This window comes from Thiocapsa marina 5811 (genome assembly GCF_000223985.1).
In the GTDB taxonomy this organism is placed as follows: domain Bacteria; phylum Pseudomonadota; class Gammaproteobacteria; order Chromatiales; family Chromatiaceae; genus Thiocapsa; species Thiocapsa marina.
Genome location: NZ_AFWV01000002.1, coordinates 1 through 56,585 on the forward strand (window position 1 = coordinate 1; position 56,585 = coordinate 56,585).

Annotated in this window: 48 protein-coding genes and 2 pseudogenes (1 of these 50 running past the window's edge); 19 read left to right on the plus strand and 31 right to left on the minus strand. The window is 64.1% G+C overall.

Annotation, left to right across the window (positions count from 1 at the left end):
- Positions 1-378: 378 nt before the first annotated feature.
- Complete coding sequence (locus THIMADRAFT_RS02480; RefSeq protein WP_007191375.1) at positions 379-9,057, plus strand: glycoside hydrolase family 94 protein; 8,679 nt, start codon at positions 379-381, stop codon at positions 9,055-9,057.
- A gap of 75 nt (positions 9,058-9,132) precedes the next feature.
- Here THIMADRAFT_RS02480 and THIMADRAFT_RS27690 read toward each other — a convergent pair.
- A pseudogene (locus THIMADRAFT_RS27690) lies at positions 9,133-9,201 on the minus strand (type II toxin-antitoxin system RelE/ParE family toxin); the annotation flags it as partial.
- A gap of 8 nt (positions 9,202-9,209) precedes the next feature.
- Here THIMADRAFT_RS27690 and THIMADRAFT_RS27695 point away from each other — a divergent pair.
- A complete protein-coding gene (locus THIMADRAFT_RS27695; RefSeq protein WP_007191376.1) occupies positions 9,210-9,470 on the plus strand; it encodes an ABC transporter permease in 261 nt (86 codons plus the stop codon).
- Here THIMADRAFT_RS27695 and THIMADRAFT_RS02485 read toward each other — a convergent pair.
- The 3 genes from THIMADRAFT_RS02485 to THIMADRAFT_RS02495 form a co-directional block, all read right to left on the minus strand.
- On the minus strand, positions 9,400-11,379 hold the full coding sequence (locus THIMADRAFT_RS02485) for a class I SAM-dependent DNA methyltransferase (protein WP_007191377.1): 1,980 nt from the start codon (positions 11,377-11,379) through the stop codon (positions 9,400-9,402). The two genes, THIMADRAFT_RS27695 and THIMADRAFT_RS02485, sit on opposite strands and share 71 nt — an antisense overlap.
- Complete coding sequence (gene dinD / locus THIMADRAFT_RS02490; protein ID WP_007191378.1) at positions 11,379-12,236, minus strand: DNA damage-inducible protein D; 858 nt, start codon at positions 12,234-12,236, stop codon at positions 11,379-11,381. Before dinD ends, THIMADRAFT_RS02485 begins: the two co-directional genes overlap by 1 nt.
- A 301-nt stretch (positions 12,237-12,537) precedes the next feature.
- Entirely contained in the window at positions 12,538-13,086 is a 549-nt protein-coding gene (locus THIMADRAFT_RS02495) for a Fic/DOC family protein (RefSeq protein ID WP_007191379.1), read from the minus strand.
- Between the two features lie 170 nt (positions 13,087-13,256).
- Here THIMADRAFT_RS02495 and THIMADRAFT_RS27700 point away from each other — a divergent pair, with 170 nt between their 5' ends.
- Together THIMADRAFT_RS27700 and THIMADRAFT_RS27705 are read left to right on the plus strand one after the other, a co-directional pair.
- A complete protein-coding gene (locus tag THIMADRAFT_RS27700) occupies positions 13,257-13,895 on the plus strand; it encodes a hypothetical protein (protein ID WP_007191380.1) in 639 nt (212 codons plus the stop codon).
- Positions 13,896-13,918: 23 nt separating this feature from the next.
- Entirely contained in the window at positions 13,919-14,866 is a 948-nt protein-coding gene (locus tag THIMADRAFT_RS27705; RefSeq protein WP_007191381.1) for a hypothetical protein, read from the plus strand.
- Here THIMADRAFT_RS27705 and THIMADRAFT_RS02505 read toward each other — a convergent pair.
- Positions 14,866-15,447, minus strand: a pseudogene (locus THIMADRAFT_RS02505) (type IIL restriction-modification enzyme MmeI); the annotation flags it as partial. The gene THIMADRAFT_RS27705 and the pseudogene THIMADRAFT_RS02505 overlap by 1 nt on opposite strands.
- Positions 15,448-15,757: 310 nt before the next feature.
- On the opposite strand from THIMADRAFT_RS02505, the gene THIMADRAFT_RS02510 reads away from it, so the two are divergent.
- On the plus strand, positions 15,758-16,534 hold the full coding sequence (locus THIMADRAFT_RS02510) for a hypothetical protein (protein ID WP_007191383.1): 777 nt from the start codon (positions 15,758-15,760) through the stop codon (positions 16,532-16,534).
- A 70-nt stretch (positions 16,535-16,604) separates the two neighbouring features.
- On the opposite strand, the gene THIMADRAFT_RS02515 is transcribed toward THIMADRAFT_RS02510, so the two are convergent.
- From THIMADRAFT_RS02515 to THIMADRAFT_RS02525, 4 genes are all read right to left on the minus strand, one after another.
- Positions 16,605-17,372, minus strand: coding sequence for a hypothetical protein (locus THIMADRAFT_RS02515; protein WP_233490143.1), 768 nt, complete (start codon positions 17,370-17,372; stop codon positions 16,605-16,607).
- A gap of 142 nt (positions 17,373-17,514) precedes the next feature.
- A complete protein-coding gene (locus THIMADRAFT_RS26970) occupies positions 17,515-17,655 on the minus strand; it encodes a hypothetical protein (RefSeq protein ID WP_007191385.1) in 141 nt (46 codons plus the stop codon).
- A 607-nt stretch (positions 17,656-18,262) separates the two neighbouring features.
- Positions 18,263-18,406 carry an entericidin A/B family lipoprotein gene (locus tag THIMADRAFT_RS02520; protein ID WP_007191386.1) on the minus strand — a complete coding sequence of 48 codons (144 nt, stop codon included), beginning with the start codon at positions 18,404-18,406 and terminating at the stop codon, positions 18,263-18,265.
- 261 nt (positions 18,407-18,667) lie between these two features.
- Positions 18,668-19,003 (minus strand): hypothetical protein, encoded by a 336-nt coding sequence (locus tag THIMADRAFT_RS02525; RefSeq protein ID WP_007191387.1) that lies wholly within the window; start codon positions 19,001-19,003, stop codon positions 18,668-18,670.
- Positions 19,004-19,122: 119 nt separating this feature from the next.
- On the opposite strand from THIMADRAFT_RS02525, the gene tnpC reads away from it, so the two are divergent.
- The gene (tnpC, locus tag THIMADRAFT_RS02530; protein ID WP_007191388.1) at positions 19,123-20,568 is read left to right on the plus strand and encodes an IS66 family transposase; all 1,446 of its coding nucleotides are present in this window, start codon (positions 19,123-19,125) and stop codon (positions 20,566-20,568) included.
- Between the two features lie 37 nt (positions 20,569-20,605).
- Here tnpC and THIMADRAFT_RS02535 read toward each other — a convergent pair whose 3' ends face one another.
- The 8 genes from THIMADRAFT_RS02535 to THIMADRAFT_RS28350 form a co-directional block, all read right to left on the minus strand.
- The gene (locus tag THIMADRAFT_RS02535; RefSeq protein WP_007191389.1) at positions 20,606-21,679 is read right to left on the minus strand and encodes a DUF2333 family protein; all 1,074 of its coding nucleotides are present in this window, start codon (positions 21,677-21,679) and stop codon (positions 20,606-20,608) included.
- Positions 21,680-21,774: 95 nt separating this feature from the next.
- A complete protein-coding gene (locus THIMADRAFT_RS02540; RefSeq protein WP_007191390.1) occupies positions 21,775-22,188 on the minus strand; it encodes a BON domain-containing protein in 414 nt (137 codons plus the stop codon).
- Between the two features lie 16 nt (positions 22,189-22,204).
- Positions 22,205-22,378, minus strand: coding sequence for a hypothetical protein (locus THIMADRAFT_RS02545; RefSeq protein ID WP_007191391.1), 174 nt, complete (start codon positions 22,376-22,378; stop codon positions 22,205-22,207).
- An 87-nt stretch (positions 22,379-22,465) separates the two neighbouring features.
- Entirely contained in the window at positions 22,466-22,624 is a 159-nt protein-coding gene (locus THIMADRAFT_RS25340) for a DUF3309 family protein (RefSeq protein WP_007191392.1), read from the minus strand.
- Positions 22,625-22,716: 92 nt separating this feature from the next.
- Entirely contained in the window at positions 22,717-22,926 is a 210-nt protein-coding gene (locus tag THIMADRAFT_RS02555) for a CsbD family protein (RefSeq protein ID WP_007191393.1), read from the minus strand.
- Positions 22,927-23,363: 437 nt separating this feature from the next.
- Positions 23,364-25,730, minus strand: coding sequence for a sensor domain-containing protein (locus tag THIMADRAFT_RS02560; RefSeq protein ID WP_007191394.1), 2,367 nt, complete (start codon positions 25,728-25,730; stop codon positions 23,364-23,366).
- Positions 25,727-28,225 (minus strand): CheR family methyltransferase, encoded by a 2,499-nt coding sequence (locus THIMADRAFT_RS02565; RefSeq protein ID WP_007191395.1) that lies wholly within the window; start codon positions 28,223-28,225, stop codon positions 25,727-25,729. The genes THIMADRAFT_RS02560 and THIMADRAFT_RS02565 overlap by 4 nt, the downstream gene beginning before the upstream one ends.
- A gap of 6 nt (positions 28,226-28,231) precedes the next feature.
- Positions 28,232-28,903, minus strand: a complete 672-nt coding sequence (locus THIMADRAFT_RS28350; RefSeq protein ID WP_007191396.1) for a chemotaxis protein CheB — start codon at positions 28,901-28,903, stop codon at positions 28,232-28,234.
- Between the two features lie 142 nt (positions 28,904-29,045).
- On the opposite strand from THIMADRAFT_RS28350, the gene THIMADRAFT_RS02570 reads away from it, so the two are divergent.
- Positions 29,046-29,837 carry a Crp/Fnr family transcriptional regulator gene (locus THIMADRAFT_RS02570; protein WP_007191397.1) on the plus strand — a complete coding sequence of 264 codons (792 nt, stop codon included), beginning with the start codon at positions 29,046-29,048 and terminating at the stop codon, positions 29,835-29,837.
- Between the two features lie 343 nt (positions 29,838-30,180).
- Here the strand turns inward: THIMADRAFT_RS02570 and pdxA are convergent, their stop codons facing one another.
- The 3 genes from pdxA to THIMADRAFT_RS02585 are packed head-to-tail and all read right to left on the minus strand — an operon-like array spanning position 30,181 to position 35,094.
- Positions 30,181-31,152 carry a 4-hydroxythreonine-4-phosphate dehydrogenase PdxA gene (gene pdxA / locus THIMADRAFT_RS02575; protein ID WP_007191398.1) on the minus strand — a complete coding sequence of 324 codons (972 nt, stop codon included), beginning with the start codon at positions 31,150-31,152 and terminating at the stop codon, positions 30,181-30,183.
- Positions 31,149-32,504 (minus strand): peptidylprolyl isomerase, encoded by a 1,356-nt coding sequence (locus THIMADRAFT_RS02580; protein ID WP_007191399.1) that lies wholly within the window; start codon positions 32,502-32,504, stop codon positions 31,149-31,151. The genes pdxA and THIMADRAFT_RS02580 overlap by 4 nt, the downstream gene beginning before the upstream one ends.
- Complete coding sequence (locus tag THIMADRAFT_RS02585; RefSeq protein ID WP_007191400.1) at positions 32,485-35,094, minus strand: LPS-assembly protein LptD; 2,610 nt, start codon at positions 35,092-35,094, stop codon at positions 32,485-32,487. Before THIMADRAFT_RS02585 ends, THIMADRAFT_RS02580 begins: the two co-directional genes overlap by 20 nt.
- A 192-nt stretch (positions 35,095-35,286) precedes the next feature.
- On the opposite strand from THIMADRAFT_RS02585, the gene THIMADRAFT_RS02590 reads away from it, so the two are divergent.
- On the plus strand, positions 35,287-36,282 hold the full coding sequence (locus THIMADRAFT_RS02590) for an aminoglycoside phosphotransferase family protein (RefSeq protein WP_007191401.1): 996 nt from the start codon (positions 35,287-35,289) through the stop codon (positions 36,280-36,282).
- Positions 36,283-36,327: 45 nt separating this feature from the next.
- Here THIMADRAFT_RS02590 and THIMADRAFT_RS02595 read toward each other — a convergent pair whose 3' ends face one another.
- A complete protein-coding gene (locus THIMADRAFT_RS02595; RefSeq protein ID WP_007191402.1) occupies positions 36,328-37,455 on the minus strand; it encodes a S1C family serine protease in 1,128 nt (375 codons plus the stop codon).
- A gap of 80 nt (positions 37,456-37,535) precedes the next feature.
- Here THIMADRAFT_RS02595 and THIMADRAFT_RS02600 point away from each other — a divergent pair, with 80 nt between their 5' ends.
- The 6 genes from THIMADRAFT_RS02600 to THIMADRAFT_RS02625 all read left to right on the plus strand — a co-directional run bounded on the left by THIMADRAFT_RS02600 (position 37,536) and on the right by THIMADRAFT_RS02625 (position 42,403).
- A complete protein-coding gene (locus tag THIMADRAFT_RS02600) occupies positions 37,536-38,288 on the plus strand; it encodes a Nif3-like dinuclear metal center hexameric protein (RefSeq protein ID WP_007191403.1) in 753 nt (250 codons plus the stop codon).
- Positions 38,289-38,469: 181 nt separating this feature from the next.
- Positions 38,470-39,063: a ubiquinol-cytochrome c reductase iron-sulfur subunit gene (gene petA / locus THIMADRAFT_RS02605; RefSeq protein WP_007191405.1), complete on the plus strand. Its 594-nt coding sequence runs from the start codon at positions 38,470-38,472 to the stop codon at positions 39,061-39,063.
- Positions 39,063-40,307, plus strand: coding sequence for a cytochrome b (locus THIMADRAFT_RS02610; protein WP_007191406.1), 1,245 nt, complete (start codon positions 39,063-39,065; stop codon positions 40,305-40,307). Before petA ends, THIMADRAFT_RS02610 begins: the two co-directional genes overlap by 1 nt.
- A complete protein-coding gene (locus THIMADRAFT_RS02615; protein WP_007191407.1) occupies positions 40,304-41,032 on the plus strand; it encodes a cytochrome c1 in 729 nt (242 codons plus the stop codon). The genes THIMADRAFT_RS02610 and THIMADRAFT_RS02615 overlap by 4 nt, the downstream gene beginning before the upstream one ends.
- 211 nt (positions 41,033-41,243) lie before the next feature.
- A complete protein-coding gene (gene sspA / locus THIMADRAFT_RS02620) occupies positions 41,244-41,879 on the plus strand; it encodes a stringent starvation protein SspA (protein WP_007191408.1) in 636 nt (211 codons plus the stop codon).
- An 11-nt stretch (positions 41,880-41,890) separates the two neighbouring features.
- Positions 41,891-42,403 (plus strand): ClpXP protease specificity-enhancing factor, encoded by a 513-nt coding sequence (locus THIMADRAFT_RS02625; protein ID WP_007191409.1) that lies wholly within the window; start codon positions 41,891-41,893, stop codon positions 42,401-42,403.
- A 177-nt stretch (positions 42,404-42,580) separates the two neighbouring features.
- On the opposite strand, the gene THIMADRAFT_RS02630 is transcribed toward THIMADRAFT_RS02625, so the two are convergent.
- Entirely contained in the window at positions 42,581-42,895 is a 315-nt protein-coding gene (locus tag THIMADRAFT_RS02630; RefSeq protein ID WP_007191410.1) for a DUF3301 domain-containing protein, read from the minus strand.
- A 281-nt stretch (positions 42,896-43,176) separates the two neighbouring features.
- Between THIMADRAFT_RS02630 and THIMADRAFT_RS02635 the strand changes: the two genes are divergently transcribed.
- Entirely contained in the window at positions 43,177-43,599 is a 423-nt protein-coding gene (locus THIMADRAFT_RS02635) for a hypothetical protein (RefSeq protein WP_007191411.1), read from the plus strand.
- A 187-nt stretch (positions 43,600-43,786) separates the two neighbouring features.
- Complete coding sequence (locus tag THIMADRAFT_RS02640; RefSeq protein ID WP_007191412.1) at positions 43,787-44,113, plus strand: DMT family transporter; 327 nt, start codon at positions 43,787-43,789, stop codon at positions 44,111-44,113.
- Between the two features lie 273 nt (positions 44,114-44,386).
- On the opposite strand, the gene THIMADRAFT_RS02645 is transcribed toward THIMADRAFT_RS02640, so the two are convergent.
- Positions 44,387-45,454 carry an AI-2E family transporter gene (locus tag THIMADRAFT_RS02645; protein WP_007191413.1) on the minus strand — a complete coding sequence of 356 codons (1,068 nt, stop codon included), beginning with the start codon at positions 45,452-45,454 and terminating at the stop codon, positions 44,387-44,389.
- 8 nt (positions 45,455-45,462) lie between these two features.
- Positions 45,463-45,948 (minus strand): hypothetical protein, encoded by a 486-nt coding sequence (locus tag THIMADRAFT_RS02650; RefSeq protein ID WP_007191414.1) that lies wholly within the window; start codon positions 45,946-45,948, stop codon positions 45,463-45,465.
- Positions 45,949-46,247: 299 nt separating this feature from the next.
- On the opposite strand from THIMADRAFT_RS02650, the gene THIMADRAFT_RS02655 reads away from it, so the two are divergent.
- Entirely contained in the window at positions 46,248-47,453 is a 1,206-nt protein-coding gene (locus tag THIMADRAFT_RS02655; RefSeq protein ID WP_007191415.1) for a TraB/GumN family protein, read from the plus strand.
- Between the two features lie 38 nt (positions 47,454-47,491).
- Here the strand turns inward: THIMADRAFT_RS02655 and THIMADRAFT_RS02660 are convergent, their stop codons facing one another.
- Together THIMADRAFT_RS02660 and THIMADRAFT_RS02665 are read right to left on the minus strand one after the other, a co-directional pair.
- Positions 47,492-48,106 carry a YqiA/YcfP family alpha/beta fold hydrolase gene (locus THIMADRAFT_RS02660; protein ID WP_040729440.1) on the minus strand — a complete coding sequence of 205 codons (615 nt, stop codon included), beginning with the start codon at positions 48,104-48,106 and terminating at the stop codon, positions 47,492-47,494.
- A gap of 49 nt (positions 48,107-48,155) precedes the next feature.
- Complete coding sequence (locus tag THIMADRAFT_RS02665) at positions 48,156-49,133, minus strand: hypothetical protein (RefSeq protein ID WP_007191417.1); 978 nt, start codon at positions 49,131-49,133, stop codon at positions 48,156-48,158.
- Between the two features lie 335 nt (positions 49,134-49,468).
- On the opposite strand from THIMADRAFT_RS02665, the gene THIMADRAFT_RS02670 reads away from it, so the two are divergent.
- Both THIMADRAFT_RS02670 and THIMADRAFT_RS28185 read left to right on the plus strand, forming a co-directional pair.
- Entirely contained in the window at positions 49,469-50,212 is a 744-nt protein-coding gene (locus tag THIMADRAFT_RS02670; RefSeq protein ID WP_233490162.1) for a spermidine synthase, read from the plus strand.
- Positions 50,213-50,347: 135 nt separating this feature from the next.
- Positions 50,348-50,482, plus strand: a complete 135-nt coding sequence (locus tag THIMADRAFT_RS28185; protein ID WP_007191419.1) for a hypothetical protein — start codon at positions 50,348-50,350, stop codon at positions 50,480-50,482.
- Positions 50,483-50,580: 98 nt separating this feature from the next.
- On the opposite strand, the gene THIMADRAFT_RS02680 is transcribed toward THIMADRAFT_RS28185, so the two are convergent.
- The 5 genes from THIMADRAFT_RS02680 to prpC all read right to left on the minus strand — a co-directional run.
- On the minus strand, positions 50,581-51,321 hold the full coding sequence (locus tag THIMADRAFT_RS02680) for a sulfite exporter TauE/SafE family protein (RefSeq protein WP_040729446.1): 741 nt from the start codon (positions 51,319-51,321) through the stop codon (positions 50,581-50,583).
- 2 nt (positions 51,322-51,323) lie between these two features.
- Positions 51,324-52,520, minus strand: coding sequence for a 2-methylaconitate cis-trans isomerase PrpF (gene prpF / locus THIMADRAFT_RS02685; protein ID WP_007191421.1), 1,197 nt, complete (start codon positions 52,518-52,520; stop codon positions 51,324-51,326).
- 26 nt (positions 52,521-52,546) lie between these two features.
- Positions 52,547-52,924, minus strand: coding sequence for an endonuclease domain-containing protein (locus THIMADRAFT_RS02690; protein ID WP_007191422.1), 378 nt, complete (start codon positions 52,922-52,924; stop codon positions 52,547-52,549).
- A gap of 129 nt (positions 52,925-53,053) precedes the next feature.
- On the minus strand, positions 53,054-55,660 hold the full coding sequence (gene acnD / locus THIMADRAFT_RS02695; protein ID WP_007191423.1) for a Fe/S-dependent 2-methylisocitrate dehydratase AcnD: 2,607 nt from the start codon (positions 55,658-55,660) through the stop codon (positions 53,054-53,056).
- Between the two features lie 150 nt (positions 55,661-55,810).
- On the minus strand, positions 55,811-56,585 hold the 3' portion of the coding sequence (gene prpC, locus THIMADRAFT_RS02700; RefSeq protein WP_007191424.1) for a bifunctional 2-methylcitrate synthase/citrate synthase. The gene runs 380 nt beyond the window's last position; the window shows 775 of its 1,155 coding nt (coding positions 381-1,155); its start codon lies beyond the right edge, outside the window — the gene reads right to left on this strand; it ends in the stop codon at positions 55,811-55,813.

Sequence of the window (56,585 nt, forward strand, 5' to 3'; positions counted from 1 at the left end):
CAGACGGGACTGAGCGTGACCGCGCGTATTCTCGATGCGACCTACGAGATCGGCCGCACGTGCTCCGATACCTTCCGCGACGTCAAGGATCGCTTCATTCGCCATGATCGCGTGAACGGACAATGGAACTACCTCGTCGATCCGAATGGGTTCGCTTATTAAAATGTTTAACTTGTTTTTGAACCGTTACCCAGTCAGTCCACCAGCGTCGGTGCATGGCTCGGTGGACTGCGCTGCGCTTGTCCACCCTACAGGGCTTGTCCACCCTACAGCGCTTGTCCACACTGGCCGGTTGGAAGAACAGGCCGTCGAGCGTTACCTTCGTCCGCACAGGATGGCATCTCCACATCGGAGATCGGACGTTTGAAGGAGAGTCATTTGGCGATTCGCGACACCCTGATCCAGTTCAGGAGATGGCTTCCCGGTAAAGGTTCGATCAAGGCGTCTATCGGCGACGAGCCGCCGTTGCGTTCGGAGCTTTTCAGCGCCGTTCAGATGGAAGAGCACGGCAAGCGCCTCGCCGATGCGCATACCTTGATGCCTGGTCATCCACCGGACCGTCTGCTCGCGCGCCTGACCGAGAACGAAACCATCCTGATCGGTGTCTGCCGCTTGCTCATGGCCGCCGTCACGGAGAACCGCCGGATCGCGCCGGCCGGTGAATGGTTGCTCGACAACTTCTATTTGATCGAAGATCAGATCCGCACCGCCAAGCGACATCTCCCCAAGGGCTACAGCCGCCAACTGCCACGTCTGCTTCACGGGCCATCCGCCGGACGACCGCGCGTCTATGACCTCGCGCTCGAGATCATCGCCCATGGCGATGGCCGGGTAGACCCCGAGAACCTCAACCGTTTCGTCGCGGCCTATCAAGCGGTCACCACCCTCCGACTGGGCGAATTGTGGGCCATCCCGATCATGTTGCGACTGGCTCTGATCGAGAATCTGCGCCGTGTCGCGGTCCTCATCGCCGCCAGCCGAACCGACCAGAACCTGGCCGATGCCTGGGCCGATCGGATGATGGCGATGGTCGAGCAGGATCCGAAAAATCTGATCCTGGTGATCGCCGACATGGCGCGCTCGAACCCGCCTCTGTCGAGCGCCTTTGTCGCGGAGTTGGCGCGCCGACTGCAGGGGCAGAGCTCCGCCTTGGCCCTGCCGCTGACATGGATCGAGCAGCAGCTCGCCGAGTCGGGTCTGAGGATCGAGCAGTTGGTGCAGTCGGAGAACCAGCAACAGGCCGCCGACCAGGTCTCCATCGGCAACAGCATCGGCAGTTTGCGTTTCCTCGGGGCGACGGATTGGCGCGAGTTCGTGGAAACCATGAGCCTGGTCGAGCAGACCTTACGCGGGGATCCGGGCGGGATTTACGGCCGGATGGACTTTGCCACACGCGATCGTTACCGGCACGTCGTGGAGAAGGTCGCGAAGAACAGCGCCCTGTCCGAGGCGGAGGTGGCTCTCCAGGCGGTCGAGCTGGCAAGCGAAGGCGCGGTCGCGAACGATGGCGCCGAGCGTGCGGCGCACGTCGGGTTCTATCTGATCGATCGCGGATTGCCGCGGCTGGAGCGCCGGACGCGTGCCTGCCTCTGCACACTGGAATCGCTGCAACGGCGGGGTCGGCGGTTTCCCTTGTTCCTCTATTTGGGTGCGATCTTCCTGTTGACGGCGCTCTTTACCGGAGGGCTGCTGGCACTCTCCGACAGCCCGCCGGGTTGGCTGCTCCTGCTCCTGGCGGTGCCTGTCGTGCTGGGCACCAGTCAGCTCGGTGTGGCGTTGGTGAATTGGCTGGCCACCTTGCTCGCGACACCCTATCCGCTGCCGCGCCTGGATTTTTCACTCGGCATTCCGTCGGAATCGCGCACCCTGGTCGTCACCCCGACCATGCTCACCGGCGCGGCGGGCATCGAGGCGCTGCTCGAAGGGCTGGAAGTGCGCTTCCTGGCCAATCGGGACGACAGCCTGCACTTTGGACTCTTAACCGATTTTCGCGATGCGCCGGAGCAGACGCAGCCCGAAGACGAGACGCTCGTCCGGCTGGCTGCCGAAGGGATCGAGGCCCTGAACGCGAAATACCCGCGCGACGGTGGCGATGGCTTTTTCCTCTTCCACCGCCCGCGCCGCTGGAATCCGCAAGAGCGGATCTGGATGGGTTACGAGCGCAAACGCGGCAAGCTCGCCGATTTGAACGCGCTGTTGCGCGGCGGGGCCACCGATCGCTTCGCAACCATCGTGGGCAGGACGAGGATCCTGCCGAGCGTGCGTTACGTCATTACCCTGGACACCGACACACAACTCCCGCGCGATGCCGCACGGGAGTTGGTCGGAACCCTGGCACACCCGCTCAATCGGGCACGCTACGACCCCGACCGGCAGGTGGTCTCCGAGGGCTACGGCATTCTGCAGCCGCGCGTGGCCGTCAGTCTGCCCGGTGCCAATCGGTCGCGGTATGCGCGGCTGTACGGGGAGGACGCCGGCATCGATCCCTATACCCACGCCGTCTCCGATGTCTACCAGGATTGGTTCCATGAAGGCTCCTTCATCGGCAAGGGCATCTACGATGTCGATGTCTTCGAGCAGGCGCTGACGGCACGTTTCCCCGAGAATCGCATCCTCAGCCATGATCTGCTGGAGGGCTGCCATGCACGCTCGGGATTGGTCTCGGATGTACAGTTGTACGAAGACTATCCGGCCTGTTACAGCGCGGACGTAAGCCGCCGCTACCGCTGGATTCGCGGCGACTGGCAAATCGCGCGCTGGCTCTCGCCGCGCGTTCCCGGTCTCGACGGACGACTGCGGCGCAACCCGCTCTCGGCGCTGTCGCGCTGGAAGCTGGCCGATAATCTGCGGCGTAGTCTCGTGCCGGCGGCACTGACGCTGCTGTTCGTGCTGGGCTGGACGCTCACGGAGTCCCCGGGGCTCTGGACCCTGGCCGTGCTCGGCATCTCCCTCATCCCCTCGTTGCTCACCGCGCTCCTGAACGGCCTGCAAAAGCCGGGCGACGTACGCTGGCCCGATCACCTTGCCGCCGCGCTCCGCACGGTGCGCCGGCAGTTGGCGCAGGCACTTTTCACCGTCGCCTGTCTGCCTTACGAGGGCTACTTCAGCCTGGATGCCATGGTCCGCACGCTTTGGCGGATGCGGGTCAGCCATCGACGGCTGCTCGAATGGACCTCCTCGGGCGATCTGGATCGCTCGCGCCGGGATATCGTCGCCTTTCACAGGAGGATGTGGATCGCCCCCGTGTTGGCCATGATCACCACGTCGGCGCTGGCCTGGCTCGACCCCGCCGTGCTGATCGTCGCGGGGCCGATCCTGTTGCTCTGGCTGGCCGCGCCCGCCATCGCCTGGTGGATGAGCCGCCCCTTGACGCTCCGCGAGGCCCGTCTGACGGCCGAGCAAGTGCGCTTTCTCCGCACCCTGTCCCGCAAGACCTGGGCCTTCTTCGAGCGGTTCGTCGGGCCGGAGGACCATTGGCTGCCGCCGGACAACTATCAGGAACATCCCGTGGCCGTGGTCGCGCATCGCACCTCGCCGACCAACATGGGACTGTCGCTGCTCGCGAATCTGGCCGCTTATGACTTCGGCTATCTGCCGGCGACCGGACTGATCGAGCGCACAACCCGCGCCTTGGGCACGATGGCCGGCATGGAGCGCTATCGCCGCCATTTCTTCAATTGGTACGACACCCAGACACTCAAGCCGCTCGCCCCGCTCTATATCTCGTCGGTAGACAGCGGCAACCTGGCAGGTCATCTGCTGACCTTGCAGCCGGGTCTCATTGCGCTGATCGACGCGCCCGTCCTCAACCCGCGCTGGCTGGACGGGATCGAGGACAGCTTCGCGATTCTGACGGACGCGCTCGATGCCGGTCCCGAGCCGCATCGAGACGGCGTTGCGCCGGAAGCGCTCACGCCATTGCGGCAGATCCTGGAGTCGGCCTCGCAGTCGCCGCCCGCCACGCTGGAGACCGCATGTCGGTGTCTCGAGTCACTGGCAACGGCGGCGGAGGCCGCGGCGTCGGCGTTGGATGCGCACACCACGGGTGATGCGAACGCATGGGCAGGGGCCTTGACCCGCCAATGCCGCGCCGTCCTGGATGATCTGCTGTTGCTCGTGCCCTCGCTGGCGGCCCCGGTTGCGACTCCGGTTCCGGTCGGCGCGGAAGGCTCGTACCAGCTGTCCCTGACGCTGCGCCAGCTCGCCGGGCTCGAGGCGGACCGCAACGCCGGCGGGGCCGCCCGCGAGCGAATCGGCCGGCTCGAGCACCTTGCCCTGCAAGCCGGCGAGCTGGCCCAAGCGGACTACGACTTTCTGTACGACCCGTCGCGTCATCTGTTGGCGATCGGCTTCAACGTGGGCGAGCGGAGACAGGATGCGAGCTTCTACGACCTGCTGGCCTCGGAGGCGCGGCTGGGCAGTTTCGTGGCGATTGCGCAGGGCGATCTGCCGCAGGAGAGCTGGTTTGCGCTGGGGCGCCTGCTGACCGTCGCCGCCGGCGAGTCCACACTCCTGTCGTGGAGCGGCTCCATGTTCGAGTACCTCATGCCCTTGCTGGTGATGCCGACCTACGACAATACCCTGCTCGACCAGACCTATCGGACGGCGGTAGCTCGGCAGATCGAGTACGGGAAACTGCGCGGCGTGCCCTGGGGGGTGTCCGAATCCGGTTACAACACCGTCGATCTGCATCTGAACTATCAGTACCGCGCATTCGGCGTGCCCGGTTTGGGGCTGAAACGCTGGCTGGCCGAGGATCTGGTGATTGCGCCCTACGCCTCCGCGCTCGCGCTGATGGTGGCACCCGAGGCGGCGTGCCGGAATCTCCAGCGGCTCGGTGCGAGCGGATTCGAAGGCCGTTACGGCTTTTACGAGGCGATCGACTACACGCCGTCCCGTCTGCCCCGCGGGCAAACGAGCGCGGTGGTGCGCTCCTTCATGGCCCATCACCAAGGCATGAGTTTCCTGTCGCTGGCGTACTTGCTCCTGGACCGTCCGATGCAGCGGCGCTTTATGGCGGCACCGATGTTTCAGGCGACCGCGCTGCTGCTGCAGGAGCGCATCCCCAAGACACCCTCGTTCTACCTGCACGCGACCGGCGAGCCCACCGACATCCGCACCACCTCCAGCGCTCAGGAGGCGGAGATGCGCGTGTTCACCACTCCCGACACGCCCATCCCCGAGGTGAAGCTGTTGTCGAACAGCCGCTACCATGTGATGGTGACCAACGCGGGCGGCGGCTACAGTCGCTGGAAGGATCTGGCCGTCACCCGCTGGCACGAAGACACCACCCGCGACCACTGGGGCACCTTCTGCTACGTGCGCGACCTGGCGAGCGGCGACTTCTGGTCGACCGCCTATCAGCCGACGCTCAAACAGCCGGACAGCTACGAGGCCATCTTCTCGGAGGGTCGCGCCGAGTTTCGTCGCCGCGATCGGGGGATCGAGTCCTATACCGAGATCGCCGTCTCGCCGGAAGACGATATCGAGCTGCACCGGGTGCGCCTGACCAATCGCTCGCGCAGCCGTCGGGTCATCGAGATCACCAGCTACGCCGAGGTCGTCCTCGCCCCGCCCGCCGCGGATGCGTCGCATCCGGCCTTCAGCAACCTCTTCGTGCAGACCGAGCTGCTCGACCCGCAACGGGCGATCCTCTGCACCCGCCGGCCGCGCTCGCGCGAGGAGTCGTCGCCCTGGATGTTCCACCTGATGGTGGTCCGCGGGGCCGAGTGCGGCACACCGTCCTACGAGACGGACCGGATGCGCTTTATCGGGCGCGACCGCAGCGTCGCCGATCCGCAGGCGATGCACGGGTACGAGACCCTGTCGGGCAGCGCCGGCTCGGTGCTCGATCCCGTCGTCGTCATCCGCTACGCCATGACGCTGGATCCGGATCAATCCGCCACCATCGATCGGGTCACCGGCATCGGCGACAGCCGCGAGATCGCCGTGAGCCTGGTCGAGAAATACCGGGATCAGCGACTTGCCGATCGCGTCTTCGATCTGGCCTGGACCCACAGCCAGGTGGTCCTGCGCCAGATCAACGCCAGCCAGTCCGACGTACCGCTCTATGGACGCCTGGCCAGCTCGATCCTCTACGCCAATGCCTCGCTGCGCGCCGAGCCGAGCGTGCTTGCTCAGAATCGGCGCGGACAATCCGGGCTCTGGAGCCATGCGGTGTCCGGCGACGTGCCGATGGTGCTGGTGCAGATCGGCGACCCGGAGAATATCGAGCTGGTCCATCAGCTGGTCCAGGCGCATGCCTATTGGCGCCTGAAGGGATTGACGGTGGATCTGGTGATCTGGAACGAGGATCGCGCCGGTTACCGCCAGCAGCTCCAGGATCAGATCCTGGGGCTGATCGCCGCGGGCGCCGAGGCGCACGTGATCGATCGGCCCGGCGGCATCTTCGTCCGTCCGGCGGATCAGATCTCCAACGAGGATCGCATCCTCTTCCAGACCGTGGCACGGGTCATCCTCAGCGATTCACGGGGCACCCTGGTCGAACAGCTCGGTCGGCGTGCTCCGCCGCAAGCGCCTGTCCCGCCCTTACGCCCGACCCGCGGCCGTTTCGCCGAATGGAGTCCCGGGATCGAGCCCGAATCGGCCGGAGATGCGAAGCAGGACGGGCGCCAGCCGCTCCTCTTCGACAACGGCCTGGGCGGCTTCACCCCCGACGGGCGCGAGTACATCATCACGACCCTGCCCGGCCGAACGACGCCTGCACCCTGGGTCAACGTCCTGGCGAATGCGCACCTCGGGACGGTCGTCTCGGCGAGCGGCATGGCCTACACCTGGAGCGAGAACGCCCACGCCTTCCGCCTCACGCCCTGGCACAACGACCCGGTCGGCGATGCGAGCGGCGAGGCCTTCTATCTGCGCGACGAGGAGAGCGGTCACCTGTGGTCGCCCACGCCGCTGCCCGCGGGCGGTGCGTCGGAATACGTCAGCCGGCACGGCTTCGGCTACAGCGTCTTCGAGCACACCGAGGAGGGCATCGCCTCCGAGTTGTGGGTCTATGTCGCGGTGGACGCACCCATCAAGTTCTCGGTGCTCAAGCTGTGCAATCGCTCGAATCAGCCGCGCCGGCTCTCCGCGACCGGCTATGTGGAGTGGGTGCTCGGGGATCTGCGGCCCAAGTCGACCCTGCATGTCATCACCGAGATCGATCCGATCAGCGGCGCGCTCTTCGCACGCAACCCCTACAACACCGAGTTCGCCGATCACCTCGCTTTTTTCGACGTGGACGGTCCGACCCGGACCGTCAGCGGCGATCGGACTGAATTCATCGGGCGCAACGGGACACTCGGCGCGCCGGCCGCGCTGACACGGTCGCGGCTTTCCGGGAAGGTTGGTGCAGCGCTGGATGCCTGCGCCGCACTCCAAGTCAGCGTCGATTTGGCCCCCGGGCAGACCCATGAGATCGTCTTCCGGCTAGGCGTGGTCGGTCGGCGCGGTGCCGACGATGCCGGTGCACTGGTGCATCGCTACCGCGGGGCATCCGCCGCCCGCTCTGCCCTGGAGGCGATACACGGGCACTGGACGCACACCCTGGGCGCTGTCCAGGTGGAGACGCCGGACGCCGCGCTCGATGTCCTGGCCAACGGCTGGCTCCTCTATCAAACCCTGGCCTGTCGCTTATGGGCGCGCAGCGGTTACTACCAGTCGGGCGGGGCCTTCGGGTTCCGCGACCAGTTGCAGGACGCGATGGCGCTCGTCCATGCCGAGCCGTCACTGCTTCGCGAGCACCTGCTGCTCTGCGCCGGGCGCCAGTTTCCCGAAGGCGATGTCCAGCACTGGTGGCATCCACCCTCCGGCCGCGGGGTGCGCACCCGGTGCTCCGACGATTATCTCTGGCTCCCGCTGGCGACCTGCCGCTATGTGCTGGCCACCGGGGATACCGAGGTGCTGGATGAAACGACCCGGTTCCTGGAGGGTCGTCTGGTCAGCGGGGAGGACGACTCCTATTACGATCTCCCCGGACAGTCCGAGGACTCGGCGAGTCTCTACCAGCACTGCGTGCGCGCCATACTGCACGGTCTGCGGTTCGGCGAGCATGGACTGCCGCTGATGGGATCCGGCGACTGGAACGACGGCATGAACCTGGTCGGGATCCAGGGCCGGGGCGAGAGCATCTGGCTGGGCTGGTTCCTCTACGAGGTGCTCACACAGTTCAGCGCGGTGGCGCGATTGCAGGGCGACGAGCCCTTCGTCGAGCGTTGCCTGACGGAGGCCGCCCGGTTGCGCGGCAACATCGAGGCGCATGGTTGGGATGGCGGCTGGTATCGGCGTGCCTATTTCGATGACGGCACCCCGTTGGGCTCGGCGAGTCAGGAGGAATGCCGGATCGATTCCATCGCCCAAAGCTGGTCGGTGCTGTCCGGCGCCGGCGATCCGGAGCGTGCATGCACGGGGATGGCGGCGCTGGATGCACACCTGGTGCGCCGCGACGCCGGGTTGATCCAACTGCTGGCCCCGCCCTTCGATACCTCCGATCTGAATCCGGGCTATATCAAGGGATACGTGCCCGGCGTGCGCGAGAACGGCGGGCAATACACCCATGCCGCCATCTGGGCGACGATGGCGTTTGCGCGCCTGGGGGATTCGGCGCGGGCCTGGGAACTCTTCGGCATGATCAACCCGGTCAACCACGGGCGCTCGGCCGAGGACATCGCGATCTATAAGGTCGAGCCCTACGTCGTCGCGGCCGATGTCTATGGCGTGTCACCGCATGTCGGGCGCGGTGGCTGGAGCTGGTATACCGGCTCGGCGAGCTGGATGTATCGGCTGATCCTGGAGTCTCTGCTGGGGCTGCGGCTCGAGGTCGATACCCTGGATGTCGCGCCCTGTCTGCCCGTCGGGTGGAACGGGTTTACGCTGCGTTACCGGTATCGGGAGACGCTCTACCACATCGCCGTGACGCGAAGCGGCGATGGCGAGGGCGGGACGCGGATCAGGCTCGATGGTGTCGAGCAGGACGCGCCGACGATTCCGCTCTTGGACGACCGGCGGGAGCATCGGGTCGAGGTGGTCGTTCAGGGTGATCGGTCGGGGTAAGCGAGCCTCGCCCTGTTCCGAGGACTCTTCCTCTTTGCCGATGTTGGACTGCCGGCTCTTGGCGAATCCATAGACGAAGAAGGCGCGATGCGCCTGGCGGTAGAGGATCAGAGTCCGATAGCCACCCGAGCGACCTTGCCCCACGCGAGAGCATGCCTTCGCTGGTGCAGGACGTGATGCTGGCCGCGCCGACCACGCACTTCGTCACCGCCGCCCGGGCCATCCTCTATCGCGGCGCCGGCCTCGACGTGGTCTGGCCGCCGTTCCTCGCGCTCGCAGCCATCGGCGCGGTGTTCTTCGGCATCGCGCTGACCCACTTTCGCCGGACCATCAGCGCGATGGCTAGACTGCCGAGGGCTCATCGTCCTCCTGAAGACGTCCGGCGGCCGTTTCCAGCAGCGCCGAGAGTCTGACCAATGCCTCGGACACGATGCGCCCCTGCGCCTCGATATGGCCAACGATCTCTTGCGGGGAGCGGGTATCCGTCTCCGCCACCGCCGTCGGGTTGACGGCCTTCAGATCGAACACGGCCGCATCGATGTCAGCCGCCTTGGTTTCCAACTCGCGCGCGGCTTTGCCTTGTTCCAGAATCCGCGTCGTCAGCGCCGACAGCTCGGCATCGCTGGCCTTGTCTTTTTTCAGACGCTTGAGCTGCTCCTTCAGATCCACCACGGCCGCTTTGATCTGAGCGGCCTCATGGAGCAGGGGTTGCATCTCGGCGCGGGCCTTGGCGCGACGCGCGGCGAAATCCACCGTCCAGGAGTAGCGGCTGTCGCCCTCGGGCTTACCGCGCGCTTCCAGCAGACGGGCATAGCTGGGAAAAGGCTTGCCCGCGTTGGCCTCGTCGGCCTGCCAGTCGGCGGTGAGGAGGGCGGGCAAGTGCGCGTCGGCCAGCACCGCGCCGTCCGAGTCGAATCCGAAGTGCGCCAGCGTCAGCGGGGTTTTCTTGCCGACCTTCACGGATGAGAGGTCGTAGTACCAGATTTTCTTGGTCTTTCGGCCCTTGGTGAAGAACAGCAGATTGGTTTTCACGCCCGCGCCAGCCGTGGAGAACACGCCACCGGGCAGGCTGAGGATGGCCCACAGATCGCACTCGTCCACCAGCTTGCGCTTGGTCTCGACAAAGGCGCTCTCGTTGGTGCGAAACAGCAAGCCCTCGTCCAGCACGATGGCGCAGGTACCCGCGGGCGCCAGCTCGCTCAGGATGTCCTGCACGAACAGCACCTGGGTGGCGCTGGTTTCATAGGCGAAGTTTTTCTGCGCGTCACGGCCTTCCTTGCCGCCGAAGGGCGGGTTGGTGAGGATCACGTCGAAGGTCTTGGGCGCCTGGTCGAACAGTGCCGCATAAGTGGCGCGGCGGGTCAGCGCGTTGCCATGCCAGAGATTCGGCTGGTCGATGCCGTGCAGCACCAGGTTCGCCAGCGCGATCGGGAACACCAGGTTCTCCTTTTCGCGGCCGAAAAAGGTGTCGTGCTTGAGCGTATCGATGTCGGTGCTGGTGGCGCTTGGACCCAACTGGCGGGCGATGTGCTCATAGGCGATCGCCAGAAAACCGCCGGTGCCGCAGCAGGGGTCATACACCGTCTGACCCAGTTGCGGATTGACCGTATGCACCATGGCGCGGATCACCTCGCGCGGGGTGAAGAACTGGCCGCCATCGGAGTTCTTCTCGCCCATCTTCAACAACAGGTCTTCATACACCTGCGACAGGGTGAAGAAATGCCGGTCGTCCACGTGGTCGATGTGGATCTGATGCACCTTGTCCAGGATGTCGCGCAGATTGGCCTCGCTATCGACGCGCACCTTGTCCACCGCCGTCATGGTGCGGCCCATGATGCGCTGCTTGCGGCTGGCCGCCGGGTTGGGCAGGCCGGTGCGGGTGTCGATGTCGAGACTGTGGAGATGCGGCAGCAGTTCCTGGTTGATGAACTCGAACAACTGGCCGTCGCCCGCCGCGAACAGTTCCTGACGCTTCCAGCCGCAAGGTTTGCCCTCGGGTGTTTGCGGGTGCCCAGGCTTGTCGGAATAGGGAGCCGCCCAGTCCTGCCAACGGTAAGGGCTGCGCAGCGCGGGCGAGAAATGGGCGCCCACGGCTTCGGCCCTTTCCCGCGCCCTGGCTTCCTGGGCGTCCAGAATGCGCAGAAACAGAATCCAGGTCAGCTCCGGCACATACTGCAAGGCGCTGGCACAGTTGGAGCGGCGCATCACATCGCAGATGCTTTTGACGAAGGCCGAGAGGGATTGGGTCGAGGCGATGGCTTTCGGTGTTTTGGCCGGGCGTGGAGATGCCATGCCGGCGGCGTTATTCTTGGGGCGAGGCATTAACGGGGTTCCTTCGGAGGCTTGTCCAGCTTTTTCTTCGCGGATTCGATCTGCTGAATGCTGTGGTCGGGTTTGGGCAGATTCTCGGGCATGGTGCCGCCCAGCTCGCTAATGGTCTGGCGCACCTTGCGGCCGACAGCGAAGTGAGTCCTGTTGGCTTGATGCTTTCCCTGTACCTGATCGCGCCGCAGCTTCTCCTCGGTTTGCGTGGCGCGGAACAGATTGGCCGCCAGCTCGGTGCTGCCCATGTGGTCAAGGATTTTCTGGCTTTTTTTCAACCCTTTGCGTGCGTGGATGTCTTTGTTGCCCAAGCCGCCGTACAAGCCTTTGTAACCATGATCCTGGAAGATGGCGTAGTCGAGACTGGTTTCCACGCCGGCATCCTTGGCGGCTGCGGCCAAATGCTTGTTGTGCGTGGCTAGCTCGTTGCGGATAGCGAGGCGTTTGTCGTCTTCGCTGAGTTGCGCAAATTTAACGTCGTCGGCCAGCTCCTGGCGTCGCGTCTGCATGGCGAAGTAGGTTTGGCCGTTGGCGATCACCGGCTTGCTGGGATCGCCGTTTTGCACGATCAGGTAGCAGGCGTAGCGGGACAGACGAAAATCTTCTACCTGGCGTTTGGCGCCTGATCCGATATCGACCATTGTGAGGACATCCTCAATATGGTCTGCAACAGCCTGGCCACTGTTGCGGCAAGCGTCTTTTGCACGCTCGATAACCGGTACAAAGTGGCGATATTGTGAATAGTCCAGAACATTCGCCAGTTGGCGAGCCAGCCAAAATTCATTGTCGTCGGCATCCACATGGCGGATGCCTTCGAAGGTGGCGTGGTGCTGCTGGGCGATGCGCTTATCAGTCATGGTCATCTTCCTTTTGAGTCTCGAAACAAGCCAAATCGAACCGTTGGCCTTGGTGAAAGGTTTGGCGATAGACTTCCGCGCATGCAACCCGTGCGCTCGCCCCAAAGGCGACCACCTCTGTCTGGAGCGAAACGTTCCAGAACCCGACGACACGAGCGAAACATCATGGCTGGTTCATTATTGTTGGAAAACCCTTGGTTGCGCGACGAAGTGAAGCGTAAGAGTGCGTTGCACCGCTCCGCCGCCAGCTCTTCGGCGGTGGAGGGCATCGTCAAACCGTTTACGCAGCCTGCCAAGCACATCAGACCCGCCGCCCCCCGTAAATCCGCCACGTCTGCCGGATCACGCGACTGAAACATTGCTCCATCGCGGCATAGTCGCCGTCCATTGCTGCGTGTACGGCGGCGATATAGGCAGGTTTGCCGCGTCGCGCCAGAGGTGAGAATTCGAGCGCGGGAAGCCCGGCTTGCAGCGCCATGAGCCAGGCGAGAAGTCGCGCGCAGCGTCCGTTGCCCTCGCGAAAAGGATGAATGAGCAACAGTTCCGAGTGCGTTCGCGCCAGTGCCTTGACCAGTTGTGGTTCGGCCATCCCGGCGCAGGGCGTCTCTTGCGCCAGTTCCTGATGCTCGAAAGCGGCCATTAGGCGCGGCACCTGGACCGCGCTGGCGAACAGAAACCCGTCTTTGCTGAGATTGATGTGACGGAATTCTCCAGCCCAGGCGTAAATGTCGCCCAGCCATTGACGATGCAGGCGGCAAATATCCTGGGTCGTGAAGCGATGTCTCGTGTTGAAGTGTCCAGCCGCCCATTCATGGACGGCCAACAATGCGTCGGATTCCGCCTGCTGCATCTCCCTGACCCGCACAATACCTAGCGAGGCTTCGCCTCAGACCGACGAGCCATGGGGCGAGCTCCGGTGTCGGGCGGCCCCGGTTGAGCGACGGAAGGCTAAACTTCCGTTGGTAGCCGCACGGAGCGGCGTGTGGCGCGTGGCCAAGATGTCAACCGGGGCCTGCCATCATGTTAGTCCAAAGCGTCGGTGAGTTGCTGAACGATCGGGTCACGCTGGATCTCGAAGGAATCGACCGGTTGTATCTGAACCTGTATCAACCGCGGCTGCAGACCGGCGGCGGGGTGGCCAACTTCTTCAAGGTCCATCGCGGTGCCAAGGTCGCCTCCACGGTGCTGATGGCCCCGATCAGCCACGCCTTCGTCAAGGCGATCGATCGGTTTGCGCAACGCGAGGGTGTTGAGATCGTGCCCTTCGCCAAGGGACAGCGCAAAGACGACGTCACCCGCGAGCGGCTCCGCGACTTCGCTCAACCCGAGGGTGTCCTGTACATCGGCAAGGCCCAGGAGCGGTTTGCCAGCTTCCGCATGATCAAGAAGATCAGCGCCCACACCGGCCAGCCGTACCCTTGGTTCACCCGCGGGACGGTGATGTGCAACCATTACTACTTTTATTTGGTCGATGCGGACTTCGGCCCTCTGTTCATCAAGTTCTGCTCCTACTTTCCCTACACCGCGCGGGTCTGTCTCAACGGTCATGAGTACGTCAAACGCCAGTTGGCCAAGGCGGGAATCCCCTTCGGGCCCTGGACAACGGGCTGCTCGCCTGCGCCGATCCGGCCCGCGCGCAACGCATCCTCGATGACCTGAACGAGGAGACGATCGCCGCGCTGGTGGCCAAGTGGTTGGGACGGCTCCCGGATCCCTTCACGGCGGAAGACCATGCCGCCGGCTACACTTTCCAACTATCCATCCTGCAGGCGGAGTTCGCCCGCACGCAGGTGTTCGACCGGCCGCTGTCCGGGCGCCATCTATTCGAGGAGGTCATCCGCGAGAACCTCGACCTGGGACGGCCCGAGAAGGTCAGCCTGATCTTCAATCGGAGGATCACCAAACGCACGCCGGGGAGCTTTCATACCCGCGTCATCACCCAAGGGGTTATCCCTTCGCTGCATGTCGGCTACAAATCCTCCAAGATCAAGCAGTACTTCAAGGAAGGCCGGGCCCTGCGCACCGAGACCACGATCAACAACACCCACGACTTCGGCATCGGACGGAATCTGAACAACCTGCCCGCCCTGCGGGCCATCGGCTTTACCGCCAACCGTCGCTTGCTCGAGGTCGAGACACTCAGCCAGGACTGTCTGCTGGCCGAGGCGGTGTTCGATCAGGTCACCCAAGCGCAGGTGGTCGGCGGGCAACGCGCCCCCGGACTGCACCTCGACGATCCGCGGGTGTTGGCGCTGTTCACCGCCATGTGCCTGTTCCTCACCCTGCCCGAGGGCTTCCGCCATGCCGGGATGCGCACCTGGATGGCCCAGGCTCTGGGGTTGCCGCTTGCGGACTACTCACCCGGACGCATGACCTACGATCTGCGCCGACTGCGGCTGCATGGCCTCATCGAACGGATCCCGCAGAGCCATCGCTACCGGGTCACCGATCAGGGCCTGCGGGTGGCCCTGTTCTTCACCAAGGTCCACAGCCGCATCCTGCGGCCAGGGTTGTCCCAGTTGTTCGACGGCTGTCCCAAAGCGCCCAACCGGCCCATCGCCACCGCCATGGGTCGGCTGCAACAGGCCCTCGATGACCTGTTGGGGCAGGCCAAACTTGCGCCGACCTAAATTTGACTCACGTGCGCAGAAAGTTGTTCGTCAAGGAACCCTAGTATGGCTAGCTGGCCGGCGATGTCGGTGGTGATTTTGCCGGCGTTGCGGGTGGGATCGAGGCTGAGCGGATCGAGCCAGAGGGCGCGCAACAGCTCGCGCGTTTTGGGATCGCGCAGCTGCTCCAGGCGGATCGTATGACGGCGCGCGTCCGGGAAGGCGACATAGTAGCCGCCCAAGCGGCTGAACTCGGCGTAGAGCGTGAAGGATCGGCCGACAGCGACGACGATGAAGGGCGGGCGGCCCTCTTCGGGCGGCAGGAGACGGGCGTAGTTCTCGGATTGGTTGCGTGCCTTGACGATGGCCGCGTCCCAGCCGCTGCTGCCGGTTTGGCCGCCGTCGGCGGTGGGTTCGGTCAGCTTGCGCTCGAAGACGTAGGCGTTGTCGCCGACCTTGGAGCTGGACGGGTCGGGCTGAGGCAGATCGAGCAGGGTGCACAGCTCTGTGATGAACATTTGCAGGTTGGCGCGCTCGTTGCGCCCGTAGCTGGTTCCGCCGCCCCAGCGCGTGATGAATGCCTCGACGGCGTGCTCGATCATGGTTCTGTGCTCCCTGAACGCTCGAAGGGGGCGGTTATAGGCCGGGCGGTCCCGGAAAGCCCCCGTCGGGCCTTGTTCACACGCTGGGTCACCCGACCCATTGGAGCGCTCGTAACACCGCTCCGGCGGTGTCGCGCTTCTCCTGGCGCTCCGCGCCACGTGCCGCTCCAGCCGGAGTTATGAACGAGCCCCCCGTCGTCTCACCGGAGTGATGGATATACGCCAAGCAGGGCAATCGCTACGAACCCATTGACCACCGGCACTGCATCGCCGAGCATTGCGAGAAACCGGCGTCGGCGAGGATTCGGAAATGCGTGCAATCGAGCCACCAGCGAGCGGCGGTCCGCGCCAAGCGCGCGGTCGTAAGAGGATGGCGGCATTAAGCCTGTGTTTCGTTCCGTTGATTGTCGGATGCGGCCCGCACCTGGCCACGAAGGCGGGCGATGCCGCTCAAATGCCCAACCCGATGCTCAATGCAAGCTATGCGCAAGAGGCCGAGGTTCCGTTCGTGATGGAGCCAACAATGGCCACGCCATTGAGCTCCGGGCGGGCCAACTTTGGGTCGGAGACCGCATCGCGCAGGACGCGGGAGACGGCGGATTGGGTTGTCGCTTCAAGAGACAATCTCAACATGCCGTTCGCGATCGTGGATAAGGTCAACGCCAAGGTCTATGCCTTTAGCGTGGACGGACAGCTCAAGGGCGCGGCCCCCGTGCTGCTGGGTATGGGGATAGGTGATGACGTCGCCCCCGGCATCAGTGACATGCGGATGTCATTGATCCCCCCCGCGGATCGTACAACGCCCGCGGGGCGCTTCATGACCGCAATGGGGCGCAATTCCCATGGCAAGGAAATCCTCTGGCTGGACTACGAAAACGCCATCTCCATGCATCCGGTCGTGACGAGCATACCCGAACAGCGCCGACCGCAACGCCTGGCCAGTCCATCGCCGCTCGATAACCGTATTTCCTATGGCTGCATCAATGTTCCACCGGAATTCTTCACGGACGTGATACATCGCCTGTTTGCCGGGACGGTCGGCATTGTTTATGTCATGCCGGAAACGAAACCGCGCGCGGCGTTGTAGGTGGTGTTTCGGGATTGGAGCAACCGCGGCAGCCTCGTCGGGGCAGGCGCGGTTTAGGCGGGTTTGATCATCATCGTAAGGAAGACTCCGCTGGCCTCAAGCTGCCCGGCGGCTGCGTGTCGCAGAGCTCGTCGATGGAGTGCGGGGTCGCATTCAGACGTTCGAAGGGCGTTTTCCATGCCTGTTTCTCGTCGATCCAGCTCGCCAATGGCATGACCATCGGTAGATGACCGTTCGGGCGATACCAGGAGTCGACGCTCCAGGGAAGCCCGCTCTCCGTATCGATCATGACGGCCGTCCAGTGCACCGCAGTGATATCGAAAGGGATACGCACTTTGGGCGACGAGACCGACCAACCGGCAAGCTCCCCGATGTCGCGGAGAACATGCAGATAATTCGTGGTGTTGCTGGCGTTGTCGATGCAATCCATCCGCCCTTCAACCCCCGCTTCAAAAATGTTGATGGCAAGGTCGTTGGCCAACAACGGCTGATATTTTTGTGCCAGCAATTCCATTTGCCAGATGCCGATACGCACCTGCTGTAGCCGATCGTGAAGACTCGTGCCCGGGCAAACCGCCAGATGCCTTTTGAGAAGAGCTATATCCTCGGAAGTGAAGGTCATGGTCTGTCTGCTCGCACAGGACCAGTTAAAGCAAATCCGCAGCACGACGGACCCGTCCGGGCCGATCACGTACTCCGGTGGAAGTGGCCTCGACACCGACGGACCCTGAGCGTGATCAAAAAACAGCGACGATGCTGCAGCATCGACGAAACCGGTATGGCTGGCGAGTATGGCGAGGAAACCGATCACCGCAGGCCGGAACAGGTTCGATGTCACGACAACACCGCACAACGGCTTGTGCCGACGTGAAATTGACGGGCTTCCTGCGTCACCCTGGATTCGACCTTCGAGCTTCGCTGTCGACTTGGACGTTTCAATGTCGTCGTCGACAGCGAATCTGGTGGCAACCGGCAAGTGATCAGTTGCGATCTGGTTTTGGCTCGTACATCGGTGCGGCGGCGGCCGGGGCTGGCTCATACTTCGAGGCCGTGCTGCACGCCGCAAGCAGCAGCACGAAAGCCATGGTGATAAGAAGGGCGCTTGTCGAGATCTTGTTCATTTGTCGTTACCTGATTGGGCGTTTCTCTGGAAAAACGCGCGACTGAAGAAACGACGGCGATGTCGATGCCTGACTGCCGGCGTCACCCACGATCACCCGGACAGATCCGTCTGTCTGTACACGAACGACCCGGCATCCAATCTCGGTGCCATCATCTCAGAATCACCTTGACGAAGCCGTGCGTCTGTGCTGTAGCGTACATTGAAGCCCCGTCGACGCATAGGCCTTATTCGTCATTTCGGCCGGAATCGGTCGAGTGTCCGGTGTGCGGAGCGGTGTCGACCAAACGCGTCATCGCTCTGTTCGCTAGCGAACGGAATATGCGTAAACTTCCGCCTAACCTGGCAACGGGACAGGCTGATGACAGGTCGGCACGACAGTCATAGAGGTCAAGCGGACTTGACGTGCCATCCACCCGTTCCAGAACGACTGAGGGTCTGTACAAGCCCCATTCTGTCCGACCGCACTATGGCCGAGACTTGGGCCTACCTTGGTACGTGGCGCAGAGCGACGCCGGGAAGGCGTGACACCGTGGAACGGGTGTCACGAGGCCGTTGAGGTGTCGTGTTTCCCGGTTTAAGCATTAGGGTCCCGTGACGAGCACAATTTACATGCTCTTTTGAACCTCTTTGGCCGTGTCACTTACCGCTTCGCCACCACGTTCGATATCCTGACCTGCTCCGTCGATCGTATTGCACCCGATCAAGAGCCCGATCGACAACAGCATCACTAACCCAATCAGTGTTTTCATTATAATCACCTTCACTAAACCGCGCCTGGTGCGGTATGCGTCATTTGTCGGAGTGGCTTGGCCGCGCCGGCTCAGATCACTGTCGGAGCCGGCGCGGTTTAAAGTATTAAAAAGTTTCAAAATCTAAACCGCGTCTCACTGGGATCAAGGATATCTCCGAAGCTAAACGAACAATGAAAACGACGCATGTTGCTCTGGACGCGGTTTAAACGACTCGAAAAATCCGAGCATCGGCAATGATAGATGCTCGGAACTGACGGATCACGAGTGTGCCTGTTCGGGCGTTGGCTTGAAGCCGACATCATGATCCGGGTTGTGGGCGATCTGCGCAGCAATATCGTGCTGCATTTGCATCACCTCCTTTCGCAGGGCCTGGTTGGCCCTTTGCATATCGTCCAATGACGGGCGCAGCACCGACGCCAAGTGCGGATCACGAAGGACGGCGGTGCGCAGACGTACCAAGGCGATTGCGCTGCTTTGGTATTCTTGAAAGACGCCCAGCAGGACAAACAGATGTCCTGCCAAGTCGTTTTCCATGTGAACGCCGGTTTTGCTGCCGGTGATGTGCCGGCCGGCACGTGGATGACCCTGCATCATGGCTCTGTATCCCCTGAAGAAGCCCTGAAGGTGTTCGGGACGCAATGCAAAACAACTGAAAGATTGTAACTGTTCAGGTCAGCTTGCCAAACAATCCCTTGGGGCGGTAAGTTAGTAACATGCCTAAGCCGCCATCGACAACCGACAGTCCTGACAGCAAAGATGTCGAACTGGCGCGGTTGCGGGCGCAGACCGCCGAGCAAGCGAAACAGATCGCCGAGCTGCTCCAGCGCATCCGCGATCTGGAAGCGCGCTTAGGCAAGGATAGCCACAACTCCAGCAAGCCCCCGTCCTCGGATCCTCCGTTCAAGAAACCGCCGCCGCGCTCGCGCCGCGTGCGCAGCGGCATGAAGCCCGGTGGTCAGAAGGATCATCCGGGCGCCACTCGAGCACTGGTGGAGGATCCCGAGCACCGCATCGTGCTGCCCCTGGAGGGGCTTTGCAGCTGCGGGCACGACTGCGCCGAACTGGCTGTCGAGGTGTTGCCCGAGCGCCGTCAGGTCATCGATCTGGTGGTGCGCCGGGAGGTCACCGAATATCGCACCGTGACCGGGGTGTGTGCCTGCGGCCAGGTGCATTGCAGTGCCTTCCCGGATGCGCTCGGCGCCCCGGTGCAGTATGGCCCGGGGCTGTCGGCCTTGGCGGTGTATTTGACGCATTACCAGCTCTTGCCCTATCGACGCAGCGCCGAGCTGCTCGGTGTCTTGGCGGGCATCACGCTCTCCCCGGCGACCCTGGTGAACATGGGGCGCGAGGCGGCGGTGCGCCTGGCGGCACCCGTGGCGGCGATCGGTCGATCCATCGTGCGCAGCGCCGTGGCCCATGCCGATGAGACGGGGATGCGCGTCGCCGGCGCCCTGCAGTGGCTGCATGTGCTGTGCACCTCGGTCCTGACCTTCTACGCCGTGCACGCCAAGCGCGGCGCCGAGGCGTTGACCGGCATCGGTCTGCTCGACGGCTTTCGCGGCATCCTGGTCCACGATCACTGGCGGGCGTACTTGAGCACCCCGGCTCAGCATGCCTTCTGCAATGCCCATCACCTGCGCGAACTCATCGCCCTCGCCGAAGCCGACCCCGTGCTGTCCTGGCCCAAACGGCTGATCGCCTTGCTGTGCGAGGCCAACGACGCCACCATCGCCGCCCGCGCGGCCGGCCTCGAAGCCCTCCCTGCTGCGGTGGTGGAGGACCTCTTCACCCGTTACGACAGCATCCTCGCCGACGGGGCCTTCTTTCATCCGCAGCGCCTCCCGCCACCGGGCAGTCGACGACGGGTCAAACAGACGCCGGCTTACAACCTGGTCGCGCGCCTGCGCACCCACCGCGACGAGGTCATGCGGTTTGTCACGGATCTGCGGGTGCCCTTCGACAACAACCAAGCGGAACGCGACCTGCGCATGCCCAAGCTCAAGCAGAAGGTCTCGGGCTGTTTCCGCTCGCCCGAAGGTGCCGCGGCCTTCGCCACGGTACGCTCCTATCTGTCCACCCTGCGCAAGCAGTCGATCGATCTCTATCCCGCACTTGTGATGACCTTCCGGGGCCAGCCTCCGATGCCGCACTTGCCGTAAGGCGGTTGGCTACCTGAACAGTTACGAAAGATTTTGGCTAACCCTCGATCAAAAGCCGACGGAGATCGATGATTGCCGCATTGGCGCGCGAGATGTAGGAGGCCATCACCAGGGAATGGTTACCCATGGGGCCGAATCCGGTGCCGTTCAGGATCATGGGGCTCCAGATCGTGTTTTGGGTATTTTCCAACTCCCGCACGATCTGCTTCAGTGACACGAGAGCGTTTTTGTCCTCGAGAACCGAGGCGAAGTCCGCCTCCATGGCGGTCAGCGTCCGGAGAAGCCCCCAGGTATAGCCCCGTGCCTCGAAGAAGACGTCGTCGATCTTGAGCCAGGGTGTCTTGTTCCAGGTTTGCCTGGCGTCGGGCGATGCCTCCGTGGCGCTTGCGTCGCCGGCCAACGCCGTATCGAGCGGGGCTTGACCGACGGCGTAAGACAAGCGCTGCGCAAGACTGCCGAGCCGCTTCGCAACCACCTGCAGATAGGCGGCCAGATTGTCGGCGCGGGCGAAGAACTCACCATCGCCGCCTTTATCGTCGGCGAGTCGCGCCATATAGCGCTGCAAAGCCGCGATCCCGTCGCGGTATTCCGACTCGGAGGACGGGAAGATCCAGGATTGGGAATCATAGTTGAACTTCGGCTCCGCAATCTGGAGATCCGCGTCTTCGACCGATTGCGTTTGCGCACGGCTGAAGTCATTACGCAAAGCGCGGGATAAATCGCGAAGCTCGGTCAGGGCGCCGAATTCCCAATTGGGGATGTTGTCCAGAAAGATTCCCGGAGGTGTAATATCGTTTGTCAGGTAGCCGCCCGGTTTATTCAAGAGGGTCTCGGCAATCCCGATGGCCGCAGCGGTCGTCATGGTGCCGGGCACCAGCTTGGTCGAATCCTGTCCGACCCGCGCCATCGCGTATTCATTGACATCGAATGATCCGGGGGAGCGTGACCAAACGAGGCTCAAGATGATCACGATCACCAGATAGGTCACCAGAAACAGCCCGGCCGTCCACCATAGACCTTTCTCCTTCCAGGTGCGTGGATCATAATACTTGACGACCTTTACGACCCGATTCTTCAGTTGCGGGGCTCTGGTTTTGAATTCGGCGTCCATCTGCGTTTCCTCTCTTGGGTGTCGGGGCTCCTCGGACGCCCGAGGCGTTCCGAGGAGCGGTTCGTTCCTTCAGATGCTCAGATGGAGTCGCAACGCTATTCGGCGACCTGGACCACCAGCTCGTTTCGGACCGATTGGACGTTCTCGACTCCGCCGGCGATGGCTTGACTTCTGTCGATGCTCGCCTGCGAGTCGACTTCACCGCTGAGCGTGACGACACCGTCGGTCGTGGTCACGCCGATCTGAAACACCTCGAGCATCGGATCGGCTAAGAAGTCTGCCTTGATCTTGGCGGTGATCGCCGCGTCGTCGATATAGGCACCTGCCTCCTCTGCCTTCTCGGAAGCCGCCTCCTTGGCCTCTTCCATCTTGTCGCCGGCCTTTTCGGCCGTTCGATCGATCGATTGCCCGACCCTTTCGGCCGGACCTTCTTGCTCGCAGCCGACCGACCCAAGAGCGAAAACCAGGATCACCGACGCCATCAAAGCGCCGTTGTAGGAACGACTCATTCCGGAATGCTCCGCGCTATTTCGTGGCCGCATCCTTGATGTCCTCCATCTTGTCCCCGGTCTTCTCGACGGTTCGATCGATCGTTTCTCCGGCCTCTTCGGCCGGACCCTGTTTCTCGCAACCGAGCGATCCCAGCGAGAAGCTCAGGACCAATAACGACATCAAGATCGCTTTATAGGATTGTTTCATCGGGGCATGTGCCTCTCTCAATGGTGATAGGGGACAGATCCTTCGGGCGGTTTCGCCTGCGGCGAACCGACCGAAGGCATCCGAATGTCAGAGCCGACCCAATACAAACAGGATCAGCAGAATGACGAGGATCAGGCCGATCACGCCCGAGGGGGCGTAACCCCACGACCGACTATGCGGCCAGGTCGGGATGACACCGACCAGGATAAGGATCAGGACGATGACGAGAATCGTGCCGAGTGACATGTGCTTGCTCCTTTAGTGCGAGCGGGCGGATCCCGTTTCGCTGCTCCGTTGGAGTCTTGAACGCGGCCGAACGCTCGAGGATGTGACTCGTCCTAACCGTCGAGCTTGTTGCTCTTCTCCCACTCCTTGACCTGTTTTTCGGCTTCCTCCTGTGCGATGCCGTATTTCTCCTGAATATGTCCGACCAGGACGTCACGCTTGCCGGCGATGCGGTCGAGGTCGTCGTCCGTGATGTCTCCCCATTTCTCCTTGACCTTGCCGGTGAATTGTTTCCAGCTGCCTTCTACTTGATTCCAGTTCATTTAAATACCCTTTCGTGTTGATAAGCTTGAATCGATCCCGGGTTGTTCGTCCTGCCGGACCGCGGGGGGCAGGCAGACTGCACATCTCATCGTCTGGGCGGATTGCTGTGCTGTGTGCTCCATCACATTCAGTATAGCTGTTCTGGATATTTCTGCTGAGTTTATAGGCTTCTGATCGTAAATAAAGCGGTACTCAGTCGGGTGTTGCTTGGGCTGCGAGAGCATTCAGCGAAAGGATGGCGAGGCTTATTAAAAGACCTAATGAAAAAGCAAAAAAATGCCAAGATGTCGTTACGCGACGGGCAGTCGCCGGCGCGGGAACGGCGTCCGCCTTTCATCACGCGTGGCGAGATCGACGAATTCAATCAATCCATCCATCAAGCGTCCGAGCGAGTGCTCCGGCCATGGACATCGAGTGGAACAGGCCGAAGCTCTCCTCATGACGGTGGACCAAGCGGCAGGCACGGGTTGCTTCCGGGAACGGGCAGCCGGCGGCGATACCAGGCGGCGAGCTCGTCGCCCGTCATGGGTTTGCCCAGATAGAACCCCTGTGCACGGTCGCAGCCCAGGTCGCGCACGGCGCCGAGCTCCGCCTCGGTCTCGATGCCGATCGCAGTGACCTTGACCTGCAGGGCCTGGCCGAGACGCACGATGGTCTCGACGATGGCCGGCGCTCGCGCCCCGTTGTCCAGACCCTGCACCAGGGTCCGGTTGATCTCCAGGGCATCCAACGGCAGGTCTTCGATCTCGCCGAGGCAGGAGGATCCGATGCCGAAGTCGTCCAGCGCCACCCGCACCCCGAGCGCATGCAGCTTGTCCAGGAGGCGGCGCGAGGTCGAGGTGTCCTGCAGCAGCGTGGCCTCGCCCAGCGCGAGCGACACCAGGGCCGGGTCGACCCCGCCGTCGTGCAGTGCGTCCGTGATGCGTTGCAGAAACGACTGATGGCGGAATTGGCGCGCCGAGACGTTCACCGTCACGGCGATCGGCGGCAATCCCTCGGCCAGCCAAGCGCGGTGCTGGCGCAAGACCTCCCGGAGCACCCAGGCACCGAGGTCGTGGATGAGTCCGATCGATTCGGCGATCGGCAGGAACACCAAGGGTGCGATCTCGCTGCCGTCGGCCTGAGGCCACCGCAGCAGTGCTTCGACCCCGATGACGGCGCCGCTGCGCAGATCGATCGCCGGTTGGTAGAGGAGTCGAAACCCGTTGTGCGACATCGCCTCGCGCAGGCCGTCCTTCAGTACCGCGACGGCTCGCGACTGGCGCTCGAGCGCGGCCGTGGCGAACTGAAACTGCCCCGGACTGACCTGTTTGGCGTGGTACATGGCCAGATCCGCGCACTTGATCAGGGCATCGATCGTCGCGGCGTCGTCCGGATAGAGGCTGATCCCGATACTGGGCAGACAGGTCAATTCCTGCTCGGCGACCCGGTAAGGGCGCGCGAGCGCTGCGATGGCCGTGCCGGCAGCGGTTGCGGCGTCGTCTTCGTCTCGGATGTTGGCCAGGACGATCACGAACTCGTCTCCGCCGAGTCGGGCGACCAGGTCGTCGGCGCGGAACGACGCGCGCAGACGTTCGGCGGTCTGCCGCAGCACCTCGTCGCCGACCGCGTGTCCGTAGTTGTCGTTGATGGCCTTGAACTGGTCCAGGTCGACGAACAAGACCGCCAAGCGTTTGCCCGCGCGCCCGGCGCCGGCAAGCATCTGCGCGGCCATCGGTGTGAGCAGGCTCCGGCCCGGCAACCCCGTCAAGGGGTCGTGTTGCATCAAACGCAGCGCACGCTCCTCGGATTCCTTGCGTTGGCTGACATCCTGGTGAGCGATCAGGACCCGATCGAGCAGGCCCCGATCATCCATGATCGGCTCCAGATAGGCCGCGAACCAGAGGTAGTCGCCGCTCTCGCTGTGTTGGCGATAGTGGATCTCCGGGGATGCCTCGCAGTCGGTGGCGAAGTGGATGAAGGCGGTGCGAACCGGCTCGCGATCCTCCGGATGCAGCCGGGCCAGCCAAGCGTCCAGGGTCTGCGGGGCCGCGGCGTCCTGCGCATCGCTCGTCGAGGAGTGCACGGCGGGTTGCAGGAGTACGGTGCCTGTGCGCGGATACCACTCCAGGAAGCCGACATCGGCCATCCCAGCCACCCGTTTCAACCGCACTTGGGCGTCGACCAGGTGCTGCTCGGCCTCTTTGCTCGCTGTGATGTCGCTTAGGGTGGCCCGCCAGTGGCCTTGATTGCCCATCCGATGCGCCTCGAGAGCGCTGTCGACACGGACCCAGCGCGAGACGCCCTGCGTCTTGCGCAGCCGCAGCTCGCAGGTCTGGGGCTCGCGTGTGCTGCGCAGCCGATGCAGGCACCCATAGAGGATGTCCTGGTCCTCGGGGAGGATGAAGCGGGTCAGTGGACGGCCGACCAGGCCGACACGCGTGGTTGCGAGCAGGGTGGCGGCGGCAAGGTTGGCCTCCCGGATCATGCCCTCTTCGGTCAGGGTCAGGTAGCCGATCGGCGCTAAATCGTAGAGATCGAAGTAACGTGATCGGGCGGTTTCCAGGGCCTCTTGCGTGCGCAGCAGCTCTTCGTTTTGCAGCTCGAGCTCGATCTGATGCACGCGCAGCTCATGGATCAGGCGTTCGGCCTCATCGGGTGCGAGTGCCGGGAGTGCCGGCTCGTCGGGTGTCGGCAGACGCGCTTCGGCCTCTCGACGCAGCCGTGCCGAGATCTCCTCGCGGGAGGGCGCGCGCGGCGGGATGCCTGCGACGCCCCGCTCGCCCGGATCTTTGTTTGCTTCGAGATCATGGGGGTCGCTCATGGCCGGGCCTCGGGGGTCGGGGCATCGGTTGGTTCAGGTGATCCCGGGGGGGGGGGGGAGGTGACGTCCTCGAGTGCCAGCAGGATCATGCCGGTCTGACCCTCGCCGGGGTCGATGCGCCGGGCGTTGAGCCGCAGCGAGCGCGCTCCGATGTCCGGAAAGTCCTGCTCCAGCGAAAAGTCCTCGAAGCTGCCGCCCTGCGCCTGGATCTCCTGCAGGCGATCGCGCAGTGCCGGGATGTCCCAGCGGTGGTGGCTCAGCGTGAACAGGAGCCGGTCGCGGGTCTCCGCTTCGTTCAGACGGAAGTGGCGGTAGAAGGCGCGGTTGGCCGAGACCACCCGCAGGTCGGCGTCCAGAACGACCAGGGGCTCGCGCACCGCATCCACGATCGCTTCGGCGAAGGCGCGGGCCGCGCGGACCGCGTCCTCGCTGCGTTTGCGCTCGGAGATGTCCACGAAGGTGATGACGGCACCCTCGATGACGTTCTCCAGGGTGCGATAGGGTCCGATCCGCATCAGGAACCAGGCGCCCTGCCGGGTCTGAACCTCGTGCTCGCGGGGCAGCAGGTCGCTCAGCACGGACTGTACGTCGTCCGTGAGATCGGTGTAGTCGACCAGGTTGGAGACGATGTCGCCGACCGGTCGCCCGATATCGGCCGCGATCAGCTTGATCAGCCGGGTCGCGGTCGGCGTGAAGCGGGTGATGCGCAGTTGGTGGTCGACGAACAGGGTCGCCACGCCCGTGCCGGCGAGCAGGTTGTTCATGTCGTTGTTGGCGCGCGAGAGATCGGCGACCTTGGTCTGGAGCTCGGCGTTGACGGTGGCCAGCTCCTCGTTGACCGACTGCAGCTCCTCTTTGGAGGTCTCCAGCTCCTCGTTGGTGGATTGGATCTCCTCGTTGACGGACTGCATCTCCTCGTTGGTGGATTTCAGCTCCTCGTTGGAGGTCTCCATCTCTTCGCGCGTGGATTGCAGATAGTCATCCTTCGCGCGCAGCTCGAGCTCCAGCTCGGCGATGCGCGCGTTTTGCTCACAGTCCCCGTCGCCGCTGGTGGGGGCGGCCCCCGCCGTCGCCGAGGCGGTCGGCTCCGGTGTGGCCGTCTCCAGGACGATCAGGTAGAAGTCCGTCAGCAGGCTCCCGTCCAGATGCGTCTGCTCCGGGCGCACCGTCAGATCGACGCGGCTGAAGTCGCCGTTGGTCTTCACCCCCAGCCCCGGGCGACGGACCGGCTCGCGGTGCGTCACGGCGCGGTGCAGCGCGGTCGTCAGATCGCGTCGCAAGCCCTCGCGCGCCATCGCGAAGACGTTCATGGCGGCATCGCCGGGGGCGGGCTCCAGGTACTGCCCGGTGCGACCGTAGATGTGGAGGATCTCGCCGCGGCCGTTGACGAGGATGCCGACCGGGTCGCCGTGACGCAGCAGGGCCTGCTCGGTGAGTGCGCGCAGATCGAGCTTGCCCTTGGTCAGACCTGCTGCGGCGTGCGGCAAGGGTTGCTGGTCGCCGGTCGACGCCGGCGGGGGCTCGCGCATGACGGAGGTCGGGACGAAGGCGCCGCGCGGCCGCTCCAGGCGACTGTAGAGCTTCCATTTGCGGTTGAGCGGCGCGAACAGGGCAGGGACCTCGCCGACGGTCTCGGAGTTGCCGAGAAAGAGCACGCCGTTCGGACTCAGGGCATAGTGAAAGAGCGCGATCAGGCGCGCTTGCAGATCGCCGTTGAGATAGATCAGCAGGTTGCGGCAGCTGATGAGATCCATCCGGGAGAAGGGCGGATCCTGCACCAGGTCCTGCTCGGAGAACACCAGGAGATCCCGCACCACCTTTTGGACGCGGTAGCCCCCCTGCGGGTCCTCCGAGAAGAAGCGCGCCAGCCGCGCCGCGGAGACGTCGGCCGAGATGCTGCTCGGATAGAGACCGGTGCGGGCTTGCTCGATGGCGCGTGGATCGATGTCGGTCGCGAAGACCTGTATCGTGTAGGCCTGCTTGAGGGTTTCCAGATGCTCGCGCAGCAGGATGGCGATGGAGTACGCCTCCTCCCCGGTCGAGCAACCGCAGACCCAGACGCGTACGGTCGCGCCCGCAGGCTTGCCGAAGAACAGACGCGGAATGACCTCCTCCTCGAGGGCGGCGAAGGCATCGGGATCGCGGAAGAAGTTGGTCACGCCGATCAGCAGGTCGCTGAACAGTGCCTCGATCTCCGCCGGGTCCTGCCGCAGGTAGCCGACATAGTCGCCCTGGCGATCGATCCGATGCAGTGCCATGCGCCGTTCGATCCGACGCCTTAAGGTGCTCTCCTTGTACTGGGAGAAATCATGGCGGGTCTTGTCGCGCAGCAGGATGCAGATCTTGGTCAGGGCATCCTCGGTGGATGCCGACGGGGCGACCGGCCGGGATCTCTTGCCGAAGGCCTGTGCGGCATAGGCGATGAGGTACGCCGGCATCTCCGCCGGGGGCAGGACGTAATCGGCATGGCCGCCGGCGATGAGGCTGCGCGGCATGCCGTCTTAGGCCGCCGTCTCGGGCGTCTGGGCCATCACCAGCCCGCCTTCGCCCTTGATCGCGCGCGCGCCCAGGGTGCCGTCGCTGCCGGTCCCCGAGAGCACGACACAGATGGCTCGCTCGTGCTGGTCTTGGGCCAGGGAGCGGAAGAAGAAGTCGATCGGTAGGCGCGGCCCGCGCGGCGCCGCGGGCTCGAGCAGGCGCAGCGCGCCGTTGAACAGCGCCATGTCGTGGCTGGGCGGGATGATGTAGGCACAGTCCGGCTCGACCCGCATGCCGTCCTCGACCTCCCGGACCTGCATGCGGGTGTAGCGCTTGACCAGCTCGGTGAGGATGCTCTTGTGGTCCGGCGCGAGATGCTGCACCAACACGAAGGCCATGCCGGTCTCGATATCGCGCGGAATGGCCGAGAAGAAGGCCTCGAACGCTGCCAAGCCGCCGGCGGAGGCACCGATGCCGACGATGGGGAAGGGCTTGGCGGCGCTCCGCTCGGTCGGCGGTCCGGTGGCATTCGGGACCTCGGTCGTGGCGGACGGGCTCGGCGGTGCCGGTAGCGACGACGGCTCTGCGGACGCCTTTGCGTCGGTTGTGGCCGGCGACGCCTCGGCGATCTCCTGCGGCGCGACGGGTGACGCAGGGATGTTCGTGGCGTCGCCCCGGGTCCTCGTCTTGGTCATGGTTTGTCTCCGCTGGGTCAGTGATTAAGTGTAGCGGAGAGATCGGAATCGCTCTGTTCGGGATCGCACATAGGGAGGCGATACCGAGCATGCCGTGCTATCGTTTTTCAATGATCCATCGTGAAGTCCCCGGAAAGCGCTCATGCCCACCGCCACTCCGAGCCCGCGCCAAAACCATCTGCTCGCCACCTTGCCGGAACCCGAGTATCGAAAGCTGCTGACGCACTTGGAGCTGGTCCAACTGGAACTCGGGCAGACACTCCATGAGTCCGGGGGCAAGTTGAACTATGTCTATTTTCCGACGACCGCCATCGTGTCCCTCCTCTATGTCATGGAGGATGGCGCATCCGCGGAGATCGCCGTGGTCGGCAACGACGGCATCGTCGGCATCGCCCTCTTCATGGGCGGGGAGACCATGCCGAATCGTGCCGTGGTGCAGAGCGCCGGGGAGGCGTATCGGCTTGGCGGACAGCTGCTCAAGCAGGCTTTCGCGCCTACCGGAGGGGATCGCCAAGGGGTGTTGCCGCCGCTGTTGCTGCGCTACACCCAGGCTTTGCTGACCCAGATGGCGCAGACCGCCGTCTGCAACCGTCATCACACGGTGGACCAGCAGTTGTGTCGGTGGCTGCTGCTCAGCCTCGACCGTCTACCCTCCAACGAGCTGCATATGACCCAGGAGCTGATCGCCAACATGCTGGGCGTGCGGCGCGAGGGTGTGACCGAGGCCGCCGGACGCTTGCAGCGTGCCGGGTTGATCGACTACAGCCGGGGCCGGATCACGGTTTTGGATCGACCGGGCCTGGAAGCGCGGGTGTGCGAGTGCTACGAGGTGGTGAGGAAAGAGTTTCGCCGGTTGCTGCCCGAGGTGGTTCCGCCACACCCCACACCCGAGTCCGTCGAGGGTCGCAACGATCAACCTAGATCCGGCAGTTGACCGCTTCGTGCTTCATGCAAGGCTTTGACTGCCTTGAAGATCGTGCTCGTCCGAGAGCTCACCCGCCGGGTGACGGCCGCTACGCCCCCTGGAGCACGCCCCGCGCGGCGCCCGGCTGCGTTGCAACTCGTTGGCGTAGAACCACTACGCCGCCTCGTTGCGCCTTGCCGGACACCGCGCGGGACGCACTCCAGGGGGCGTTCAACTGCCGGATCTAGGATCAACGGCACCTCTGACGAAGGTGATTTCCGGGAATCGGCATCCCATCCCACTGCGCAGACGATTCGGCCGGAAGTGACGCCGACGGTCGTCGCGATGTGCATTCAGACGTACCTCAGCTTCCTCAGAGCGATGCCCCGGTCAAAAAACGGGCCATGTCGAGGGCAGCCCTTAAGCTCCCGAGATCCGCCCGATCCGTCCCGGCCAGATCCAGCGCTGTGCCGTGATCGACCGAGGTGCGGATGATCGGCAGGCCGAGCGTGATGTTCACCGCCTGACCGAAGCCCAGGTGTTTGAGCACCGGCAGTCCCTGATCGTGGTACATCGCCAGGACCGCGTCGGCGTCGGCGAGCGTGTCGGGGACGAAGGCCGTGTCCGCCGGCAAAGGCCCGATCAGATGCCATCCCAGCCCCCGCAGTTCGTCGAGGACGGGCTCGATCACCTCGATCTCCTCGCGTCCCAGGTGACCGCCTTCGCCCGCGTGCGGGTTGAGCCCGCAGACCAGGATGCGCGGCTCGGGGATCCCGAATCGGGTCGAGAGGTCTCGGTGCAGGATGCGGATGACCTCGGCGAGGTGCTCGCGGGTGATGGCGGCAGCGACATCGCGCAGCGGCAGGTGTGTCGTGACCAAGGCCACGCGCAGACCGGGCGTGGCGAGCATCATGACCGGCTCGGCGCCGCAGCGCTCGGCGAGAAATTCGGTGTGACCGGTGAAGTGCAGACCCGCGTCGTTGATGATGCCCTTGTGCACCGGGCCGGTCACCAGGGCCTCAAAGGAGCCATCCAAGCAGGTTTCGCAGGCGATTCGTAGCGTCTCGAGGACGTAAGGCGCATTCGCGGTGTCCAGACGGCCCGGCGTGACCGGCTGCCGCAAGGCGACCGGCAGGACGGCGAGATGGCCTGCCTGCGCCGGAGGCGCCGCATCGCCGGGGGCGAAGCGCTCGATGTGCAGCGGGAGCTGGAGGCGTTGCGCGCGCTCGGCCAGCAGCTCCGGGTCCGCGATCGCCACCAGCGGCGTGTCCGGGGGATCCTGAGCCAGGCGCACCACCAGATCGGGACCGACCCCGGCGGGTTCTCCGGGCGTGATGGCGATCACGACTGCCCGTCCTCGTCGAGTCTGATCTCCACATAGGCCTCGTCGCGCAGCTGACGCAGCCACTCCTCGGTGGCCTCTTCGGCCTTGCGTCGCTGCAACGCCTCGCGGGCCTTGAGTCGCATGTACTCGCCCTCCTGGTCCTGGTTGCGTCGCTCGATCACCTGGACGATGTGCCAGCCGAAGGGGCTCTGGAACGGCTGGCTTACGCCGTTCGGTGGAAGTGCATTCATGGCCTCCTCGAAGTCCGGTACGGTGTCGCCGGGATTGACCCAGCCGAGGTCGCCGCCCTTCAGGGCGGAGCCGGTGTCGTCCGAATTCGACCGGGCCAGGGTCGCGAAGTCTTCGCCGCCGACGATGCGGATGCGCAGCTGCTCGAGACGCCGTTTCGCGTCGTCGTCGGAGACCAGCTCGTTGGTGCGGATCAGGATGTGACGGGCGTTGGTCTGTACGACATCGTCAGGGGTGGCGGCCTTGATCTCGGTGAGCTTGATGATGTGGTAGCCGCTGGGGCTGCTGAGCGGCTCGCTGATCTCGCCTTCGGCCATGGTGAAGGCGAGCTCGCTGACCAGACTCGGCACGGCGCCCATCTCGAACCAGCCCAGATCGCCGCCCTGCAGGGCGTTGCGCCCGTCGGACTCGGCCGCCGCGACCTTGGCGAAATCCTCGCCGCCGCGCAGCCGCGTAACGAGGCGTGCGGCCTTGGCCTCGGCGGCTTGGACCTGGGCCGGGGTCGCGTTCTCGGGCAGTGCGATCAGGATGTGTTGCAGCCGGACCTGCTCGCGCTCGATGAGGCGGCTGGACTCGCGCTCGAGAAAACGGTCGATCTCCTGATCGGTGATCTGGATCTTGTTGACCACCTCCTGATTTTGGAGGCGGCTGGTGACGATCTGGGAGCGAGTGTCTTCGCGGAAATCGGCAAAGCGAATCCCGCCCGCCTCGAGCGTGGCCTGCAGCTCTTCGAGGGTCAGCCCGTTGCGCTGGGCGATGTTGGTCAGGGCCTCGTTGAGCGTGGCTTCCTCGACTTGGATCCCCAGATCGCGAGCGCGCTGTGCCTGCAGGCGTTTGAGGATGAGTCGGTCGAGCACCTGCTTTTCGAGCTGGGGGAGCGGCGGGGGCGCGGTGCCTGCCTTCTGCATCTGCGGCAGGACCAGATCGATCTCGGCGTCGAGCTCGCTGCGCACGACCACATCGTCGTTGACCACCGCGACGATGGCGTCCAGCTCTTGGATGGGGACCTGGCTCGTCGCCGGCGCCGAGCCGATCAGCAGGCACGCGAGCAGTGAGCCGGCAGCCACGAGGCGAGCACAGGCGTTCGCTCGCTGATGCCCGCGTCTAGTCCGAGTGATAACCATAGATGCCTCGTTCCAGGAGTGTGTCGATCTGGTTTCCGAATGAGCCGAGTCCGGCGAGCTCGACCTGCAACATCAGGCTGGTGCTGCCGCTGTCGCTGCCGGTCTGGAGATGTTGGCCAAGTAACCTCAGGCGCCAGCAGCAGCGTCCGAATTCGATGCCGGCAAAGGCCTCGACCGTCTCCTCGTTGAGAATCGAGTAGAGCCACCGCCCGACGAGCTTCACTTGCGGTCCGATGGGCACCTGCAACGAGATGTCGGTGTCCTCGTAGCGCAGATCCGGGTCGTCGCCGTCATTGAAGCGGTAGGCGAGGTTCAGTCGGCTTCCCTCCTCGCGTGCGTAACGCAACTGTACGACCCGTTTCTCCCAGGGTGCCTCCGTGTCGTTGGGGTTCCATTGCAGGCTCGCCCGCGCGCTCCAATCGTCGGTCACGCGGGCGGCGAATTCGCCGGCCACGGAGGATCGGATATCGTCTTCCACCGTGTCTGCGGACAGCTGAACGCGTCGATCTTCGAAATAGTAGATTTGACCGAGGCTGGCGCGGAACAGCTCCCGGCCGGTCTGATTGGCGATGGTGCGCGAGGTCAGGCCCAAGGTCAGCCGGTTCTCGTCGCCGATGCGGTCGTACCCGGTGAAGCGGTTGGGTCGAAACAGGCTGGCGAAGGAAAAGTCCAGCTCGGTCGTGTCGAACAAGGGCGCGTTGGATTGGTCCTCGAACGAGGTGAGCACATAGTAGATTCGCGGCTCCAGGGTCTGGAGCGTCGGCGTGCCGAACCAGCCGGTATCGCGCTCGAAGACGAGGAGGCCGTCCAGATCGAAGCTCGGGATTGCGTAGGATTGCCGCGACGGCAGGCCCTCGGCCTGGTTGAGCAGATCGTAGCCGGTGTAGTAAAGGCGCGCCCGCGGGATGAGATGCCCGAAGCTGCGACGTAGCGGCAAGCGTAGGGTCGGAACCGCGACGAGGCGATTGCCGTAGACACGCGCCGAATTGTCGAAAAAGTCGTACTGACCCTCGAGGTCGTACTCGACCAGGTCGTTCCAACGTCGGCGATTCAGGTCCAGCTCGATGTGCGGCAGCTGTCCGTAGGGGCGGTTGGCCGGCGCGATGGCGGCGTCGACGGTCTGGAACTGCTGCACGCGCGCGAGTGCGCGCCAGCCCTTCCCGAAGTAGTTGACGTCGCCGCGCTGCACCAAGTTGCGCAGGCTCGTGGTATCCAGGCGGTTGCCGAAGTCCTGAAGATACTCGTCATCCGAGACGGATGTGAAATCGATCGCGCTCGACCAACGGGGACCGAGCTGCCCGGTTTGCTCGATCCGCACCGCTCCGCGGGTGCCGAGCTCGGTGGCCCGGCGGTCCTCGGGCAACACCTCTGCGTTGATCTCCACCTGCTGAAAGCGATCGAGATAGCGCAGCTGCGTGCCCAACATCAGGCCGCGCGTGCTCATGATGCGCGGGGTAATGGTCGCGTCGATGTTCGGGGCAATGTTCCAGTAGTAAGGGATGCTGATGTCGGTGCCGGTCTTATCCGACGAGCCGAAGCTCGGGATCAGAAATCCGCTGCGGCGCCGATCGTCGATCGGGAAGAAGATGTAAGGGGTATAGAGCACCGGGATCTTGCCGATGCGGATCCGGGCGTGGTGCGCATAACCCATTCCGGCTTCCTGGTCGAGCTTCAGATCGCGCGCCCTGATCGACCAATCCGCATTGCCGGGCGGGCAGGTGGTGTAGGTGATGTTGCGATAGCGGCTTTGCTGCTCGGAGAGGATCTCGGCCTCTTCGGCCGTGCCGAGCAGATTTGCACTGCCCGAGAGGCGATAGCGCGCGGCGTCGATGGTGCCTTGACGGGTCAGCACATTGTAATCGGCTGTGTCCCCTTGGATGCGCAGCCCGGGCGTTTCGAGAAAGACGTTCCCGCTTGCATCGAGCCGGCCGCTGCGACGGTCGTAGTTTGATCGATCTGCCGACAAGCGCTGATCGGCCTGCACGACATCCACGCCGCCGCGTAACTGGATGACCTCGGTGTTGCGGTCGTAGTCGACACGATCGGCAACGATGTTGACCGGGACGCCCGCGGTGCCCGCCGGTGCCGCGGGACCGGCGAATCCGGCCGCGCCCGAGCGGGGTCCACAGAACTCCCAGGGGAGGTCCGCGTGCAGCCGTGGATCCCAGGCTGCGGGCAGCTCGAGTGCGCGCGGTGCGAATTCGACCGTCGGTGCCGTTGCTCCGGGATCCTCGGGGGATACGAGCAGCGGCAAGACCGCGTCCGAGTCGCCCTGCGGATCAGGGCGGTCGAGGTCCTGCAGTGCCTCGCTCGGCGTGTGCCGCATCAGAGGTTCAAGCGGCGGCAACGGCACGGGAACGGCGACGGATGCCGGGCTCGACGACGCCGCGCCAGGAGCACCGGTCGCGGCATCGGGTGCGGCATCGGGTGCGTCGGCGGAGGTGTCGTCGGGGTGCTCGGTCGGATCGAGGGCGAGGCCCGGGCTCGCGGCGGCCTCGGCTGCTGCGTTCGTCTCGGCCGCAGAGCGATCGTCGGCAACCGCGGTCGCGGCGACGGCACAGAGGATGATGGCCAGTGAAACGAGGTGCACGTTGGATGTCAGGTCGACTCAAGCCGGCGGCGGTCCAAGGTCGGGGTCTCGGATCGGTGGACGGGTTCGCATGAACCTGCAACCATGGCACATCTGCAGAAGCTCAGCAATCTTGAACCTGTCGCGGGCCGCTCCGGGGCTGCGGCACCGACCTGACTCATCGGGGTAGACGTGTCTGATCGATTCGAACGTATGCGCCTCTGGGCGGGGCAGATCTTGGGGTCGGACGACTTCGAGCTGCGGCCCGCGTCCTCGGATGCGAGTTTCCGCCGCTATTGGCGGCTCATCCAGGCCGATACCACGCGCGTGCTGATGGATGCGCCTCCCGATCTCGAGGACTGCGGACGTTTCGCCGATCTGTCGCGACGGTTTCGCGCGGTCGGCCTCAATACGCCCGAGATCTATGCGGAGGATCGCGGCGACGGCTTCCTCATGCTGACCGATTTCGGGGATCGGGTGTATCTCGGGGAGCTGACCGACGATACGGCCGATCGGCTCTACGGCGACGCACTTGGCGCCTTGGCGATCATCCAGGCGCGCGTTCCGACAACTGGCCTGCCGAGCTACGACGAGCCGTTTTTGCGTCGGGAAATGGGTCTTTTCAGGGAGTGGTTTCTGGGATCGCTGCCGGATTTCGTGCTCGCGCCGGAAGAATCCGCCGCGCTCGCCGTCGTGGAGGATCGGCTTGTAGCGAGCGCCTTGGAGCAGCCGCGGGTCTGCGTTCATCGCGACTATCACTCGCGCAACCTGATGCTGACCGAGGCGGGCAACCCCGGTATCCTCGATTTTCAGGACGCGGTGGCGGGGCCCGTCACCTACGATCTGGTCTCCCTGCTGCGTGACTGCTACATCGCCTGGCCGGTGGAGCGAGTGACCGACTGGGCCTCGGGCTATTTCCGTCGCGCGCGTCGCAGCGGCGTGCTCCGAGGCGACGATCTCGGGCTTTTTCTGCGCTGGCTCGACCTCATGGGCGTGCAGCGTCATCTGAAGGCCTGCGGGATCTTTGCGCGGCTGAATCGTCGCGATGGAAAACCGCATTATCTCGCGGATATCCCGCGCACACTGGGCTATGTCCGAGAGGTGTCGGGCCATTATCCCGAGCTCGAGGGCCTGTCGCGCCTGTTGGACACCCGTGTCTTGCCGGTGCTGGACGGTCTGGTCGCGACGGGGTCGACCCCCGCGGGGTGATGTTCGCTCGAGCCGTGGCATCACGGCGGGGCCGCTGCCGTCGGATCACTCCGGCGGCGGCGGGCGGGTGTCGGTGGTCGCCCGCGTCAGGATGCGCTCGCTGCCGCGCCAGATCTCCAGGTTCAGGGCGGTCCGGGGTCCTGCGCCGGCGACGGCATCCAGTAGCTCCTGCACCGTCGCGACGTCCCGGTCGTCGATCCGCGTCACCACGTCTCCCGGACGTAGACCGGCCTGCGCAGCCGGACTGTCGCGCAGTGTCGAAGCGACCAGTACCCCGTGTCCTGCTCGCAGGCCGAAGGATTCGGCCAGCTCCGGGGTCACGCTGCGTCCGCTCAGGCCGATCCATCCGCGGGTCACCTGACCCTGTGTGGCGAGGGCACGCGCCACATCGATTGCAATCTCGGTCGGGATCGCGAAGCCGATGCCCTGGGCGGTGCCCGTTTCGGTGAAGATCGCGGTGTTGATGCCGACGAGCTCGCCCTGCGAGTTGATCAAGGCGCCGCCCGAATTGCCCGGGTTGATGGCGGCATCGGTCTGGATGAAGCGCTCGATGCTGGTGATGCCCAGCTCGCTGCGTCCGGTCGCGCTCACGATCCCCATGGTGACGGTTTGACCGACGCCGAAGGGATTGCCGATGGCCAAGGCGAGATCGCCGACACGCAGGGCCTGTGCGCGCCCGATCGGCGCTGCAGGCAGTCCCTGCGCATCGGCCTTGAGGACGGCGAGGTCGGTATCCGCATCGACTCCGACCAGGGCCAGCGCAAACGAGCGCCCGTCCGCCAGCACGGCGCGGACGAGCTCCGCGCCCTGCACGACATGCCGATTGGTCAGGATGAAACCGTCAGGCGAAAGGATCACCCCCGAGCCCAGCCCGGTGCGGGAGGCGGCTGCCCCCGGTAATCCATGGCGGTGTCCTGGATAGGGCGGCAGGGTCGCCGAGGCAGCTGCCGACTCGGCTTGGGTCGTGAATATGCTGACGACGGCGGGAGCGACCCGTGCAACCGCGTTTGCGAAGGTCGGCAGGTCCTCGCTCCGAGCCGGTACCGTCATCGCGGTCTCTTGCGGCGACGACACGTCCGGTCCGGGCGGGGCCAGCCACAGCGTCAGTGCGGAGCCGGAGGCCCCGCCGACGAGGGCCGCGATCAGAAGGGTGGTTGGACCTGTCTTGATCATCCGATTAAGCTACGTGGCCACGGGAAACTCCGGCGACGGCGCCGAGATATCGGCCCTTCATCCGAGCGCGATTCTAAACCATGGTCAATCCTGACGCATTGGTCGCTTACTGCGATCGTTTTCTCGCCGCGAGTGATTTCGACGACTACGCGCCGAACGGCTTGCAGGTCGAAGGCGAACGTTCGATCACGCGGCTGGCCACCGGAGTGACGGCAAGTGCTGCCTTGATCGAGGCTGCGAGCGCATGGCGTGCGGACGCGATTTTGGTCCACCACGGGTGGTTCTGGAAGAGCGAGGCCCCTTGTCTCGTCGGCATGAAGGGGCAGCGCGCAAGGCAATTGTTCAAGGCCGGGGCCAGCCTGATCGCGTATCATCTGCCCCTCGACGCGCATCCCGTCGTCGGCAACAACGCCGCCTTGGCGCGAAGGCTCGGATGGGTCGATGCCGAACCCGCGGGCGATTGCCGAGGACTCTTGTGGTCCGGGCGCTTGAGCCGGGGCTGCTCGCCGGATGCGCTCGCCGCGCAGGTCTCGGAGCGATTGGGGCGACTTGCGACCTTGATTGCCGCGGGTCGCGAGCGCGTCGATCGGGTCGCCTGGTGCACCGGCGGCGGGCAAGGATACATCGAGCAGGCGGCCGCGCTCGGTGTCGACGCCTTTTTAAGCGGCGAAATCTCCGAGCAAACGACCCACGCGGCGCGTGAGCTCGGGATCGCCTTCGTCGCGGCCGGCCATCATGCGACCGAGCGCTACGGGGTTCAGGCCCTAGGCGAGCACCTTGCGGAACGATTCGGGTTGGAGCATCGGTTCATCGAGATCGATAACCCGGCCTGAGCGGAGAATGGCTTTAAGCGCGTGCGGCTTTGTCTTGACCGATCCGACCGGAATACAAGACAATGCCCGGTCGATTTTGTAGAGAATTGGCATATTCTGATCTTCCTTACTTATGAACATGCGCGGGCCGCCAGCCGATAAGCTGTGTCGGGGGCTCGCGCCAGCCGGGGGTTAGTGGCTTATGAGCGCACAAGGCGTGAACAAAACCAGGCGGCGTGTGCTTGTCGCCGCGACCAGCGTGGTCGGAGCCGTCGGAGCCGGCTTCGCCCTCGTACCCTTCATTGCATCGATGAACCCGAGCGCCAAGGCACGCGCCGCGGGTGCGCCGGTCGAGGCCGACATCAGCCAGTTGGAACCGGGTGCGATTCTTCGCGTCAAATGGCGCGGTAAACCGGTTTGGGTCGTAAGTCGTACGGCGGAGATGCTCGAGGCATTGCCGACACTGGACGGCGAGTTGGTCGATCCGGCATCCGCCGTGCCGCAGCAGCCCGAGTATTGTCAAAATGCGACGCGCTCGATCAAAGAGCAATATTTCGTCGTTATCGGGATCTGTACGCATTTGGGCTGCTCTCCGACCTTCCGGCCGGAGTTTGCCCCGGACGATCTCGGCGCGAAGTGGCGAGGCGGCTTCTTCTGTCCCTGCCACGGCTCTCGGTTCGATCTGGCCGGCCGGGTGTTCAAGGGTGTTCCGGCCCCCACAAATCTGGTGATTCCTGTGCATACCTACATCAATGACACCACCATCTTGGTCGGTGAGGATCGAGGAGCTGCTTGATGAGCGCAGAAAAGTCCGAGAACCTCAGCTGGATCGATAAGCGATTCCCGCTGACGGAGACCTGGAAGGCACATCTTTCAGAGTATTACGCCCCGAAAAATCTCAATTTCTGGTCGTTCTTCGGTTCGCTGGCGATCCTGACCCTGGTCATCCAGATCGTCTCGGGCCTCTGGTTGGCGATGAGCTACAAGCCGTCCGCTGCCGATGCCTTCGCGTCGGTCGAATACATCATGCGCGACGTCGAATGGGGATGGCTGATTCGGTACATCCACTCCACGGGCGCATCGGCCTTCTTCATCGTGATCTATCTGCACATGTTCCGTGCACTGCTGTGGGGCTCCTATCGCAAGCCGCGCGAGCTGCTCTGGATCATCGGTGTCGTGATCTATTTGGCGATGATGGCGACCGCCTTCTTCGGCTATCTCCTGCCCTGGGGACAGATGTCGTTCTGGGGTGCACAGGTCATCGTGAATCTCTTTGCGGCGGTCCCGGTCGTCGGCGACGATCTCGCTGTCTGGGTGCGCGGTGACTACGTCATCTCGGATACGACGCTCAATCGGTTCTTCGCCTTCCACTTCCTCTTGCCGTTTGTTTTGGCGGCCTTGGTGTTCCTGCACATCGTTGCACTCCATCATGTCGGCTCGAACAATCCGGACGGTGTCGAGATCAAGGAGGGCCCCAAGGGCAATCGCTGGAGCGACAAGGCGCCGGCGGACGGGATCCCCTTCCATCCGTACTACACGGTGAAGGATCTGGTCGGCGTGGTCGTGTTCTTGGCGATCTTCTCGGCGATCGTCTTCTATGCCCCGACCATGGGTGGGCTCTTCATCGAGGCACCGAATTTCCAGCCGGCGAACCCCTTCCAGACCCCCGCGCATATCGCGCCGGTTTGGTACTTCACGCCGTTTTACGCCATGCTGCGTGCGGTGCCGCCGATGTATGGATCCCAGTTCCCGGGCGTGCTCGTGATGTTCGCGGCGATCCTGATCCTCTTCGCGCTGCCTTGGCTCGACCGCAGCAAGGTCAAGTCGATGCGCTACAAAGGCCCGATCTTCAAGGTCATGACGGGGCTGTTCGCGCTCTCCTTCATCGTCTTGGCCTGGCTCGGACTGCAACCGGTCGATCCCTTCCTGACCCTGTTGTCGCAGATCTTTACGGCCATCTACTTCGCCTTTTTCCTGCTGATGCCGATCTACAGCTCGATCGACAAGACCAAGCCCGTTCCGGAGAGGGTGACCTCATGAGAAAGCTGATTATTGCCACCTTGGCTCTGTTGCTGCCCGCCGTGGGCTTCGCCGCGGGCGGCCATGTCGAGTTGGAGAAGGCCGACATCGATCTGAACGATCAGGCCTCTCTCCAGCGCGGGGCGAAGTACTACGTCAACTATTGCATGGCCTGTCACTCGCTCAAGCATATGCGCTACTCGCGCATGGCGGACGATCTGGGGATCGACGACAAGGCGCTGCGCGAAAACCTGCTGTTCGGCGATGCCCAGCCGACCAGCATGATGACGAACTCGATGCGGCCCGCCGACGGCGAGGTGTGGTTCGGCACGGCCGTTCCCGACCTGACGTTGGTGACGCGCTGGCGCAGCCCGGATTGGGTCTACACCTACCTGAAGAGCTTCTATTCGGATCCGACCCGCCCTTACGGCGTGAACAACGTGATCTTCCCTCTGGTCGGTATGCCTCACGTCCTGGGTGATCTGCAGGGTGTGCAGGAGGCGATCGTCGAAGAGCATGCCGGCCACGAGCCGACGATCGCCGGCGTGGAGCTCACGCAGCCGGGGAGCCTGGCGCCCGAGGAATACGACAACATGGTGCGGGACATTACCGCGTTTCTCGCCTACGCGGGTGAGCCGAGCCAGATGGAGCGGCGCAAGGTCGGCATCTATGTCCTGCTGTTCCTCGGTCTCTTCTTCATCGTGGCCTTTGCGCTGAAGAAGGAATATTGGAAAGACGTTCACTAAGCGTCGTTGAGTTGTCGCATCGGACTCGCCTGGCGAGTCCGATGCGCCCGTCTGCGTTCGACGGCACGGATGCAATCATCTGCCTCCGTGCCGGCTCTCCCATGTACTGTTCACACATGAGCGCAATGCTCAAGGCAGCTGACCCGGACGGTCGGCGATACCTGTTCCTCGGGCCCGCCCGGGCTTTGTCCACATGCTGGAGAAGGGAAGAATGGCTGTGGCTGCGAGTAGACGATCCGTGATGACGCTATTTTCCGATCCCACCTGTCCCTACTGCCACCGTGTTCGGATGGTGCTCGCCGAGAAGGGTATCTCGGTCGACGTGGTCGACGTCGATGCGAACGACCTCCCGGGCGAGGTGATGGACTTCAACCCTTACGGGACCGTGCCGACGCTTGTCGATCGGGATCTGCGCCTCTACGAGTCGCGGATCATCATGGAGTATCTCGACGAACGCTTCCCTCACCCTCCGTTGCTGCCGGTGGATCCCGTTTCGCGTGCCAGTGCGAGGCTGTTCATGTACCGCATCGATCGCGATTGGTACACCCTGATGGGCCGTATTCGGTTGGGGAGTCCGGCGGAAGCGGAACAGGCGCGCAAGGAGTTGCGCGAGAGCCTGGCCGTGACCGCGCCGGTTTTCGGTGCGCATACCTTCTTTATGAACGATGAGTTCTCCCTGGTGGACTGCTGCATCGCCCCGCTCTTGTGGCGGTTGCCTGTTCTCGGCATCGAGCTGCCGCCACAGGCCGAGGCGCTGCGGGTTTATATGCGACGCATCTTTGCTTGCGACGCCTTTCGCAAGAGCCTCACCGAGGCCGAGAAGGAGATGGTCGCGGACGTGTCTTGACGGAGGGCGCGATGGACAGTGAGATCGACACGATGACCTCGACCAAGCCTTATCTGATCCGGGCGATCTACGAGTGGATCCTGGACAACGATATGACGCCGCATTTGGTGGTGGATGTCCGCTATCCAGGGGTCCAAGCACCGAAGGAGTTCGTCGAGGACGAGCGTTTGGTGCTCAATCTTTCGCCGAGTGCCGTGCGTTCGTTGGTCCTGGGAAACGAGCAGATCGAGTTCAACGCGCGTTTCGGCGGTGTGGCTCGCGACGTCTATTTTCCGGTCGACGCGGTGCTGGGTATCTTCACGCGCGAGAACGGTCAAGGGATGGTCTTTCCCGAGCTGGCCTATCCGCTTCCCGGCGAGCCCGAGTCGGAGTCCGATTCCGGTGCACACCTCGAGCGCGAGCGGAGCAAACCGCGATCGGTCGGTGGACCACAGGCCGTCATCCCGAATCCCCAAGGGCCGAAATCGCCCTCGGGAAAAGGCAAAGGCAAGGCAGGCGGACCGACGCTGAAGGTCGTCAAGTAAACACAGTCTACGGTATTGCCCCTTGATCGGCGCCACCCGGATGCGCCCGTCGCCCACTCCCTTGCCGCGATCGCACCCGCGCGGCGCCGAGCACGCCGAACCACGCAGGCAGCGGTATTTCGGGTGCGCGCGAAGCCCAAGCTCCGTGGGCGTGCCGCTCGTCCATCCTGGTGCGGCTCATGCGTCCCGGACCCGTGTCGGTAGGCCGAAACTTAGATCCTCGAGCGTCATTCCGCGCATCACCAGATAACCGCTGCGGCGTCCGACGCCTTCTTCGCTGAAGTCGAAACGATAGATGCGGCGCATCCTCAAGCCTTCCGACCGCCAGGCGAGACCGAGTCGCCGTAAGGCGACCGTTTGATCCAGAAATTGAAGCTCCCTTTGTTTGCAGGCGCTCTTGCAGACCTCCGTTGCGATTTCGCGCGCGCGCATGCTGTCGAGCCAAAACCAGCCGAGCAGAAGAACTAGGAAGACGGCGAGCAGGTTGCTCATCGAGACGGGTCCTCGGGTGGGTCGAACGGGCAAGGGTGGCGTCGGGCTCGCGGAAGACCGCCGTGCTCGGGAGGTCGGGGCAGCCGACGCCGCGCCCTTCCCGGCGGAGTCTGCGCATGTCGGAGTCTTGTACGGTCGCGCGACGGCGAACGATTCGCGCGGAAGCGCGGACAAGGACCGCTTGAGTATACCGAGCACAGGCGCAACGCACCTGCTTTCCGAAAAAGCCGGTTGCCCTCGGTATATACTTTCCATCCTTCAACAGCAACGGAGAGACCGAGATGAAGAGACAGATCCTGTCGGCCGTCATCGTGTCATGTGCGGCCATCGGGCTGGTTGCCTGCGGTCAGGAGCAAGCGCCGGTCGAGGAGGTCGCCGCTCCCGGCGCGGAGGAGCCGACGCTGCTCGATCGGGCGGTCGAGACGGCTAAGGATGCCTCGGATCGTGTCGGCGCTGCAGCGACTGCGGCCAAGGATACCGCTACGGAGGCTGCAACTTCGGCGATGGAGCAAACCGAGGTCGTGCGCGCTCGTGCCGAGACGCAAGCGAAGGAGATGATCGAGCAGGTCAAGAGCTTCTTGGCTGAGGATAAGGAAGAGATGGCGCGTGAGCTGATGGACAAGCTCTCGGCCATGAAGGATTCGCTCTCCGAGACGTTGCGCGCCGAGATCGAACGTCTGGAGGCGATGTTCGCGGACGCCTAGGCAGCGGGCCGCTCAAACCCTTGGGAACACCCGTGCGCGCGGGTGTTCCGCGCTCGCGTCGTCGGTGCAGCGACACGACCTCGGTTTCCCCGGATGGGGCGCGCGTTGTTGCATTCATGATCACTCGAGGCTCGGCGACCGTTGCGCCGTCGCACCGTCGCATGGAGATGTCGGTTGGGGATCGCTTATGGCTTGGGTCTATCTCGTTGTTGCCGGTATCTTCGAATGGGGTTGGCCGGTCGGCCTGAAGCTCGGGATGACCGATTCGGGGCTGCGCTGGGGCTGGATCGGTTTCGCCGTGATCTGCATCGTGGCGAGCGGCGCCTGCTTGCTCGTCGCACAGAAGAGCATTCCAATGGGCACGGCCTATGCCGTCTGGACGGGTATCGGCGCCGTCGGGGCCTTTGCCATCGGGATTGTCCTGTTCGCCGAGCCGGCGACCTTGCTGCGTTTTCTCTTCGTCGGGATGATCGTGCTGGGCATCGTGGGGTTGAAGCTGGTCTCCGGGTCTTAGAACCGCGCCCAGCGCGGCATGCGATGTTTTTGGATGGCATCGGCCTGAGCAGACTTGACGACCGTTGGGGCTGGCGCGGTTTAAGATATTAAAAAATATATTATTTTAAATCGCGTCTCCGCTAAAAGTCATGGACGCACCAAACCTCGAACTCACTCGAGAAGGAGCATTTCGCTCTCGAGGCGGTTTAGGTCTGAGCCTGAACGTCGGCGGGGCGCCTGTGCCGACTTCTCCGTGACTCCGCCGCCTCGCCGAGGGCACCTGCCGGCGTCGTCAATCGGGGAGGCCGATCGTGCCGTGTCGATGCGGCGCCCTGATCTCGGGCCCCAGCATGATGGCGATCGGACGTGTTTGCGGGTTGGTGTCCAGCGCGATCTTGAGCGACATGGTCAGGGGGACGGACAGAAACATGCCGACCGGTCCCAGAACCCATCCCCAGAAGACCAAGGAGACAAACACCACGAGGGTGGAGAGCCCGAGACCGTATCCCATGATCTTTGGCTCCAGGATGCTCCCGACCAGGGTGTTGACCACCAAGTAGCCCAGCGCGACAAGGAGTGCGGTTTGCAGGTCGATCTGCACCAGAGCAAGCAAGACGGCCGGAATCGCGGCCAGAATCGAGCCGATCGTGGGGACGAAGTTCAGCAGAAAGGCGATCAAGGCCCAGAGTACCGCGTAATCCACCCCCAAGATCGTCAGCCAGGCCCAAATGACGAGGCCGGTTCCGAGGCTGGTGAGGCTCTTGATCCCCATGTAGCGGTTGATGCTGTCGAGGACGACATGCATCTGCTTGGTCGAGGTTTCCGGCGAGGTCAGCGCGGCCCGCAGTTTGGCGGGCAGCCCGGCCGCCTCGAGCAGGATGAAGATCACGGTCAGCAGGATGAGAAAGGCGTTGGCGAGCACGCCGCTGAGTCCCGAGACCAGGTCTCCCGCCACCTCCAAGACACGCGCGGGGTCGATGTAGGTTTGCAGGGCCTCGCGCGAGGTATGAAAGCCGATGCCGTCGAGCCATCCTGCGAGGTCATCGATCAGCAGCTTCAGACGTCCCTGGTATTCCGGCAGGCTGGCCTCGAAGCCATCCAGCGAACCGGCGACCAGGATCGCGAGAACGCTGCCGACGCCGACGATCGCCAGGACGACCAGCAGCATCGAGGCCCAGTTCGGCAGCCCCCGGTCACGCAGCTCGCGCAACGGAGGCGTCGCAATAACGGCGATAAAGACGGCGAGCAAAAAGGGCGTGATCAGCGATGCCGCCGCCCGCATCCCCGCGACGACGACGATGAAGGCCGCGACGGCAACCAGAAAGCGGGTGGCGGGCCCGAGGCCCGAATCGGTGCTCATGCCTCGGGCTAGCGGGTCGCCCGGCCTGTGCCGATCGGCGCGAATCTCGGGAGGCCGGAATCCAGCCACCAGGTGTTCGTCACCGCGTCCCAACGCCACACTTGTCGGTCGGTCAATTGTTTGACGACCTGCGCGTCCTCGAACAGATAATCGATCACGACGACCTGAGTGGCGCTGTCGTCCGCTTGGACGACCGGCGGTTGTGTCACATCGTAGCCGGTGACGCGCAACTGGGCGAATGCGGCCGGAAGCTCACCGCTTTTGCGTTTATCCGGATGCAGGAATCCGAGCGCCGTCTCGTAATAGCCCCAGCGCAGAGCGGATTGATAGCCGTTGGTGGCGGCTTGAAGCGCCACCGCGCGACGGTCCTTTTCGACCACGGCACAGCCGACGCCCCACAGGCCTGTCAGGAGCACGGCAAGCAACAGGGGGCCAAAGCCGAGCTTGCGCCCGGTCGAGCTCGGCCACTGCGTTGATCCTTTCGGCTGAGCCATCACGCCCTCGGTCATCGATCTCATGTCGGTGGGCATGATATACCGAGTGCACTTGGGTTTGCCGCCGCATTGCGGTGTAGAGATTCCGAGACCGTCCGAGATCATTGTCGTTGTCGTCGTATCGACGGTCGATGACGACAACGATGGTCGTGGCAAGGGTCGTCTTGCGTCGAATGATTTTAGCCATGCGTGGACCGTTCCTGAGCGAAGCCCGTGCGCCGCCAACGTCGGGGCCCGGCACCCGATCTGGGTTATCATCTCGGGCCGAGATTTCAGACCCGAACCGATCCCTAGACGCTATGCCTGAATCCATCGAGCCAAAACGCGAGATCGCCGTCGCCGATGTGCGGCTCACGCTGCTCGGAACTGCACACGTCTCGCGCGCCAGCGAGGAAGAGGTCCGAACCCTGCTGCAGAGCGGGGAATACGACGCCGTGGCCGTGGAGCTGTGCCGCAGTCGCTTCAGTGCGCTGATGGATCCCAAGTCGCTGTCCGAGATGGACCTCTTTTCGGTCATCCGCCAACAGCGCGTCTACATGGTCGTCGCGAATCTTGCCTTGTCGGCCTATCAGCAGCGCCTCGCCGATCAGTTCGGGATCGAGCCCGGTGCCGAGCAGCGCGCAGCGATCCGCGTCGCCAAAGAATTGGGTTTGCCGGTCCTGCTGATCGATCGCGAGATCGGCGTTACCCTCAAACGCATCTCGTCGAATCTCGGCTGGTGGAAACGCTACACCCTCTTTACGGGACTCTTGGCCGCGATGTTGACCTCGGAGAAGGTCAGCGAGGAGGAGATCGAGCGGCTCAAAGAGGGCGATGTCCTGGAGACGACATTTGCCGAGTTCGCTCACGATCGACGGGATTTGTTTATCCCCCTGATCGAGGAGCGCGACCGTTACATGGCCGCAAGATTACGCGGCGAGACTGCGCGGACGGGCGTGAAGCGGGTCCTCGCTGTTGTCGGTGCGGGGCATCTGAAGGGCATCGCCGAGTCATTGGAGACGGACACGGTAGACCCCGCCGCCGTCACGCGAGCGCTCGAGCAAGTCCCCCGGCCGAGCCGTTGGCCGCGATTCTTGGCATGGGGTCTGGTCGCCTTGATCCTGGCTGGCTTTGCCTATGGCTTTTCTCAAAGCACCACCCTGGGTTGGGGCTTGGTGGCGGCCTGGATCGTCATCAACGGCGGCCTTTCCGCTTTGGGTGCGTTGCTCGCCGGAGGACACCCCCTGACGGTGATTGCGGCGTTTCTCGCCGCGCCGCTGACATCGCTGAACCCGACCATCGGCGCCGGCATGGTCACGGGTGCGGTCGAGCTTTCGATGCGCAAGCCTCGGGTCTCGGACTTCGGCCGGCTGCGTCTCGACGTCGTGACGCTGCGCGGTTGGTGGCGCAACCGTGTCGCGCGGGTCTTTCTGGTGTTCCTCTTCAGCAGTCTGGGCTCCGGGATCGGCACCTATGTCGCCGGTTTTCATATCGTGGATCAGTTGTTTCGTGTCGGCGCCCCCTGAGATGTTGCCGGCGGATCACGGGATCGCGCGGGCAGGAATCAGGGTGATGTCCGATCGATGGCGTCTAAACCGCGCCGGGCGCGGTTTAGATGCTCCCGGATCGTCTCGATCGCTTCGTCGAGATGCTGAAAGGCGTGATCTCCGCCTTCCCAGACCATGAGGCGGCCGCACCCGGCGTAGAGGTGCTCGGCGATGCGCGCGTCGATGACCTCGTCGCCGCGGTCCAGAAACAGGGTGCTCGGAGTGCCGTCGCAGGGTTCTGCGATGCCGTAGGGTCGGGTACTCTCGATCAATGCCTCGCTGACCCGATAGCGCTCTCCGTCGGCCGTGGTCATGACCTCGCCGATGTGCTCCCGAAAGAGGCTCCAGGGTGTGAGTGCGGGATTGATCATGAAGAGATGGGAAAACCGAAACCGGCGCGCCAGATATTGGCCGTAGAAGCCCCCCATGGAGCTCCCGACCACGGCCGGCGCGATGCCCTCGTGTCGCCCGAGAAGCGTGGTGAAAAAGTCCGACAAGGCGGCAACGGCATCCGCCGGGCGGTGCGCCGGATAGTCGATGGCGACGACCGGATGTGGGTCCAGTGACGTACGAAGCCGATTGGCCTTGAAGGATCGGCTCGAGCTGTTGAGTCCGTGGATGTAGACGAGCATTGCCTTTAGGTCGTCGTGGGGCCGCTGTCCGGGCTCGAGGCGCACACGGCTAAACCTCGAGGAGGTCGTCTTGGCATGAGGCGGGCGGACAGAGCGTCGTGTCTGCGTTGCTCGCGATCGCGGGGGCGCCGAAAAAGGTCATTCGAAACAACAAGCAACGATCGATAAATTCGCGTGTGCTTTTGGGCATCGGCACCCGTGCACGCACGATCGAGCCGATCAGCTCGGTCCCGTCGCGCAACAGCGCGAGACCTTCCATCGCCTCGCGCATGGCCTCGGCGCTCGCGTCGCGGGGCAGGACGGGGCTCATGTGGCCGAGTCGATCGATCGCGACCGCGAAGGTCGGCCAGACATCGAAGATCGCCGGATCGGTGCGCAGTATCTCGCATTTGCGTTTGGCGGCATCGGCCAACCCGTCGATCTTCGGAGCGATGTCGGTCATTTGGCGACTGTCCGCAAAGGTGTCTTTCAGGACCACCGCGATGCGATCGATATCGCGCATGGTCATGGCGATCTTGAGGTACCGGCTGTCGTAGAAGTCTTCGATCGTCATGGAGAATGCCTTGAACGGCTCGCCCCACAACTCGTCGATCCCCTCGTCTCCGCTGCGATGCCGGACCATCTTTCCGAGGTCCAATGCCTCGAGCAGGCAATGTCCGCATTCACGCATCAGACTGTTGTCGGGGCCGATCTCGACGCCGGCGGATTGCAGCTCGACGAGACAGGTAAAGATATCCGCGGCTCGGTTGAAGAGCGCTCCCGCCAACATGGCTCCGTTGACCCGCTTGCGCTCAGGATCGGTTTCCGCGGTATAGGCCGCGCGTGCCTCGTCGAGTCTGGAGCCCGGGATGTTGATGCCGTGCTCGACGTGATTGAACAGACGCCGCGTAAGCGCCTGGATCAGCCGCCGTTTGGTTTCCAGGGTGTCGCTCGGCGGCTCGTAGGACTTGATCCAGTAGCCGTCGTAAAACACGCGCTCCTCGCCGAGAATGACGCGCCGCGTGCCGTTGTCGGGTTGTTTTGACATGCCTGGGTCTGGATCCTGGGCGAGTTGGCTCGAGTGATACCGGTTTTCGGCGGGATGCGCAATCTCTCGCGTCGGGTTTTGGGATGGAGATCACCCGGGATACCGAGAGACGGGATCGCGGTATCAATGGCCTGCGGTGTCGGTGCGGCAGCGTGCCTATGACCTCGAGCCCCGCTGGACTATAGTGGCGCACTCGTCCGGACACGCCGTGATCAACGCAACCCCGGTGTCGTGGGCGGTTTAGGCCACCGGGGTGACGTGCACGGCGTGATGTTCAAAGCACCATCGAATCGTCTGACCGAGGGACTATGCGAGCGAAGGAGAAGATTGCATCCATGATCACGACCCTCTTTATTTGGGGTCTCGCGGGGGCCCTTTTCGGCGCCTTGTTCGGTGGTCTCTACCAGGTCCTCGCTGTTTTGGGTCTGGCGGGCCGGGAGCCTTTGATCATCGCGGCGGCGGCTGCGGCCATGACCACATCGGCCTTTTACAGTGCGATGCCTGTCGCGCTGATGGGTGCCATGGCCGGCGTTTTGGCGTCCATCGGGTATTTGATCGTCAGCGGGCACAGTGTCGAGCTCTTATGGATCGCCGGGACAGCGGGCGCGGGCGGGATCCTCGCAGGCGTGTTCTACGCCTGGATGATCACCGGCGGAGGTCGGCCGCTGGCCGAGACGCTGACGGGTCTGATCGCGGGCGTGTTGGCCGGCGGTATCATGGCGATCGTGTTTTCCTCCTTGGGTATCCACTCCAGCATGTTCGTGCTCTCGGCGGGCGTTGTGGCTCTGGTGGGGACCTTCTTCCAGGTGTCCGAGCGCTGGTTGGTGGCGCGCAGTGCACGGTGGTTTCCCGCGGTCTTGTCGGCGCCCGTGGTCGCGGGACTCATTGCGGCCGTGGTCGGGGCGAGTGTTTGGATCGTCGGCGGTACGACCTCGAGCCTCTTGAGCAGCAACGCCCAGGATTCCGCGAATCAGATCCTGAGCGCTGTCCCTCCCGGGTTCCTCGGCGGAATGCTCGGCGGAGCGGTGACGGGAGTCGTGTTGCAGATCCTCGGTTTTCGTCCGGAGCAGCCGCACTGAGCCGCACGGCATGGCGGCTCGGTCGGTTTGAAAGGGTATAAATCCATATCTTTTTTGTGATAATGGGAACGCAGCCTCATGCAGGAACGGGTTGTGTGGTTTCGATATTCCCCTAAACGCATCGGAGGAGACCAGATGTTCGCCGTTCTCATCGCAGTGGCAATCGGTATCGTGATTGGCTGGAACTGGCCGCAGCCCCCTTGGGCCAAGGATATTCAGGACCGTGTTGTCGAGACCTTCCAGTCCTTCACGGCCAAGGGCCCCAAATAGGTCGTCTGCCCAGCCCGGACGCAGCTCCGGCACAGGTGCTCTGCACCGTCCGAGCGGCTTCGATGCATTCGGCCGGTGGTTTTCCGGGGCAATCGCTGTCAGAACGAATCAAGAATCAGCAACCCGGCGATCGCCCAAAGCGCCCGGTTCAACCAGCGCCGATAGGTCCCCTGATCGAGCCGGCGGCGCACCCGAATCCCGATCCACAAGACGGCGAGTACCGCAGGCAGTGCGAACAGCGCGAGCTGGATGATGATTGGATCCAGTGCGTCCTGTAACGCGAACCCGGTCAGCTGGCCGCCCTTGCTGGTGATGAAGCTCAGGTTGAAGGTCGCGACCATCAGGCCCGGATGCATGCGGGTGTAGAGCGCGAAGGCAACCACGATGGGCGAGAAGACGTTCACCAGACCGGCCAAGAGGCCCATCCCCAATCCCAACACCGCCAGCCCCCAGTGCGGGATCCGATGCTCGGGCCCGTCGCCGCGCTTGCGCTGAAGGAGCAGGAAGACGACCAAGACCAGGGCTAAGAGGAGCCTGAAGGGCTCCGGGTCGATGCTCAGCAGGACCCGCGTGCCGATCAGGCTGCCCACCATCGTGAAGACCGGGATGGGCCAGAAGCGGCGCAGCGCTTCGAGCCAGCGTCGCTCGGCGGCGATGCTGACCAGGTTGATCGCAATCGTCGGGATGAGGGTCAGGAGCACGGCCGCACGCATGTCCATGACCAGCACGAGCAGGGGCGTGGCGACGAGCGGGAAGCCGAACCCGAAGGCGCCGTGCACGAAGGCGGCGATCAGCAGAATCCCGATCGCCGCCAGATCGATCAATGCGAATGTGTCCAAGACTACAAAAGAGCGTCTCCGGGCACTCGTACCCAGCCTTCCATCAGCACCCGGGCGCTGCGGCTCATGATGGCCTTGGTCACGGTCCAGTCGCCGTTGACCTGAAGGGCCTCGGCGCCGACGCGCAGTGTGCCCGAGGGATGGCCGAAACGCACTGCGGTGCGCTCGCCTCCCCCGGCAGCCAGGTTGACCAGGGTGCCGGGGATGGCCGCAGCCGTGCCGATCGCCACGGCGGCCGTGCCCATCATGGCGTGGTGCAGCTTGCCCATTGAGAGTGCGCGGACGCACAGATCGATATCGCCGGCCGTGACGGCCTTTCCGCTTGAGGAGACGTAGTCGGCCGGCGGGGCCACGAAGGCGACCTTGGGGGTGTGCTGGCGGGTCGCCGCCTCGGCGACATCCTTGATGAGGCCCATCCGCAGCGCGCCATAGGCGCGGATGGTCTCGAACATCCTCAAGGCATCGGCATCGCCGTTGATGGCGTCCTGCAGCTCGGTCCCGGTGTAGCCGATCGCCGCCGCATTGACGAAGACGGTCGGGATGCCGGCATTGATCATGGTGGCCTCGAGCGTCCCGACACCGGGGACCTCGAGGTGATCGACCAGGTTGCCGGTCGGGAACATGGAGCCGCCGCCCTCGCCATCACCCTCGTCGGCCGGGTCCAGGAACTCCAACTGCACCTCGGCGGCGGGGAAGGTCACGCCGTCGAGCTCGAAATCCCCCGTCTCCTGCACCGCGCCGTCGGTCATCGGCACGTGCGCGATGATGGTCTTGCCGATATTGGCCTGCCAGACGCGCACCCTCGCCATGCCGTCCCGCGGCAGCCGGTCAGGATCGATGAGGCCGGCGCTGATGGCGAAGGAGCCGACCGCCGCCGAGAGGTTGCCGCAGTTGCCGCTCCAGTCGACGAAGGCCGTGTCGATGGACACCTGGCCGAACAGATAATCGACGTCGTGATCAGGCCGGCTGCTCTTGGACAGGATGACCGTCTTGCTGGTGCTCGAGGTCGCCCCGCCCATGCCGTCGATCTGCTTGCCGTAGGGGTCCGGGCTGCCGATGACGCGCAGCAGCAGGGCATCGCGCGCCGGGCCCGGCACTTGGGCGGCCTCGGGCAGGTCTTGCAGGCGGAAGAAGACGCCCTTGCTGGTGCCGCCGCGCATGTAGGTGGCGGGGATGCGGATTTGAGGTAGGTGGGACATTCGATTGATCTCTGAAATTGATCTATTCACTCCCCTCTCCCCTCGCGGGAGAGGGGCCGGGGGAGAGGGGGTGCAGGCTGCTCCGGCGCCTCAAGGATGCTCGATAGCACCCCCTCCGGATTCCGCAGGATGTCGTTGTTCCAGAAGCGCATGACCTTAAAGCCTTGCTGCTCGAGCCATGCGTCACGCACGGAATCGCGATCGCTCCCGTTGTGTTGCCCACCGTCGGCCTCGACGATCAACCGGGCGCCGAAATGCACGCAATCGACGATATAGGGGCCGATCGGTTGCTGGCGACGGAACTTTTGCCCATTCAGGCGACGGGCGCGCAGATGGCGCCAGAGCAGTTGCTCGGCGTCTGTCATGGTTTGGCGCAGGGTCTTGGCGAACGGGTGTTGGTCCACTCTCACACCCTCTCCCCAACCCCTCTCCCGCGAGGGGAGAGGGGCTTTTTTGCGCGGTTTTCCGGGACGCTCGGCTGAGCCATCTCCCCCTCTCCCCAACCCCTCTCCCACGAGGGGAGATGGGCTTTCTTATGCCGCCTTGCTGGATTCCAGGAAATCCTGGGCGAAGCGCTGCAGCACACCGCCGGCCTCGTAGATCGCCAGCTCTTCCGCGGTATCGATGCGACAGGTGACCGGCACCTCCACGCGTTCGCCGTTCTTGCGGGTGATCACCAAGGTCAGGGTGGCGCGCGGTGTGCGCTCGCCGAGCACGTCGTAGGTCTCGCTGCCGTCGATCCCGAGTGTCTTGCGGTCGACGCCCGGTTTGAACTCGAGCGGCAGCACGCCCATGCCGACCAGATTGGTCCGGTGGATACGCTCGAACCCTTCGGCGACGATGGCTTCCACACCGGCCAGACGCACACCCTTGGCTGCCCAGTCACGCGAGGAGCCCTGGCCGTAGTCGGCACCGGCGATGATGATCAGCGGCTGCTTGCGGCCCATGTACGTCTCGATCGCCTCCCACATGCGCATGACCTGGCCGTCCGGCTCGACACGGGTCAGCGAGCCCTTCTTGACCTGGCCATCCACCACGGCCATCTCGTTGACCAGTTGCGGGTTGGCGAAGGTGGCGCGCTGGGCGGTCAGGTGGTCGCCGCGGTGCGTGGCGTAGGAGTTAAAGTCCTCTTCCGGCAGGCCCATCTTGGCCAGATACTCGCCGGCCGCGCTGTCGGCCAGGATGGCGTTCGACGGGGACAGATGGTCCGTGGTGATGTTGTCCGGCAAGACCGCCAGCGGACGCATGCCTTTCAGTGTCCGCTCACCGGCCAGTGCGCCTTCCCAGTAGGGTGGACGGCGGATGTAGGTGCTCTGCGGGCGCCAGTCGTACAGCGGGCTCTTGGCCTCTTCCACATGGCCCAGATCGAACATCGGGATATAGACCTGCTTGAACTGCTCCGGCTTCACGCAGGCCGAGACGATGGCGTCGATCTCCTCGTCGCTCGGCCACAGGTCTTTGAGGGTGATGGGGTTGCCCTGCGGGTCATGGCCCAGCGCATCTTGCTCGATGTCGAACCGCACGGTGCCGGCGATGGCGTAGGCCACCACCAGAGGCGGCGAGGCCAGGAAGGCCTGCTTGGCATAGGGGTGGATGCGGCCGTCGAAGTTGCGGTTGCCCGAGAGCACGGCGGTGGCGAAGAGGTCGCGCTCGATGATCTCCTGTTGGATCTTCGGGTCCAGTGCGCCGGACATGCCGTTGCAGGTGGTGCAGGCGTAGCCGACGATGCCGAAGCCGAGCTGTTCCATCTCAGCCAGCAGGCCGGCCTCTTCCAGGTAAAGCTTGGCGACCTTGGAGCCCGGCGCGAAGGAGGTCTTGACCCAGGGCTTGCGCGTCAGGCCCAGTGCGTTGGCCTTCTTGGCGACCAGGCCGGCGGCGACCACGTTGCGCGGGTTGCTGGTGTTGGTGCAACTGGTGATGGCAGCGATGATGACCGCGCCGTCCGGCATCAGGCCGTCCTTCTCTTCGGCCAGCGCCTTGTCCAGATCCACGGCAATGCCGCGCTCGTGCAGTGCGCTGGTCGGAAGGCGGCGGTGCGGGTTGGACGGGCCGGCCATGTTGCGCACCACGGTGGACAGATCGAACTCGAGCACGCGCTCGTACTCGGCGCTCTCCAGCGCATCGGCCCACAGGCCGGCGGTCTTGGCATAGGTCTCGACCAGTGCGACCTGCTCCGGCTCGCGGCCGGTCAGGGTGAGATAGTCGATGGTCTGTCCGTCGATGTAGAACATGGACGCGGTAGCGCCGTACTCCGGACACATATTGGAGATGGTGGCGCGGTCGCCGATCGTCAGGCTGGCAGCACCCTCGCCGAAGAACTCGACATAGGCACCTACCACGCGCTCCTTGCGCAGGAACTCGGTCAGGGCCAGCACGATGTCGGTGGCGGTGATGCCCGGCCGACGCTTGCCGGTCAGGCGCACGCCGACGATATCGGGCAGGCGCATCATGGAGGCGCGGCCGAGCATCACGGTCTCGGCCTCCAGCCCGCCGACGCCGATGGCGATCACGCCGAGTGCATCGACGTGCGGGGTGTGGCTGTCGGTCCCGACACAGGTGTCCGGGAAGGCCACCCCGTCGCGGGCCTGGATCACCGGGGACATCTTCTCCAGATTGATCTGGTGCATGATGCCGTTGCCGGCCGGGATCACGTCCACGTTCTTGAAGGCGGTCTTGGTCCACTCGATGAAGTGGAAACGGTCCTCGTTGCGTCGGTCTTCGATGGCGCGGTTCTTCTCGAAGGCATCCGCATCGGATCCGCCGTACTCCACGGCCAGCGAGTGGTCGACGATCAGCTGGGTCGGCACCACCGGGTTCACTTGTGCCGGGTCGCCGCCCTTCTCGGCGATGGCGTCGCGCAGCCCCGCCAGATCCACCAGGGCGGTCTGGCCGAGGATGTCGTGGCAGACCACGCGGGCGGGGTACCAGGGGAAGTCCAGGTCGCGCTTGCGCTCGATGAGTTGCTTGAGTGAATCGGTCAGGGTGTCCGGATCGCAGCGTCGCACCAGATTTTCGGCCAGCACGCGCGAGGTGTATGGCAGCTTCGCATAGGCGCCGGGCGTGATCGCATCGATCGCGGCACGCGCGTCGAAGTAGTCCAGAGCGGTGCCGGGCAGGGGTTTGCGGTGGGCGGTATTCATGAGGTGTGCACTGTTCCGAAATGGGAGACGTCGCCTGAGACGCCGGGACGCGTGTGTGGTCGTGTCGAGGTCTGAGCCGGGACGCGCCGGAGCCGAACACCCGTGAACCTCGGCGTTCGGCTCCGGGCCCCGGGCGTCGGGCTCGAGCGCTCAGCGCTTCTCGATCGGCACCCAGCTCAAGTTTTCCGGCCCGACATAGTTGGCGCTCGGGCGAATGATCTTGCCGTCGATGCGCTGCTCGATGACGTGGGCGACCCAGCCGGTGGTGCGCGCGATGACGAAGATGGGCGTGAACAAGGCGGTCGGAACGCCCATCTGTGCGTAGGACACCGCCGAGAACCAGTCGAGGTTCGGGAACATGTGCTTGATGTCCCACATGACGCTTTCGAGGCGGTCGGCGACCTCGAACATGCGCATGTCCTCGTTGGACTCGGACAGGCGACGCGCGACCGTCTTGATGACCTCGTTGCGCGGGTCGCCGGTGGTGTAGACCGGGTGACCGAAGCCGATGATGATCTCCTTGCGCCCGACCCGCTCGCGGATGTCCGCCTCGGCCTCGTCGGCACTGAAATAGCGGCTCTGGATCTCGCAGGCGGCCTCGTTCGCGCCGCCGTGCTTGGGTCCGCGCAACGCGCCGATCGCGCCGGTGATGGCCGAATAGAGGTCGGAGTTGGTGCCGGCGACCACGCGGGCGGCGAAGGTCGAGGCATTGAACTCATGCTCGGCGTAGAGGATCAGCGAGGTGTGCATGGCGCGCACCCATTCGGCCGAAGGCGTCTTGCCGTGCAGCAGGTGCAGGAAGTGCCCGCCGACCGACTCGTCGTCGGTCTCGACCTCGATGCGCCGGCCATTGTGGGCGAAGTGATACCAATACAGCAGCATGGAGCCGAAGCTGGCGACCAGGCGATCGCCGATGTCGCGTGCC

What these genes read in the sequence shown, in the direction of transcription:
- THIMADRAFT_RS27695 (WP_007191376.1), top strand. Translation starts at nt 9,210, where the DNA reads ATGCCTTCGCTGGTGCAGGACGTGATGCTGGCCGCGCCGACCACGCAC.
- THIMADRAFT_RS02485 (WP_007191377.1), bottom strand. Translation starts at nt 11,379, where the DNA reads ATGCCTCGCCCCAAGAATAACGCCGCCGGCATGGCATCTCCACGCCCG.
- dinD (WP_007191378.1), bottom strand. Translation starts at nt 12,236, where the DNA reads ATGACTGATAAGCGCATCGCCCAGCAGCACCACGCCACCTTCGAAGGC.
- THIMADRAFT_RS02495 (WP_007191379.1), bottom strand. Translation starts at nt 13,086, where the DNA reads ATGCAGCAGGCGGAATCCGACGCATTGTTGGCCGTCCATGAATGGGCG.
- THIMADRAFT_RS27700 (WP_007191380.1), top strand. Translation starts at nt 13,257, where the DNA reads ATGTTAGTCCAAAGCGTCGGTGAGTTGCTGAACGATCGGGTCACGCTG.
- THIMADRAFT_RS02510 (WP_007191383.1), top strand. Translation starts at nt 15,758, where the DNA reads ATGCGTGCAATCGAGCCACCAGCGAGCGGCGGTCCGCGCCAAGCGCGC.
- THIMADRAFT_RS26970 (WP_007191385.1), bottom strand. Translation starts at nt 17,655, where the DNA reads ATGAACAAGATCTCGACAAGCGCCCTTCTTATCACCATGGCTTTCGTG.
- THIMADRAFT_RS02520 (WP_007191386.1), bottom strand. Translation starts at nt 18,406, where the DNA reads ATGAAAACACTGATTGGGTTAGTGATGCTGTTGTCGATCGGGCTCTTG.
- THIMADRAFT_RS02525 (WP_007191387.1), bottom strand. Translation starts at nt 19,003, where the DNA reads ATGATGCAGGGTCATCCACGTGCCGGCCGGCACATCACCGGCAGCAAA.
- tnpC (WP_007191388.1), top strand. Translation starts at nt 19,123, where the DNA reads ATGCCTAAGCCGCCATCGACAACCGACAGTCCTGACAGCAAAGATGTC.
- THIMADRAFT_RS02535 (WP_007191389.1), bottom strand. Translation starts at nt 21,679, where the DNA reads ATGGACGCCGAATTCAAAACCAGAGCCCCGCAACTGAAGAATCGGGTC.
- THIMADRAFT_RS02540 (WP_007191390.1), bottom strand. Translation starts at nt 22,188, where the DNA reads ATGAGTCGTTCCTACAACGGCGCTTTGATGGCGTCGGTGATCCTGGTT.
- THIMADRAFT_RS02545 (WP_007191391.1), bottom strand. Translation starts at nt 22,378, where the DNA reads ATGAAACAATCCTATAAAGCGATCTTGATGTCGTTATTGGTCCTGAGC.
- THIMADRAFT_RS25340 (WP_007191392.1), bottom strand. Translation starts at nt 22,624, where the DNA reads ATGTCACTCGGCACGATTCTCGTCATCGTCCTGATCCTTATCCTGGTC.
- THIMADRAFT_RS02555 (WP_007191393.1), bottom strand. Translation starts at nt 22,926, where the DNA reads ATGAACTGGAATCAAGTAGAAGGCAGCTGGAAACAATTCACCGGCAAG.
- THIMADRAFT_RS02560 (WP_007191394.1), bottom strand. Translation starts at nt 25,730, where the DNA reads ATGAGCGACCCCCATGATCTCGAAGCAAACAAAGATCCGGGCGAGCGG.
- THIMADRAFT_RS02565 (WP_007191395.1), bottom strand. Translation starts at nt 28,225, where the DNA reads ATGCCGCGCAGCCTCATCGCCGGCGGCCATGCCGATTACGTCCTGCCC.
- THIMADRAFT_RS28350 (WP_007191396.1), bottom strand. Translation starts at nt 28,903, where the DNA reads ATGACCAAGACGAGGACCCGGGGCGACGCCACGAACATCCCTGCGTCA.
- THIMADRAFT_RS02570 (WP_007191397.1), top strand. Translation starts at nt 29,046, where the DNA reads ATGCCCACCGCCACTCCGAGCCCGCGCCAAAACCATCTGCTCGCCACC.
- THIMADRAFT_RS02580 (WP_007191399.1), bottom strand. Translation starts at nt 32,504, where the DNA reads ATGGTTATCACTCGGACTAGACGCGGGCATCAGCGAGCGAACGCCTGT.
- THIMADRAFT_RS02590 (WP_007191401.1), top strand. Translation starts at nt 35,287, where the DNA reads ATGCGCCTCTGGGCGGGGCAGATCTTGGGGTCGGACGACTTCGAGCTG.
- THIMADRAFT_RS02595 (WP_007191402.1), bottom strand. Translation starts at nt 37,455, where the DNA reads ATGATCAAGACAGGTCCAACCACCCTTCTGATCGCGGCCCTCGTCGGC.
- THIMADRAFT_RS02600 (WP_007191403.1), top strand. Translation starts at nt 37,536, where the DNA reads ATGGTCAATCCTGACGCATTGGTCGCTTACTGCGATCGTTTTCTCGCC.
- petA (WP_007191405.1), top strand. Translation starts at nt 38,470, where the DNA reads ATGAGCGCACAAGGCGTGAACAAAACCAGGCGGCGTGTGCTTGTCGCC.
- THIMADRAFT_RS02610 (WP_007191406.1), top strand. Translation starts at nt 39,063, where the DNA reads ATGAGCGCAGAAAAGTCCGAGAACCTCAGCTGGATCGATAAGCGATTC.
- THIMADRAFT_RS02615 (WP_007191407.1), top strand. Translation starts at nt 40,304, where the DNA reads ATGAGAAAGCTGATTATTGCCACCTTGGCTCTGTTGCTGCCCGCCGTG.
- sspA (WP_007191408.1), top strand. Translation starts at nt 41,244, where the DNA reads ATGGCTGTGGCTGCGAGTAGACGATCCGTGATGACGCTATTTTCCGAT.
- THIMADRAFT_RS02625 (WP_007191409.1), top strand. Translation starts at nt 41,891, where the DNA reads ATGGACAGTGAGATCGACACGATGACCTCGACCAAGCCTTATCTGATC.
- THIMADRAFT_RS02630 (WP_007191410.1), bottom strand. Translation starts at nt 42,895, where the DNA reads ATGAGCAACCTGCTCGCCGTCTTCCTAGTTCTTCTGCTCGGCTGGTTT.
- THIMADRAFT_RS02635 (WP_007191411.1), top strand. Translation starts at nt 43,177, where the DNA reads ATGAAGAGACAGATCCTGTCGGCCGTCATCGTGTCATGTGCGGCCATC.
- THIMADRAFT_RS02640 (WP_007191412.1), top strand. Translation starts at nt 43,787, where the DNA reads ATGGCTTGGGTCTATCTCGTTGTTGCCGGTATCTTCGAATGGGGTTGG.
- THIMADRAFT_RS02645 (WP_007191413.1), bottom strand. Translation starts at nt 45,454, where the DNA reads ATGAGCACCGATTCGGGCCTCGGGCCCGCCACCCGCTTTCTGGTTGCC.
- THIMADRAFT_RS02650 (WP_007191414.1), bottom strand. Translation starts at nt 45,948, where the DNA reads ATGGCTCAGCCGAAAGGATCAACGCAGTGGCCGAGCTCGACCGGGCGC.
- THIMADRAFT_RS02655 (WP_007191415.1), top strand. Translation starts at nt 46,248, where the DNA reads ATGCCTGAATCCATCGAGCCAAAACGCGAGATCGCCGTCGCCGATGTG.
- THIMADRAFT_RS02660 (WP_040729440.1), bottom strand. Translation starts at nt 48,106, where the DNA reads ATGCTCGTCTACATCCACGGACTCAACAGCTCGAGCCGATCCTTCAAG.
- THIMADRAFT_RS02665 (WP_007191417.1), bottom strand. Translation starts at nt 49,133, where the DNA reads ATGTCAAAACAACCCGACAACGGCACGCGGCGCGTCATTCTCGGCGAG.
- THIMADRAFT_RS02670 (WP_233490162.1), top strand. Translation starts at nt 49,469, where the DNA reads ATGATCACGACCCTCTTTATTTGGGGTCTCGCGGGGGCCCTTTTCGGC.
- THIMADRAFT_RS28185 (WP_007191419.1), top strand. Translation starts at nt 50,348, where the DNA reads ATGTTCGCCGTTCTCATCGCAGTGGCAATCGGTATCGTGATTGGCTGG.
- prpF (WP_007191421.1), bottom strand. Translation starts at nt 52,520, where the DNA reads ATGTCCCACCTACCTCAAATCCGCATCCCCGCCACCTACATGCGCGGC.
- acnD (WP_007191423.1), bottom strand. Translation starts at nt 55,660, where the DNA reads ATGAATACCGCCCACCGCAAACCCCTGCCCGGCACCGCTCTGGACTAC.